The following is a 55,668-nucleotide window of genomic DNA, read 5'->3' as shown; positions in this document are numbered from 1 at the left end:
GCCGCCCGCATATCCGGGCGAGGTCCGCACGACACCGTTTTCCAGCCGCGCCGGGGTCAGATCGCCCGCGCGTTGCAGCGGCGCCATGACCTCGTCCGACAGTTTCCCGGCCTCGCCCAGGATGGCGGTCACCATGTCCGGACTGGCTTCGGCGAACAGTTCGGTCTGGGCAACTCGGTCGAAACCGACCACTTCACGCAACAGGAACTCGTGTTCCGAAACGGGGGCGCGGTAAGTCATGGGGCACTCCATGGGCTGGCGTTGGCAGCATTGGCGGCGGACGGGCTTGGCAGTCCGGCCGGCTGCCTGTTATGTACGGCGGTCGGCGGGGAAAAACACCGCGCCGCGCCGTTCACGCAACCAGAACGCGGCGTCATCCGGCCGCAGATCGAGCAACTACCCCCGATGGCGCCAACCCTGTCAGATGTCAGCCAGAATTCCGCGCCCACACGGCGTCTCGCGGCAGATTCGGCCGGCATTGCCGAAGCGGCCCGGTTGCTGCGTTCCGGCGCGCTGGTGGCCTTCCCGACAGAGACGGTCTACGGCCTGGGCGGCGACGCCCGCCGGGGGGAAGCCGTGGCCGGCATCTACGCGGCCAAGGGGCGGCCCAGTTTCAACCCGCTGATCGCGCATGTGCCGGATGCCGACGCCGCGCGCCGGATCGTCGAATGGCCCGATATCGCGGAGGCGCTGGCTTCCGCCTTCTGGCCCGGCCCGCTGACGCTGGTCCTGCCGTTGCGCCCCGGTCACGGCATCGCCGGGCTGACGACCGCCGGGCTCGACACGCTCGCCGTCCGCGTCCCGGCCCATCCCGCGGCGCAGGCCTTGTTGAGCGCCGCCGGGACGCCGCTGGCGGCACCGTCCGCCAACCCGTCAGGCCGGATCAGCCCGACGACGGCGGATCATGTTCTGGCCGGTCTCGACGGCCGGATCGCCGCCGTGCTGGATGCCGGTCCCACGACGGTCGGGCTTGAAAGCACAATCGTCGGTCTCGATGGCCCGACACCCACGCTCCTGCGCCCCGGCGGACTGGCGGCAGAGGATATCGAAGCCCATCTCGGCCAGACGCTGGCCCGCCCGGACGGGGCCGCCATCACCGCCCCGGGTCAACTGACCAGCCACTACGCCCCCGAAGGCGCCGTGCGCCTGAACGCCGATGCGGCCGAGGCCACGGAGCTCTACCTCGGCTTCGGACCCGGCCCCTGCGATCTGTCGCTGTCCCCCACCGGAGACCTGGCCGAAGCCGCCGCGCGTCTCTTCGATTGCCTCCACCAGCTCGATTCGCGGAAACGGCCCATCGCCGTCGCCCCCGTGCCCGACACGGGGTTAGGCCGCGCGATCAACGACCGGCTGAGCCGCGCCGCCGCGCCGCGCGCGTAACGGGCTGGCGAGATCGGGCATAAACTCTGGACGCACAGGGCATATTGGCCGACAACTCCAGACAAATGTTCCCACTGTCTCTGCCAACGGTCTCCACCATCTCAACGCTCGCATCTCCGATCTCCGCTGTGCCCCGCCGGCAAAAAGCGCCTTTGCGCCCGTTGCCGGCTGCAGGATGCGGCACGCATCCGGCGAGGGAGGGCGGGCGGGCCGGCAACGGGCGCAAAGGCGCGGTCCGCCGCGTCAGGATGCAGGAACGTCCATGAGCCCCCTCCACCGTACCTCAGGCCCGATAGCCCTCCTCCTCATCTGGCTCGCCGCCCCGGCCCTGGCCGATCGCGAAGCAGCCTGCGTTACGGCCAATCCCGACTTCCCGGATCTTTGCGCCTGCGTCGTCGCTGGCACGGCCGAGGAAGGCTTCGCCGATGACGTGCTCGACCGGCTGATCTCCCACAACTACATCGGCGTGCCGCCCGAAGACGTGAAGCGCTTCGGCAAGATCTTCGTCGCCTGCACCCAGGCGGCCGTCGCCCGCCAGATGGCCAACGGCATGGCCCTGGCCAATGCGCACTCCGGGTCCGCAAACGGGACGCAAGCCGCGGCGTCCTCCTCCAGCAGTTACACCCTGAAAACCCCGGGGGGAGGCCCCGCCCCGGGCCGGTGGATCCGCAACGCGGCCATCGAGCGACCGCATCACGGCGGCGAATGGACGGTCACGCCGGCGAGGGGAGGGTTCGTCCGCGACGACAGTGGGCACTTCCTGATCGCCGGCTGCAACGACCGGGCCTTGCCTCAGCTGGTCTTCGGCCCCGTCGAAGAACATGACAACTGGACCCGCGTCGAGGTCGACGTGCAGGCGCCGGACGAAATGCTCATGACCCAGGCCGCCACGCCCTCCCGGATCGAAGGCAACCTGCTTCAGGCCGAATTCACCAAAGGCATCATCGACGCCCTTCGCCGTGGCAGCACCGTCCGGCTGAGGGCCACGGGGACCGACGACACGTCCCCGCTGACGACGACCTTCGGACTGGATGGCTCCTTCGCCGCCTTGGAATTTGCCGACTGCGACGGCCCCCTCGCGGCGCGGGCCACCGGCTTTCCCGGCATCCTCGTCAACGGCGCATGGCGCGGTACTCACATTACCGACGCCGACGACCACTCCGTCCCGGCCCTGACATTCGGCCCCCCCGACTCGGCGATAGAGAGCCTGACCTTCACCTGCGACCGTCACCTGGGCATCGCGCCCCTGCCGCGCTATCAGGGGCCGGACCGGGACAAGCCTGTCACCTACGGATACGCGCTGACGGTCGACAACAACGAGGGCTTTCAGACGGCTGTCACCCTGCCTGGGGCCTCCACCACCGAAGGCCGCACGGCAGAACCGCTGCACCCCGGCCTTGTCGACCAGATGGCCGCGGGCAAGGTCCTCCACGTCGCACCGCTCGACATGGCACCGGGCGATGGCCTCCTCCGCTCCTACGAGCTGCGCGGCTTCGGGGATGGACTGGCAGCGCAGGCCTGCGAGGAGAAAACCTCGCCGCCGGATTGAGGATCCTCGATCTGAACACGCCAAGCAATGCCCGGCGCCGGCGACCGGCGCGCAGCCCGAAACCGGGCACGAACGCGCCCGAAGCGGCAAGCGTGGCGGCAGAGCCGCCGCGCGACGGGAGGGTGGGTGGGCCGCTGAGGGCGCGTAACTCCCGCGGGTCAAGCCCGCCCGGCGGCGGCCGACAATGTCAGCGGATCGACCCCCAGCGCATTCAGCGCGGCGGACCACTTGGCCTCGTTCGGCAGGGAGAACACTAATCCCGGATCGGCATCGACCGTCAGCCAGCCATTCTGCGCGATCTCGTCTTCCAGCTGCCCCGGCCCCCATCCGGCGTACCCCAACGCCAGAATGGCCGAGCTGGGGCCAAGACCCGCGCCGATATCTTCCAGGATATCGACCGTCGCGGTCATCGCGAAGCCCTCGCACACATCCAGCGAACTGGCCCGCGGCACGTTGCCCGCGGAATGCAGCACGAAGCCCCGCGCCGTTTCCACCGGCCCGCCGAAATAGACCGGCGCGTTGGTTGCCTCCGGCTCCGTCTCGATATCGAGCTGGCCCAGAAGGTCGAAGACCCGCAGGTCCTGCGCCGGCTTGTTAACGATCAGGCCCATCGCGCCGTCCTCCCCGTGCGAGCACAGGAAGACGACCGAATGGCCGAAACGCGGATCTCCCATCCCGGGCATGGCGATCAGCAATTTGCCGGTCAGATCCATCATCAGGCATCCCGTCGGTTTGCGCCGCCCCGGCCCGGGCGAGGCGTGAAAATCCCGGCCGCCGAAATGCGACCGTCGCAGGTCGCTGGCACGCCGCTTTGGTCAAAGATGGTCGCCACGGCACCGCCGTGCAAGGGACAGTTCCGCTCACCGGCCCATCCCCGCCATATCGGCGGATATTGGCGCCGGGCGCGGTCCTGCCGCCCGTCACACTGCCCGTCTGCCGGGCACGCGCGCCCGAATATTGTACGGGATTTTCCCGGCGCGCTCATTCTGTTGCAACCGATTGACCGTAACGTGACCGGCGGGAACTTGGCTTTTCCGGCAATCGGGCGCAAATCTGACGACATGAACATCACGCTCTTCCCTCTCCGGTCTTTCGCCCGTCTGCGCAGAATGGCCCTTGGCCTATGTCTTGCCGCCCTGCCCGCGCTGGCCCCGGCGGAAACACTGGACGACCTCGTGCGGATCGAGGTGCTCGACGGCGGACAGGCCCGCAACGGGGCGCTTGTGGGCGCGATCCGGCTTACGCTGCCCGATGGCTGGAAGACCTACTGGCGCGCACCGGGAGAGGCCGGCATTCCCCCGCGCTTCGACTGGACGGGCTCGCGCAACCTGGGCGCTGTCGAGATCACATGGCCCACGCCGACTGTGATGGTTCAGGACGGAATGCGTACGATCGTCTACGAGAACCAGATGGTCCTGCCGATCGAGATCACGCCCCGCCGCGCCGGACAGCCGGTGCGCCTGCGCGGGCAGCTGGATTTCGGGTTCTGCAAGGACATCTGCATACCCGGCACACTGGATTTCGACCGCGTGCTGGATGGCACCGCCGGGCACAACCCGGCCATCGCCGCCGCCGCCGCCCAGCGCCCCTATACAAGGCGCGAGGCCGGCGTGACCTCGGCCACCTGCTCCCTGGCGCCCGGCGCGGACGGGCTGCAATTGCAGGCCGAGATCCGGATGCCGTCGGCCGGCGGGCGCGAAGTGGCGGTAATCGAACCGGGCAGCGCCTTCTGGCCGGGCGTGACCCGCACCGAGCGCAGGGGCGACCGGCTGATCGCGACGACCAATCTGATCGCCGATGGCGGCGTGATGACCGGCATTGACCGCAGCGAGGTGCGGATCACCGTGCTGGGGCAGCGGCATGCGGTCGACATCCGTGGCTGTACGGCGGGCTGATCGTGTCGCGTGACCGCTGGACGGGGGCACTGCCCCCGGACCCCCGAGGTATTTCAGGACCAAAGAAGCCACGCGCGCCGGCTTGATCTGCCGAGCGGATGACAAGCCTCGCGGCGGGTTGTATGCGGGCGGGATGAATGATGATCAGGATCCCTTGCACCGGCCGTGGCCGCGCCTTGCAGCGCTGGCGGTCGTTCTGCACGAGGGCCGCGTTCTTCTGGTGCGGCGCGGGAAAGTGATGGACCATGGGCTCTGGGGGTTTCCCGGCGGCCATGTCGAGCCCGGGGAGACGGCGCTGGAGGCGGCCCGACGGGAGCTTCTGGAGGAAACCGGGGTGACGGCCGATCCGGTTGGGTACCTGACGAATATCGATCTTGTGCGTCACGAGGGCGATGCCATAGCCACGCATTATCTTCTGGCCGGCGTGCTTTGCCTGTATCGCGGCGGCACAGCGGTGGCGGCGGACGATGCGCTGGAGGCGCGCTGGTTCGAGCCGACCCAGGTGCTGGACCGTTCCCTGCCGATGAGCGACCTTGTCCCGGAACTGCTGGAGCTGGCCCTGCGCGGCGCTTACACGCGTCTCGACAGTTCGGCCCCGTAGCGCCACGCAGCGATGGCGTAGCTGACGAGGCAGAGGACCGCCGTGCCAGCCAGGAAGAGGCCGATGGACGGCCAGAGACCGTGTGCGCCCGGGACCACCTGCAAGGGGCCGGGCAGCGCGCCGAAGGCCAATACCCAGCCGACAGTCACGCAGAACCATGCCGCGACCAGTGCGGCCGCCGCGATGAGCGGGCGGCGGACCTGGTGGGCCCTGGTGCGCAGGCCGCGGCGGAAGGCCATCCATGGCCGGGCGATGTCCTGCTGGATCGCGACCAGCGCGGGCACCAACAGAAGCACCAGCAACATGCCGAAGCCCAGCCCGTAGACCAGCGTGATCACCGTCGGTTTCAGGAACTGCGCCTGCTGGGACCGTTCATAAAGGAGCGGCGCGAGCCCCAGCACTGTGGTCATTGTCGTCAACATCACCGGGCGCAGACGATCGGCCGTGGCGTCGACGATCGCGGGCCACAGGCCACGATCCCTGGCGTATTCGTCAATGGTGGTCACCAGCACGATGGAATCGTTGATGATGATACCGATCATGCCCAGAAGACCCACCACCGTGAACATCGAAAGCGGCACGTCCCAGATGTAGTGGCCCCAGATCGTTCCCACGAGCCCGAAGGGGATGATCGCCATCACCACCATGGGCCGGGTCCAGCTTCCGAACACCCAGGCCAGTACCAGGAAGATCCCGAGCAGCACCAGAATGGCACCGGTGCGGGCGTCGTTCAGGAATTCGCTCTCCTGTTCCGAGAGCCCTGACAGGCGCCAGTCGACCTGCCGCTCGGCGGCGATGATGGGCAGGATTTCGACCTCCAGCGCCTTACCCACGGCCTCGGCCCGGGCCGGATCGTCTTCCGAAATGTCGCCGGTAACCGAGACCAGCCGGATCCCGTCCTCGCGCTTGACGGTGGCAAAGCCGCTGCGGCGCTTGACGCTGACGATGTCGGCCAGCGGCACGTAAAGGCCTGCCGGGGTTCGCAGGTAGGTCCGGTCGAGGAAATCGGCGGTCTGTTCGCTTTCCGGCAGCTCCACCCGGATCGCGGCGCTGCGGGGCCCGTCGGGATAGGTCGCGGCCTCGATCCCTGCCAGCCGTGCGCGCAGGATCCGACCCAGACCGTCGATGGTGAAACCCAGCGCCTCGCCCTGCGGCGTGAGGTCTAGGATCAGTTCCTCCTTGTCGTAGGCCAGCGTGTCCTCGACCGCCGACACCTCGGGGAACCGCAGAAGCGCCGTCTTCAGATCCTCGGCCGCGGCTTTCAGCGTGTCGACGTCCGCGCCGTAGAATTGCACGTCGAGCGCATCGCCCCCGGGGCCGGAACGCCAGCCGCGGAAGCTCATGACTTCGAGCATCGGGTGACGCTGGACGCGGTCCTGCAGCTCTCCGACGAAGGCGAAGCTGGAATAGGGGCGCAGGTCGGCATCGATCAGTTCGATCGAGATGCCGCCCAGAAGATCGGCGTCCTTGGATTCCACACCCGGCAGGGTCCGCCCGGCATTGCCGCCGATTTCGGCCATCACGTAATCCAGCGGGTTGGGGCCGTCGTACCGTTCGGCGAATTCGGCCCCCAGTTCTTCGGTGGCCCGCTGGATCTCGCGGATCATCTCCATCGTGTCGGCGCGGGTGGCGCCTTCCAGCATGGCGAAATTGCCGGTGACCGATCCGCGTTCGGGCGCGTTGAAGAACCGCCATTGCACGTCGCCGGTGATGAACAATGCCGCCTGCGTGGCCAGGATCGCCACGGCCCCGGCCAGCACGACATAGCGCGCCCACAGCACCCATGCGATGAAGGGCCGGAACGCGGTGTCCCGGAACCAGCGAAAGCCCTTGTTCACCTGCCGGTTGGGCCAGTCGTACCAGTACGCCTTGCCGCTGTCGCCGATGGCATGGGCCATGTGGTGCGGCAGGATCAGGAAGCATTCCACCAGCGAGGCCAGCAGCACCACGATCACGGTGAACGGGATATCCTGTATCAGGTCGCCGAAGCGCCCGCCGATGGCAGTGAGGCCGAAGAACGCGATCACCGTCGTAAGCGTCGCGGCAAAGACGGGCATCGCCATGCGCCTGGCCGCGTTTTCGGCCGCGACCATGGGGTGCTCCCCCAGCCGCCTGGCCCGGAAATCCGCGTGTTCGCCCACGACAATCGCGTCGTCGACCACGATCCCCAGCGTGATGATCAGACCGAAGAGCGAGATCATGTTGAGCGTCAGCCCGAAGGCATACATGAGCGCGATGGCCGCGAACATGGCCGCCGGTATCCCGGCCGCGACCCAGATCGCCGTGCGGGCATTCAGGAACAGGAACAGCAGGATCACGACCAGCCCCAGCCCCATCAGGCCATTGTCGATCAGGATCTCGAGCCGGCCCGAAATCGCCTCGGCCCGTGTCCGGATCAGCTGGACGGTGACCCCTTCCGGCAAGGTCGCCTGCATCTCGGCCACCACCTCTTCGACCTGGTGCTGGATCTTGATGGCGTCACCCAGATCCGTCCGGTCCACCCGGATCGAGATCGCGGGATCCGGCCCCACGAAATAGGCGCGCGACCGGTCGACGCCTTCAAAGCGGATCGTGGCGACATCGCCGATGGTCAGCTTCGAGCCGTCGTCGTTCGACCGCAGCACGATGGTTTCAATCTCGTCGGGCGTGCGCTTTTCGCTGCCCGTCCGAACGCGCGCGTTGGCGCCCGTCACCTCGCCCGCGGGATCGGCGCTGACTTCCGCCGCGATGACGGCGGCGATGTCGGCCATGCTGATATCGTGCGCGATCAGGTTGACCGTGGGCACCTCGACCACGGTTTCGGATGCCGCGACCCCTCGGATCGTGGTGCGCGTCACGCCTTCAGCGAACAGCCTCAGCGTCAGTTCGTCGGCGAACAGGCCCAGTTGCTCGGGGTTGATTGGCCCCGTGATCACGACATCCGTCACCCGGTCGGCCCAGCCCCCGCGCCGCACGGTGGGGTCTTCGGCCTCCTCGGGCAGATCGTTGACCTGTTCGACGGCAAGGCGCACATCTTCGTAGCCGCGGTTGATGTCCCAGCCCGGCTCGAACTCCAGCTCGATGGTCGCGCGCCCCTCGCGGGACGTGGACTGCGAGGTCTCCACCCCGTCGACCGCCAGCAGGTAGGGTTCCAGCAACTGGACGATGGCGCCGTCGACATCCTCCGGTCCCGCGCCTTCCCAGATCACGTTGACCGACACGCTGTCGATCACGACATCGGGAAAGAACTGCGCCCGCATCCGCGGCATGGCGGCGATGCCAAGGGCCAGCAGCAGCACCAGCAACAGGTTCGCCGCCGTCCGGTGGCGCGTGAAATAGCTGAGCACGCCCGAGGCGCCGCCGGGCACGTCACGCATGGGACCGGCCTTTGCCAAGGGAGAGGGCGCGCACCGTCATCTTAGCCACCCATCCGCGATTCGATGCGCTGCACCAGCTGCATAGGAACCTGCGTCTGGTTCAGCTGGGCCAGCACGGTGGCCTTCATCTCGGCCGGCATACGAGTGCTGGCCTCGACGAACTGCACCAGCTTCGCGCGGCGATCGTCGGTCAGCGCCAGGGTCTCGTCCGCCTCCCCCGGCTCGAACGAGGCTTTCTGCATCGCCTCCGCCTCCCCCGCGCCGGCCGTGGCCGCGGGCCCGGCATCGGCACCAGGCCTGAGCGGCCGGGCCTTGATGCCCGCCCCCAGAAGTGGTGTGCGGATCCTCACGACCTGCCGTCCGGCCAGATCGGGACTGCGGACAAGGATATCGTCGCCCTGACGTCGCACCAGCGTGACCGGCAGGGCTTCCAGCCGGTCGTCGGTGCCCATCGCCAGCACCGCGCCGTCGATCCCCAGCGCCGAGGAGGGCAGCCGCACCACGTTGTCCACGGGCGGTTCCTCTACCGCGACGCTGACGAAATCCCCCGGCTTGAAGCCGCGCGGATCGGTCAGGTCGGCAAAGATCAGGCGCCCCGACTGGCCTTCGCCCGCCGCGGCACTGGCCCGGTTGATCTGGCCGCGCGCGATCAGCCCGTTTCCGGCCGCGTCCAGCGACACCGTCACCGGCGCACGGATCAGCATGTTGTTACTGTCGAGAAGCCGCGCATATTGCCCGGTCGAGATCCGGAAGGCGACCTCCAGTGTGTTCGGGTCGATCAGGTCGGCGATCTTCTCGTTCGCCGACAGAAGCCGGCCTTCAACAAGGTTCACACCGCTCAGCGTGCCGCCGAAATCGGCCCGGACTGATGTATCGTCCAGCACGCGCTGCGCCTCGGCCTCGGCAATCTGCGCCCGGGCCAGTTGCGTCGCGGCCTGGTCCACCCTTGCCTCGGCCTGCGCTTCGGCCTGCCGGCGCGCCAGAAGCGCCTGCCGGGCCGAAGCCGCCGCCAGTTCGGCCTCTTCCTGCGCGGTGGCGGTGCCCACCTGCCGGGTGACCAGATCCGTCTGCCGGTCGAAGGCCCGCACCCGCAAATCCGCCTGCTCCCGCGCGGCCGCGACTTCGTCATGGGCCAGCTCCAGCGACCGTTCGGCATCACGCACCTCGGCCTCGGCATCGCGGCGTTCCGTGCGGGTCCGGTCCAGGACGGATTGCGCATCGGTCAGGTCGATCTGCACCAGAAGCTGTTCGGACTCCACTGCACCGCCTTCGACGAAATCCGGCGACAGGTACAGGACACGCCCGTTCACCGGCGCGCGAATTTCCAGCGTCCGGCGGCTCTGAACCTGGCCATAGGCGTGCAGAAGCGGCGATACCGTCTGCGGATCCGCCGTCACGAGGTCCACGGCAAAGACCCGCTCCCGCGCGGGCGGCGGACTGGTGTCGGCATTCAGGCTGGTGACAACGGCATCGCGCACGCGGTCGACCGCAAAGGCCAGCAAGCCGAGCGTGACCGCCAGAAGAAAGAGCCCACCCAGGCCCCTTCGCAAAAATCGCATTGCGCAATGTCCTCCGCGCTGCCTCGTCGTAATCGAATGCCTGACACGCCTGACCCGGGGCCATCCCGAAGTCTAGCCTGCCCTCCGGAAAAGCCAAGCCACGGCGACGTGAATGCGCCTCCGCCAACGACCGCTATTCCTGCTACGCAGCACGCAACCGTTTCCGTCGCAATTCCAGACCCGGCGCCCCGGCTTCTTCGGCCCCCAAATACCTTGGGGGAGTCCGGTTCGCCTGAACCGGACGGGAGCAAAGCCCCCAACACCACGTAACCGCCTACTTCCGGCGTTCGGATTCATCCAGCCGCGGCATGATTTCAACGAAGTTGCAGGGGCTGTGCCGGTAATCGAGCTGTTTTTCCAGGATCCCGTCCCACGCATCCTTACAGGCCCCGGGGCTTCCGGGCAGCGCAAACAGGTAGGTTCCCCCGGCCACGCCTGCCGTGGCCCGGCTCTGCACCGCCGAGGTTCCGATCTTTTCCATCGAGACAATGGTGAAGACCGTCCCGAACGCGTCGATCTCCTTCTCGTAGACATCGCGATGCGCCTCGACCGTCACGTCCCGGCCCGTAAGCCCGGTGCCCCCGGTCGAGATCACGACATCCACGTCCGGGTCGGCGATCCATTCCCGCAGCCGCGCGGCGATCTCGTCGCGCTCGTCGGGCAGGATCGCGCGGTCCGCCACCTCGTGGCCCGCAGCCTCGATCCGGTCGATCAGCACCTGCCCGGACCGGTCGTCCCGCACCCCGCGTGTGTCCGACACGGTCAGCACCGCGATCCGGACGGGGATGAATTCCCGCGGGCTCACAGCTCGAACCAGTTCACTGTGGGGCCAAGGTTGACGACGCGGGTGGTCCCGATCGTCCCCTCCTTGCCCCAGCTGTCATGGATATGCCCGCAGACCGCCAGCTTCGGCCCGATCCGCGCAATCGCGTCACGCAGAGAGGTCGAGCCGATGGATTGCCCCGTGCTGGTGACATCCGCGATCCCCTTGGGCGGCGAATGCAGCACCAGCAGATCGGCCGTCTCGCAGGCGGCCAGCATCGTTTCGGCCTCGGCTTCATCCATATCGCAGGACCATCCGCCGAAGGGCGTCCGCGGCACGGCATATCCCAGTCCGAAGATCGTCAAACCATCCACGTCCACACCCTCGCCATGCAGGACCGTCATTCCGGGCGGCGCCGCCGCCCGCAGCTCATCCGCGCTTTCGGCATTGCCGGGCACGGCCACCATCGGCGCCTTCAGGCCCGACAACAGATCCATGGCCATGTCCAGCCCATCGCGCATGTTGCAGAAATCGCCGGCACCGATCACCAGGTCGGCATCGGCGCTGGCAGCCACCAGGTCCGCGGCGCGGGACCGGGCCAGGTGCAGGTCGGAAAAGGCCAGAAGCTTCATGGTCACACTCTCGCAATCGGGAACCGTCAGTCCCCGCGTTTCAACCGCGCCTTCAGCGCCAGCAGATCGGCCCACGCCTGCCGCTTGGCCGCCGGGTTGCGCAGCAGGTAGGCCGGGTGGAACATCGGCAGAACGGGACGATCCCACGCCTCCTCCCATTTGCCGCGCAGGCGGGTGATCCCGCGGCGGCCCAGCACCGTCTCGCAACTGATGTTGCCCATCAGAACCAGCACATCGGGCGCCGCCAATGCGACATGCCGCGCGAGGAACGGTTTCATCATCTCCCGCTCCTGCGTTTCCGGATCCCTGTTTTGCGGCGGCCGCCACGGCAGGACATTGGTGATGTAGACGTTCTCCGCCCGGCTCAGCCCGATTTCGGCCAGCATCCGGTCCAGCAACTGCCCCGCGGGACCCACAAAAGGCTTGCCCTGCCGGTCCTCGTCGCGTCCCGGTGCCTCGCCGATGATCATGACCCGCGATCCCGGCACCCCGTCGGAAAAGACCAGGGAATTCGCCCCGGCCTTCAGCCCGCACAGCTCGAAGGCGTTCAACGCGGCCCGCAGGTCCTCCAGCGAGTCCGCCCGCGCCGCCTCGGCCATCGCGACGGCGACCGGGTCGACCTCTTCCTGCACGACGGGCGCCGCGACAGAGGGCGCCGCCCGCGCGGGTTTCGGCGCCGTTTCCAGCTCGTAGCGATTGACCGGCACATCACCGATGGCCTCGGTGGCGCCCAGCTCGATCTGCCAGTCGAGCATCGCCAGCGCGGTGGCCTGATCCAGTTCCGAAGTCGATTCCATGGCGCAGACCCTACAGGCCCGAAGCCCCCCCCGGAAGGGCCGGCGCGCGCACCGCGGCGGGAAGGGGGTTCGCGGCACACGATCCCGCGCGGAGATTGCCAAGCCGCGCCGCGCGCCCCATATGCAACGGTGACCCAACGCTGCAGGCCCCATGTTTCCCATCCGCGATCACAACCCGTCCGGGCGCACGCCCTATGTCGTCTATGCCCTGATCGCGATCAATGTGCTGGTATTTCTCAGCTATGCCGGGATCCTGGGCGACCAGCGGGCGCTGACCTATTTCTTCTACGACTGGGCGCTGATCCCGGCACGGGTCGAGGCGGGGTCGGGCTACTACACCTACATCACGTCGATGTTCCTACATGGCGGCTTCATGCATATCGCCGGCAACATGCTGTTCCTATGGATTTTCGGCGACAACCTGGAAGACGAGATGGGACACCTGGGCTTCCTGGCCTTCTACCTTGCCGCGGGGATCGGCGCGGGCCTCATCCATGTCTACACGGCACAGGGCTCTGTCGTGCCGACCGTCGGCGCATCGGGCGCGATTGCCGGCGTGATGGGCGGCTACCTGCTGCTTTTCCCCAAGGCGCGGGTCGATGTGCTGCTGATCCTGATCATCATCTTCCGCATCATCCCCATTCCCGCCTTCGTGGTGCTGGCGGTCTGGTTCGTGCTGCAGTTCGCGGGCTCGGTCGGGGCGGACCCGAATGTCGGCGGCGTGGCCTACTGGGCCCATACCGGGGGCTTCATCGCAGGCTTCCTGCTGACGATCCCGCTATGGCTGCGACGGGGCGGGCCGGCCTTCTGGAACCGCACCCACGGCCATCCCGACCACCCGGAAGCGCGGTACGCCCGTGGCCCCAGCCGGATTCCCAAGGTCCCGCGCCAGAAACGTCCGCCGCGGCGCAATCCCTGGGGCTGAGTGTAAAGGTCCGCTACCCGCGGATGATCTTGGCGAAGCCATCGAACACCGCGCCGTTGGCACAGATCAGCGAGCCGCTTTCCAGAATGTTGTCATCCGGGGCGATGGGTTCCACGAATCCGCCGGCTTCGCGCACGATGATGATGCCCGCGGCGATATCCCAGGCGTTCAGCCCACGTTCCCAGTACCCTTCATAGCGCCCCGCGGCCACGTAGGCCATGTCGAGCGCCGCCGCCCCCCAGCGCCGGACGCCGGCGGTCACGGGCAGGAGTTGTCCGAGGTCCTTCAGCGTATCCGGCAGTTCCCGCCTGCCGCCGAAGGGCAACCCTGTGGCGAAGACGCTTTCGATCATCTTGTGCCGGGCCGACACGCGCAGCCGGGTGTCGTTCAGCCACGCGCCCTGACCCTTCTCGGCCATGAACATCTCGTCCTTGGCGGCGTCGTAGACGACACCGGCGACGACATTGCCCTTGTGCTCCAGCGCGATCGAGATCGCCCAGTGCGGCATGCCGTGCAGGAAGTTCGTCGTCCCGTCCAGCGGATCCACGATCCAGCGCCGGGTCGGGTCCTCGCCCGCGACATCGTCGCTTTCCTCGCCGCACCAGCCATATGTGGGGCGCGCCTCCATCAGTTCCTTGCGGATGATCTCTTCCGCGGCGATATCGGCCTTGGAGACGAAATCGCCCGGCCCCTTGGTGGAGGCCTGAAGGTTCTCGACCTCGCGGAAGTCCTTGACCAGCGACCGGCCCGCCTTGCGCGCGGCCTTGACCATGATGTTGAGATTGGCGCTGCCGACCATCGGATTGCGAGCCTTTCGAGAATTTCGGAAACGGCCCGCGGTTCCCCGACAGGCCTTCACGCGCGCCTATACGCGGGAGATGTGCCAAAGAAAAGCCCCGGGGTTCCCATCTCTGTCGCGGCGTAAGCTGTGCCGGACCCTTGTCAGGCGACCCGACAGTCGGCACGGTCGCAAATCGAATGCCCCCGTGGAGGAGACCCCAAAAATGTCCGACCAGATGTATCGCGTGGCTCTGGCCAGCCGCCCCGACGGCGCGCCCAAGCCGGAAAACTTCAGCTACGAAGCGGCCGAAACGCCCGTTCCGGACGACGGCGAAGTGCTGGTGCGCGTCCACTACATGTCGCTCGACCCGTATATGCGCGGGCGGATGGACGACGCCGAAAGCTATTCCGCACCCGTGCCCGTCGGCGGCACGATGGAAGCCGGCGCGGTGGGAGAGGTCATCGCCTCGAACAGCCCCGACTTCAAGCCGGGCGACTATGCCTTCGGCATGTTCGGCTGGGCGACCCATGGCTGTCTGCCTGCCAAGATGCTGCGCAAGGTCGACCCGACACAGGGCCCGATCACCGCGTCGCTGGGCGTGCTGGGCATGCCGGGCTTCACTGGCTGGTACGGCTTCACCCAGATCGGCAAGCCCAAGGCGGGCGAGACGCTGGTCGTCGCCGCGGCTACCGGGCCGGTAGGATCGATGGTCGGGCAGGTCGCGAAGTCGATGGGCCTGCGCGCCGTCGGCATCGCGGGCGGGGCCGACAAGTGCAAGCTGGCGGTCGAGAAATTCGGCTTCGACGCCTGCCTGGATCACCGCGCCTATGACACCGCGTCCGATCTGCGCAAGGCGCTGAAAGCGGAATGCCCGGACGGGATCGACATCTATTTCGAAAACGTCGGCGGCAAGGTTCTGGAAGCGGTCATGCCGATGATGAACGCGTTCGGGCGTATCCCGATCTGCGGCATGATCTCGTGGTACAATGCCGGCGGCCTTGGCGCAGATGCGACCGATCAGGGCCTTACGGCGCCCAAGCTGTGGCGCACGATCCTTGTGAAGTTCCTGACGGCGAACGGGTTCATCATCTCGAACCACTTCGACGTTTATCCTCAGTTCATCTCGGAAATCGCGCCCAAGGTCGCCAGCGGCGACATCGCGTTCCTTGAAGACATCGCCGAAGGGCTGGAAAACGCGCCCGAGGCCTTCATGTCGATGCTGAAGGGCGGGAACATGGGCAAGCAGATCGTCAAGGTGATCTGATCTACATCGATTGCAGCTTGCGCGCCTCGGTGCGTGCAAGCGCCACCAGCCGCTGGACGAAGGGCTTTTCAAGGTCCTCGCGCCGGACAGCGGCATAAAGCCGACGGGTCAGCCCCGTCTCGGTCAGCGGCCGGGTGATGTAGTCGGAACTGTACTTCACCTCGCGCACCACCCAGTCGGGCAGCACCGCGACGCCCCGATTCGACGCAACCAGCAGCAGGATCACGGCCGTCAGTTCGACCTGCCGGATATTTGCGGGCTCGACCTTCGCGGGCGACAAAAGCTGGCTGAAGATGTCCAGCCGCGAGCGTTCCACGGGGTAAGTGATCAGAGTCTCGCCACGGAAATCCGCCGCGTCGATATAGGTTTTGGCCGCCAGCGGATGCGAGGCTGCGGCGACGAAGACCGGCGCGTAGTCGAAAAGCTCCACCCATTCGATCCCCGGCAGATCTTCGGGATCGGAGGATACGACGAGGTCGACCTCCTCCTTCTCCAATGCGGGCAGGGCATCGAAGGCGAGGCCCGGGCGGATGTCGACATCGACATCGGGCCAGTCCTTGCGGAATTCCTCCAGCACCGGGAATAGCCATTCGAAACAGGCATGACATTCGATGGCGATATGCATCCGCCCCGTCTTGCCATCGCGAAGCGCCGTGAATTCCTCCTGCAGCGCTTCGATCTTGGGAAGGACCTGTTCGGCCAGCCGCAGAAGGCGCAGCCCGGCGGCCGATAGGCGCATCGGTTTCGACCGGCGGACGAACAGTTCGACCCCCGCCTGATCCTCCAGCCCCTTGATCTGGTGAGACAGCGCGCTTTGGGTAATGTGCAGCTGATCGGCAGCCTTCGCCAGCCCGCCGGCTTCATGAATGGCGCGGATCGTACGAAGGTGGCGGAACTCTATATGCATGTCTGCTTCATGTTGTTCTTGAAGATTATGAGTTTGTCTCACGGAAGCATCAGTGTCACAAGTGCTCAAATCTTTTGAGGATATTAGCTCATGGCCGCTCCCAGCGTCTCTTTCGAATTCTTCCCCCCGCGTGACCTGGCAGGGTCGTTTCGGCTGTGGGACACTGTCCAGCACCTTGCACCGCTGAACCCGCGTTTCGTTTCGGTCACTTACGGGGCCGGCGGCACGACGCGCGACCTGACCCGCGATGCGGTGGCAACGCTGCACAAGTCGTCGGGCCTGCCGGTCGCGGCGCACCTGACCTGTGTCGATGCCTCGAAAGAGGAAACGATGGAAATCGTCAAAGGCTTCGCCGAAGCCGGCGTGAAGGACATTGTGGCGCTTCGCGGCGATCCGCCGAAGGGCGCCGACAAGTTCACCGCCCACCCCGAAGGTTTCGCCGATTCGTGCGAGCTGATCTCGGCCCTGCGGGATGCCGGCGATTTCACCATCCGCGTTGGCGCCTACCCGGACAAGCACCCGGAAGCGGCCGACAACAAGGCGGATGTCGACTGGCTGAAGCGCAAGATCGACGCTGGCGCGACCGAGGCGCTGACCCAGTTCTTCTTCGAAGCCGAGACCTTCCTGCGGTTCCGCGATGCCTGCGAAAAAGCCGGGATCGACGCGCCGATCGTGCCGGGCATCCTGCCGATCGAGAACTGGAAGGGCGCGCGCCGCTTTGCCGAAAGCTGTGGCACGATCATCCCGGCTTGGGTCGATCAGGCATTCGACGCGGCAACCCGCGACGACCGTCAGGACCTGCTGGCCACGGCGATGTGCACCGAGCTGTGCTCCGACCTGATGGATGAAGGCGTCGACACGTTCCATTTCTACACGCTGAACCGCCCCGAACTGACGCGCGATGTCTGCCACGCGCTGGGTGTGACCCCGCAGGTCGACCTGCGCGACGTGGCGTAAGACTCACGCGGCGCTTCTCTGCGGCGCAGAGCGGATGCTAAATCTGAAGTGACTTCGGTCGGCCGGGCGATAGCGTCCGGCCGGTGTCGTTTCATGAGAAGGAGCATCGCATGCGCGTGATCGAGAAGATCGAGGACATGCCCAAGCCGGAAGAGATTCTGGCACTGTCGGGGATGGAGTTCATCAAGGGCATTCTGGCCGGCGACCTTCCGGCGCCGCCGATCGCGAAGCTGATGAACTACAATATGCACGAGGTCGAGCCCGGCCGCGTCGTCTTCCGTGGCGAACCGAAGCTCGAAGTCTGCAACCCGATCGGTTCCGTGCATGGCGGTTGGTACGGCACGCTGCTGGACAGCGCGATGGCCTGCGCGGTGCAGACGATGCTGCCCAAGGGTACGACCTACACGACGCTGGAATACAAGATAAATATCATCCGCTCGATCCCCATCGGGCGAATGATCGACTGCACGGGCTGGACAGATCACGTGGGCCGGTCGACCGGCGTCTCGCATGGAGAGATCCGCGGGGTCGAGGACGGCAAGCTTTATGCCACGGGCTCGACCACCTGCATCGTGATGACGCCGCCGGCCGGGTAACGGGGCTCTGCCCCGCCGCGCCTTCGGCGCTTCCCCCGGAGTATTTCCGGAAAAAAGAAGAAGGACAGGACCGGAAGGGGCGCCGCGCGCGTTGTCTTTCATGGAAATGCCCGGTGCTTTCGGAACGCGCTTTTCCCGGGCAGCGCCAGACGATAGGACGGGACATGACTTTTCCAACGGTACTGACCATCGCGCGCCTGCTGGCCGCACCGCTGCTGGCCCTGGGCTTTCTGGTGCTGGCGCGCCCGCTTGCCGACTGGCTGGCGCTTGTCCTGTTCGTGGCGGCCTCGCTCACCGACTGGACCGACGGCTACCTTGCGCGCGCCTGGGGACAGGTGACGCGGCTTGGCACGATGCTGGACCCCATCGCCGACAAGGCGATGGTGACGGCGGCGCTTCTGACGCTGGTCTATGTCTCGGGGCTGCGCGGGGCGATCCTGCTGCCGGCCGTCATCATCCTGTTTCGCGAGGTATTCGTTTCGGGCCTGCGCGAGTTTTTGGGCGATGTGTCCGGCACGCTGAAGGTCACGAAGCTGGCCAAGTGGAAGACCGCGGCGCAGATGGTGGCGATTGCCGTGCTGCTGGCGCAGGGCATTGCCGAACACGCGGTGGGCGCCGCGGTTGTAGGCATGGACTCGCAGACGGTGGGCGATGTGCTGGCCGGGCGGGCCGAGGATCTGCAGGGCCTGGGCTGGAAGTGGTCCGTCTCCGAGGGGCTGGCGTGGACGGGCCTGGGCCTGATCTGGCTGGCTGCGGCATTGACGCTTGTCACGGGGGTTGATTACTTCCGCAAGGCGTGGCCGCATCTGAAGGAGACAGAGTGATGGATGTGCTCTATTTCGCATGGGTCCGCGAGCGGATCGGCCATCCGAAGGAACGGGTGGAGACCGACGCCGCGACCGTGGCCGACCTGGTGGCCGAGCTTTCGGCGCGCGAGGAACGTTACGCGATGGCCTTTTCGGACCTGAGCGCGCTGCGGGTGGCAGTGGATCAGGACCTGGCCGATTTCGATGCGCCGCTGGATGGCGTGCGCGAGGTGGCCTTCTTCCCGCCGATGACCGGCGGCTGAGGAGTTTTTCTGGGGGAACGTGTTTGGTTCAGATCCGTGTGCAGGCAGAAAGGTTCGATCCCGGCGAAGAGGTGAACACCTTTTCCGCATCACTGGATGGCGCTGGGGCCATGGTTTCATTCACGGGCATCGTGCGGAACAGGCCCGATGGCGCGCTGGAAGCGATGGAGATCGAGCATTATCCCGGCATGACCGAGGCGGCGCTGGAGCAGATCGCGTCCGAGGCCATGGAGCGTTGGGTGCTGAGCGATGCGCTGGTGGTGCACCGCTTCGGCGTTCTGAAGGTGGGCGAGCCGATCATGATGGTCGCCACCGCCGCGCGGCACCGTGCCGATGCGTTCGCCTCGGCCGAGTTCCTGATGGACTACCTGAAATCCCGCGCGCCGTTCTGGAAGAAGGAATACGTCGCCACCGGCGAGGCATGGGTCGAGGCCCGGGCCGAGGACGAGGCGGCACTGGACCGCTGGCAGAACGAGTGAGGAAATCCCCGGCGCGGGGTGTGCTTTCCGCGCGCTGCAGGGGGCGTGATCGGTCAAGCTAGGCCGGTTCGGCGCGTTCTATGTAGGCGCGGAGTTCTTCCGCCTCGCGCCGTGCATCGCGCAAACCGTCCATCGCCGCCGACAGTTCCGCTTCAGTCTGGGCCAGTTGGTTGGTCAGTTCGGCCTCGCGCTGTTGCAGGTAGGTGATGGCCTGGTCCCGGGTTTCTTCCGCCTCGTGAAGTTCCTGGCTCATTCGGTCGAGCTCGGACAGATCGTTCTGCCCGATCCGGCTGAAACGATGAACCAGCCAGTACGCGAACCAGCCCAAGGCGAACGCGACAAACAGGACGACAGCCGTCGCGACGATGAATTCGGTTCTGTTCATTCGCTGTTCTCCTCGCCCGTGGCCGCGTCGTCGATGGTGGCGGTCTCGGGCTCAGTATCGCCCGCGGCGTCTGCCGTGTCATCTTCGTTCGCACCCTGCGCGTCGTCATCGCCGGGCAGGATCAGGCGGAATTCGATCCGGCGGTTGGCCTCGCGGCCTTCGGCCGTGTCGTTCGAGGCGATCGGGTTTTCTTCGCCGAAGCCCACGGCCCGGTACTTGGCCGTCAAAAGGTTCCGGGAGCGCAATTCGTTCAGCACGGCCTGCGCGCGGTCCTGGCTGAGCTGCTTGTTCATCGTCTCGCGGCCCTGGCTGTCGGTGTAGCCCTGGATTTCAAGCGCGACCGGCCCGCAGGCTTCGAGGATGTCGGCCACCCGGGACAAGAGCGACGAGGAGCCCACGGTGATCGTGGCCGAGCCCGGTTCGAACAGAATCTTGTCCTGGGATTGGACATCGCGGAGTTCGGCGGCGCATTCCACGATGGTGAACGGGTTTTCGGCAGTCTTCGGCGGCTCGCGATAGGTGATGTTCAGATCATAGCGCGCCTGCCCGCCCAGCTTCTCGGCGAACAGGCTAGCAATGGACGAGGTGGCGTCGTCCTCGTGGGTGATGCCCGTCAGCGCGATGTTGTCGGGCGTGACGGTCATCACACCGTTTTCAAGATATCCCAGCGCCTCGAGCCCCGAGAGCACGCGCAGCGGCCAGTCCGGCGAGAGTTCGGACGTGATTCGCGTGGCGTTGTGCACAACGCCCGAACCGAAGCGCGCGCGCGCGAAATTGTCGGCAGTCTGGCGCAACAGCTTGTCGTTGACCCGCCCGCGCAACTGGACCAGCCCTTCGGGGCTGAGCGTGGCCACGAATTCCGGCGTCTCGTCCGGGTTCTCAAGCTCGGGCTCCGGCAACACGGCGTGGAGCGCGAAGACCGGGGGCAGATCCGATTGAAGCTGACCGATCACGTTGTCGAAGCGGCCGGAATCGGTGTTCTGGGCCGCGACCAGCGTGATGTCGGCATCCGAGAAGGTGACCGACCCGCCGCCAAGCGCCTGCAGCGCCAGAAGGGTTTCTTCCACCGCCTCTGACCAGCGGGTGGAGGGCACGCCCATCCCTACGGTGCACTGCCGCGTGCGCGGGCCGCCGACCTGGTTGGCGATTTTCAGAATCGCAGCCTTTCCGCTTTCCGTCGCGGCCGAACAGGCATCGAAACGGCCGCCGTCATCATCCAGCAGGAACCGCAGGGTGAAGGGCGTGATCACTGGGCGCGGCGCGGCGATGTCCATCAGCACGGCGATGTCGCCCGGCGCCTCGCGGCGCAATTCCCGTTCCAGCCTGGCCTTGTCGTTCACGGATTGCGCGATGGCCGTGACTTCGACCCGGCCCGCATCCACCGCCACTTTCGATCGCGGCAGCTTGGCCAGCGCGGCGATGGCATAGGTCATCGCTTCGTCCCAGCGGTCGGGCGTTGGATAGGCGGCGGTTTCCAGAAGGTCGGTGACCGACGCAGCGCCTTCGATTTCGGCAAGCCTTTCGATCAGGCCCTCGCGGTCGGTGCCCGACGGGATCAGGCCCACGATCGAGATGCCGCTTTCGTTGCGCAGGATCTTGGCAGAAAACTTCGGCGGCGCGATATCGGCGGCGGGCTTGACCTCCATCCGGTCGATCACGCGGTGGGAATCGACGACGCTCCCGGCGACAGAGATGGCGTTGAAGCGTCGTGCCTCGTCCGGCGCCTGCCCCGTCAGGATGACCTGCAGGCCATCGGCCTCGACCTCGGCCCAGCCGTGATCTTCCATGTCCAGCGCCTCTCGGGTGCTGAGCGCGCTGCTGGCTTCGACGACGGACACCGCGGCACGCGCGGCCACGAGGCACAGGGCGGCAGCAACAAGGAAAACTCCGGCAACAGTGGCGAGCGACGAGATGCGCATTACTTTCCCCACGTTCTTCCGGCCCTTTCCTGCGATCGGTACGAGGTTTTACGCCCTCGTTCCCGAGGGATCAATCAGACAGCCATGGCTGCCGCGAGGAAAATGAGCGGAATCAGGCCGGCATTCCGGTTCGACCGGAACAGGATCAGCAGGCGGGCATTGTCGTCGGGATCGAACTGCGCGCGCTGCCGGGACAGGTGCGCGCCCATCGCCAGCACGCCCAGAATGGCAATCGCGTAGGCCAGATAGTTCCCGCCCGGCACCAGCGCGAGCGTGATCGCGGCGGTCATCAGCGTGGCCGTTGCAATCTGGAACTTCAGCAGCCAGTCGGGCGTGTCCGCGCCGAAAAGTCGCGCGGTGGATTTCACGCCGATCAGCGCGTCATCCTCGGTGTCCTGATGGGCGTAGATCGTGTCATAGAAGAGCGTCCATGCGATCCCGGCAAGGTAAAGCAGAACGGCGGGCCAGCCCAGCGAGCCGCTGTGCGCGGTCCATGCCAGAAGCGCACCCCAGTTGAAGGCAAGGCCCAGGAAAACCTGTGGCCACCACGTGAAGCGTTTGGCGAAAGGGTAGACCGTGACCGGCAGCAGCGCGAGGATACCCAGCAGGATGGCGTTCAGGTTGAAGGTCAGCAGGATCGCGAAGGCGACAAGCGATTGCGCGATTCCCCAGGCGAGGGCCTGTTTTACGCTCACCTGACCGGATGGAATCGGCCTCTGCCGCGTGCGTTCGACGGATCCGTCGATGCCGCGGTCGGTGATGTCGTTCCACGTGCAGCCCGCCCCGCGCATCAGCCAGGCGCCCATGCCGCAGCCCACGGCGATCCACAGATCGCCCCAGCGCGGATCGCCGCCCGCCAGCATGGCCAGCGCAAGGCCCCACCAGCAGGGCAGCAGCAAAAGCCATGTTCCGATGGGCCGGTCGGCGCGGGACAGGCGCAGGTAGGGGCGCGTGGCCGCAGGCGCGTAGCGGTCGACCCAGTTGCCGTCGACGGCATCTGCAATTCCGGGCGCTTGCGGTGCGGGATCGGCTGGTTTCGAGCCGGAAGCGGACATATGTAATACTCATGAGTGGATTGATCAGATTGTTTGTAGATCACGCGCTGGCACCGGGGCAATCGGTTCCCGTGTCCCAGCCGCAGGCGCATTACCTGTTCGCGGTGATGCGTCTTGGTGTCGGGGCGGAACTGGCGGTGTTCAATGGCAGCGATGGCGAATGGCGGGTCGAGGTTGCCGAAGCCGGCAAGCGCGGCGGCACGCTATCATGTATCGAGCAGACCCGCCCCCATACGATGCCCCCCGATCTGTGGCTTCTGTTTGCCCCGGTAAAGAAGGCGCGCACCGATTTCATCGTGGAGAAGTCGGTCGAAATGGGCGCGGCGCGGATCCAGCCGGTGGCGACGGATCGCACGAATTCCGAACGCATTCGTCAGGACCGGCTTCAGACCCATGCGCTGGAGGCGGCTGAACAATGCGGCGCCACCTATGTGCCCGAAGTGGCCGACCTGAAGCGGCTTGACCGTATGCTCGCCGACTGGCCCGAGGACCGCAGGCTCCTGTTCTGTGACGAAGGCGCGGCGGGCGACGGCCTGTCCCTGCCCGAACCCGACGGGCAGGGCTGGGCGATCCTGATCGGCCCCGAAGGCGGCTTTTCCCTCGCCGAGCGCGACCGACTGCGGGCCTTGCCTTATGCCCATTCCATCGCGCTGGGGCCGCGAATCCTGCGCGCCGATACGGCGGCGGTGGCGGCGCTGACGCTGTGGCAAAGCCATCTGGGAGACTGGACATGAGCTTCATTCGACCCGAAGCGCAGGAAACGCTGCGACGCTGGCGCCTGACCCTGGTCGGTCTTGCCACGATTGCCATTGGTGCCTGGTGGAGCTGGGGCGTGGGCAACCTTCTGGGCGTGGCCGGGTGGCTGGTGATGGCGGCAGGTTTCGCGCTTGTGGTGATCGGGGTCCAGCGCGCGCGCTTCGATACCGGGCGCGGCGGCCCGGGCGTCGTCGACATCGACGAGGGCGAGATCACCTATTACGGGCCCCTGTCGGGCGGATCGGTGGCGGTGGGTGAAATCGCGCGGCTGATCTTCGATCCCACCTCGCACCCGCCCTGCTGGGTGCTGGTCGAGAGGCAGGACACCGCGCTCCACATTCCGGTGAACGCGGAAGGGGCCGATGACCTGTTCGAGGTGTTCAGCGCCCTGCCGGGGCTGCGGACCAATTACCTTCTGACCGAAATGCGCGCCGGGATCGACCAGCCGGGGGCGATTCCCACCGTCATCTGGGACCGCGAAAGCGAACCCGTCGACCGCCTGCGCCTGAACTGAGCGCGCGGAGCCTGTGCAAATCTGCCGTCGGTTCCGCGCTTGACACCATCTGCCCGTGGGGTCACCCATGACGCCGTAGCGACTTCGGAAGGTGAAGCGATGTCCATTCCCCAATCCGGCGGCGGCCCGATCGAAAGCCGGGCCCAGCTGGCCGAATACCTGGAAGCGGGCTGCAAGCCGAAGTCCGACTGGCGTATCGGAACCGAACACGAAAAGTTCGGCTATTGCCGCGATTCCCTGAAGCCCCTGCCCTATGCCGGCGACCGGTCGATCCTGGCGGTGCTGGAAGGTCTGCGCGACGCCCATGGCTGGGACCCGTTGATCGAAGGCGGCAACCTGATCGGGTTGACCAAGGGTGGCGCCAATATCTCGCTTGAGCCGGGCGGGCAGCTGGAGCTTTCGGGCGCACCACTGGAAACGATTCACGAGACATGTGACGAGGTGAACAGTCACCTGGCCCAGGTGAAGGACATCTCGGACAAGATCGGCGTGGGTTTCATCGGGCTGGGCGCCTCGCCCGACTGGATGCACGAAGACATGCCTTTGATGCCCAAGGGCCGTTACAAGCTGATGGACGCCTACATGCAGAAGGTCGGCACAGCCGGCCGGATCATGATGCGGCGGACCTGCACCGTGCAGGTAAACCTCGATTTCGGGTCCGAGCCCGACATGGTTCAGAAGATGCGCGTGGCACTGGCATTGCAGCCGGTGGCGACCGCTCTCTTCGCGTCCTCGCCCTTTTTTGAAGGCAAGCCCAACGGGTACAAGAGCTGGCGGTCGTGGGTCTGGCGCAATCTGGATGACGACCGGACGGGCATGCTGCCTTTCGTCTTCGACGACGGGTTCGGGTTCGACGCATGGGTGGACTACGCGCTCGATGTGCCGATGTATTTCGTCTACCGCGATGGCAAGTATATCGACGCGCTGGGCCAGTCGTTCCGTGATTTCATGGACGGCAAGCTGCCCGCGCTTCCGGGCGAGACGCCGACCCTGTCGGATTGGGCCGATCACCTGACGACGATCTTCCCGGAAGCCCGCCTGAAGAAGTTCATCGAAACCCGCGGCGCCGATGGCGGCCCGTGGCGACGCCTGTGTGCCTTGCCGGCCTACTGGGTCGGGCTGATGTACGACCAGACCGCGCTGGATGGCGCGTGGGATCTGGTCAAGGACTGGGATGCCGAAACCCGCGACGCGCTGCGCGTGGCCGCCGGGAAGGAAGGTCTTCAGGCCAAGGTTGGCAGCCTGTCCCTGCACGATCTGGCACGCGAAACGGTGGCCCTGTCGGAAGCCGGGCTGAAGGCCCGCGCGCGCACCGGAGCCGGCGGCCTGATCCCGGACGAGACCCATTTCCTGGATACGCTGAAGGAAAGCATCGAGGCAGGTCAGGTTCAGGCCGACGAGATGCTGACCCAGTACCACGGCGAATGGAACGGCGATCTGACCCGCGTCTACAGCGACTACAGCTACTGACAGGGCCCGGGCGCATCTTTGCGCCCGCGGTCATGCCCGCCGGGTCGCGATACCGGCTGTGTCGGTCCTAGGACGTGCAGTCCTGCGCGTTCGCTTCGTCCGTCTGGTTGGTCAGCCGGGCACCGTCACCCTTTGACCACCATTCGTACACGCCCGAAACATAGCGCGCACCCGACCCGGAGATCACGTTGACGAAGATCAGCTGTTCGCCGTCAATCGGGATCAGCGCAAGGCTGTTGGCATCGGCGTTGATGTACTGGACCTGCACGTCGCCAAGCGTGTCGCACTTGTAGGCGACCGAGGTCACGCTGCTGTCCGCGCCCAGATCCAGCTCGAGAGACAGGCTCGTTTCCGCAAGGCCCGGCGCTGCCGACGCCACCATTACCAAGGCTGCCAATCCAAATCTGTTCATCGTTCCGCTCCCTTGCTGACTTGTGTTTCCCGAATACAGGGCCGCCCCTGACCTGTCCACTTTGGCCATGCAGGAATACGCGAAAGCAACCGCGTAAATCGCGGGCAAGCGGGTCACGCTCGCCCGCGGGTCGGGTTACTTGCCCTTCTTCTCGCCAAGCGAGATCGGTTTCGTCGCGCCGAAATTGGCCGTCGCAAGGGGCTTTGCCTTCTCTTGCTTCGGTTTCTTCGCTTCCTTGTTTCCGCGCTTGTTGTTGCCTTTTCCCATCATGACCTCACAGATTGAATTACCGCTCGGCGACATGCCGGGCGGATCGATCCTCAGGAAGATCAAGGTTGCCTGATAGGCTTCAGGACGATGACTTCGATGAGTCGTGCGCAGGGCCCGATCCGGGCGCGCCGCACACGACAAAGATATGCGCGCCGTTGCAGTCTCACAAGGCTTCTGAACGCGCGGTCCTGTTCAGCGCTCCGAAGGATCGCGACCGAAACGGTTCTCTCCCGCCGTGCCGGGCTTGGCCCAGAACACGATCAGCACGATGAACCCGATCAGCGGGATCAGCCCGATCAGCAGCCACCAGCCCGTCCGGTCGATGTCATGCAGACGACGGATGTAAAGCGCCAGCATCGGGATGAGCATCACCAGTCCGAACAGGTTCGACAGCGGCAGGAAGCCTGCGTCCATGGAATATCCCAGAACCGCCGTGTCGATCGTCGTCAGGATTCCGCTGACGATCATCACGAACAGGATGGTCCACCAGAACGCGGATCGACGCGACCGGCCCTGGAAATCGAAATAGCGTGAGAATGTTTCTTTCACGGCATCGGGAAAGCTCATCATGGGTCGTGTCCCTCCTGTCCATGCTCCGCTGTCGGAGCGCCCGAGAGGCAGGTTAGGGGAGAAAAGGCCACATGCATACCATTGCATGCGACCATGGCCGATGCGCAGAATGAAATGGCCGGGTTGCGGCGCTCGCCGTCAGGATCCGCCGATCCGCGGTTCGGTGCCGTTGCGCAGTCGCGCGATGTTCTCGCGGTGGCGCCAGAACACCAGCGCCGCCAGCAGCGCGCCCAGACTGAGCAATTCGGGATAGCCCAGCAAAGGCGCCCAGATCAGCGCGCTTGCCACCGCAGCCAACGCGGCCATCGAGGAGACCCGCGTCGTGACCGCCACCAGGATCCACGTGGCACAGCAGGCCACGCCCACGGGCCAGGCCAGCGCCAGCCACAGTCCCAGGAACGTCGCCACGCCCTTGCCACCCTTGAAGCGCAGCCAGACGGGGAAGCAATGGCCAAGCATCGCCGCCAGTGCAGCGACCTGCGCCGCGGCCTCCCCCGCCAGATGCGCGGCCAGCAGGACGGCCGCGGCGCCCTTGCCGGCGTCCAGCATAAGCGTCAGGGCCGCGGCCCAGCGGTTGCCCGTCCGGAGCACGTTGGTGGCACCGATATTGCCCGACCCGATCGACCGCAGGTCGCCCAGCCCCATGATCCCGCTCAGCAGCAAGCCGAAAGGGATCGAGCCCAAGCCGTAACCCAGAAGCGCCCAAAGGGCGAGCGTGCCGGGCGTGCCGTCGAAAGGAGGGACCATCATGATGTGCGATAAACCTCTTTGCCGCCGACCCAGGTGCCCAGCACGCGGCCTTCCATGCGTTGTTCGTCGAACGGAGTATTCAGCGATTTGGACTTCAGCGTATAGCGGTCCATCACGAAGGGAATGTTCGGATCGAACAGAACCAGATCCGCCGGCGCACCTTTGCCCAGTCTTCCGCCGGGAAGGCCCAGTCTTTGCGCGGGTTTGAGCGACAGCGCACGGAACAGCTGCGCCAGCGTCAGGTGACCGCCGTGATACAGGCGCAGGGCGGCGGGCAGCAGCGTTTCAAGGCCGACGGCGCCGCTGGCCGCTTCCTCGAACGGGAGGCGCTTGCTTTCCTCGTCCTGCGGCGAATGCATCGAACAGACGATGTCGATCAGCCCCGAGCCTACCGCCTCGATCATCGCGACACGGTCGTCTTCGCTGCGCAGGGGCGGAGTGAGCTTGAAGAAGGTGCGGTAGTCGGCGATGTCGAATTCGTTCAGCGTCAGGTGGTGAACGGAAATACCGGCCGTCACGTCGAACCCGTTGGCCTTGGCACGCTCCAGCGCCGGCAGGGCGCGCGCGGTGGTGATCTGGTCGGCGTGGTAGCGCGCGCCCGTCATCTCCACCACGGCGATATCGCGGTCGAGCCCCATGCGCTCGGCCATCGGCGACACGGCGGGCAGACCGCGCAGCGACGCGAACTTGCCCGAGGTCACGACGGCGCCGGCAGAAAGGGCCGGGTCCTGCGGATGCCCGATCACCAGCGCGCCCAGCGACCGCGCATAGGTCAGCGCGCGGGAGAAGACCTTGGTGTCGGTCACCACGCGAGCGCAATCCGTGAAGGCCACGGCGCCGGCATCCATGAGGAAGCCGATCTCGGTCATCTCGCGCCCCTGCCGGCCCTTGGTCAGCGCGGCCATGGGCAGCACGCGAACGGGCGTTTCCGCTTGTGCGCGGCGGGTGACGAATTCCAGAGTTTCGGGGTTGTCGATCACCGGCTCCGTATCGGGCCGCGTGACCATCGTGGTCACCCCGCCCGCCGCGGCGGCAAGGCCTGCGGACTTGTAGCTTTCCTTGTGCCGCTCGCCCGGCTCGCCCACCTTCACGCCGATGTCGATCAGGCCGGGGGCGAGCATCTTGCCCTTGCAGTCCACGACCGTCCCGTCACTGGCGGGTGCTTCGCCGCTCGTCAGGATCGCGTCGATCTTGCCGTCCGAGACGATAAGGTGGCCGCGCGCGCCGTTCCCGGCGTCCGGCCCGGCCTCGGGGTCAATCAGCGTGGCGTTGGCGAAGACGATGCGAATCATGCCACGCCCCTTATGCTGCGATGGGCCGCGGAGAGGCGCTCGATCACCGCCTTCGGATCTGACTGGTAACGGATCAGGTGCTTCATGCCGTCCTTGGTGACGATCTGGACGATGTGGCCCATCGTCTTGATCGTTTCGATGTTGTCGAGGTGGATGCGCGTGGTCCCCGGCCCCGTCAGCGTGTCGCCCTGCAGTTCCCAGACGGTGTTCATCTCGTCCCGGCCAAGGAACCAGCCCCGCAGCCCGATGGCCGCAAGTGCGCCCACGGCGCCGGTCCAGACATAGGGGCTGTCCATGGCCCACAGGACGACCACCGCCCCCGCCACGGCAAGCGCGGCCAGCCACGCCTGCGCCCGAAGATATGTCGACCGGTCCGGCGCGAAGCGCACGCCCGCAGGCGTGTTCGCTCTGTCCGCCTCCGGCTGCGTCCGGCTGGTGTCCATCCCGGTCACAGGAAATGCACCGCGAGCGAGGCCAGCGCCGCCAGCAGCCCCAGCGACACGATCAAGATCACGATCCCCGCCTGCCGCTTCTTCGCCCGTTGCGCCCGGCGCACGCGGTCGGGTTGCGGGGCGGAGTATGGCTCGGCGCTTTCCGAAACCGGCGCGGCGCCGGTCTTTTCGACATGGGCTTCCGCGAAAGTGGCAATGGGTTTCACGTCCGGATCCAGCGTCAGCGTCACTGCCTTTTCGGCAAACGCGCGCGAGCGGACGGCCATGACCCAGCCCTGAACGGCGTCGAGCGTTTCGGTCTCGGCCGCGACCTGCTGGCGCGGCACGCCCAGACCCTCGACAAGGTAACCGGTGAGGCCGATATCCTCCATGTCCTCGACCTTGAAGATATCCACCTGCGCGTGGTCTAGCTCCTCCACGCCCAGCACCTGCGCCGTGGCGCCGGGTTCGGACAGGAACTTCACCCGCTCGGGCGGCATGTCGAGAGAGAAGAGCCGGATCAGCCCATGTTCGCGGGCGGGAATGTCGATGGTGTCGGTCATGCGGCCTGGGCCCCCAGGTTGCGGGCCAGCAGATCCATCGCGGCCATGCGCACGGCCACGCCCATTTCGACCTGGTCCTGGATGACCGACCGGTTGATGTCATCGGCGATGGTGCCGTCGATCTCCACCCCGCGGTTCATCGGCCCGGGATGCATGACGATCGCGTCGGGCTTGGCCAGCGCCAGCTTTTCGGCATCCAGCCCGTAGCGGTGGAAATATTCGCGTTCCGACGGGATGAAGCCGCCGTCCATGCGTTCCTTCTGAAGGCGCAGCATCATGACGACATCGGCGTCCTTCAGACCTTCGCGCATGTCGTCGTAGACCTCGACCCCGAACTCTTCGATGCCCGCGGGCATGAGCGTGGGCGGACCGACAAGGCGGATGCGGTTTTCCATCTTGCCCAGCAAAAGGATGTTCGACCGCGCGACCCGCGAATGGGCGATGTCGCCGCAGATCGCGATGACAAGGCGATGAAGCCGTCCCTTGGCACGGCGGATCGTCAGCGCATCCAGCAGCGCCTGCGTGGGATGTTCGTGCCGCCCGTCGCCCGCGTTCAGGACGGCGCAGTTTACCTTCTGCGCCAGAAGCGACACGGCGCCGGAATGGGGGTGGCGGACGACCAGCAGGTCGGGGTGCATGGCGTTGAGCGTGAGCGCGGTGTCGATCAGCGTCTCGCCTTTTTTGATCGACGACGCCTGCATCGCCATGTTCATCACGTCGGCCCCCAGCCGCTTGCCCGCCAGTTCGAAGCTGGCCTGCGTGCGGGTGGAGTTTTCGAAGAACATGTTGATCTGGGTGAGCCCGGCGAGGATCGTCGAATGTTCACCCTTTCCGCGCGACAGGCCGACATAGGAATCGGCGAGGTCCAGAAGCGTCACGATCTGGGGGGGCGTGAGCTGTTCGATGCCCAGGAGGTGCCGATGGGGGAAGCTCATGCGCGGGTCCTGACCGTCCGGGACGTCCCCGGCGCGTTTGGATGGGTTCGGTTGGGTTATAGGAACGGGTGTGCGGGCCGTAAAGGGGAGGCCGGGCGGGTGCGGCGACAGGCCGGTTTGGCCTCGAGGTCGCTGCGCCGGGCCGCTGGCCCGCCCATACCTGTCAGCGTAGTCTTTCGCGGCCTCGTCCCGTCGGCGGCGCGATGCAGCCGGCGCGCGGTGTCAGTGCGCCTTGCGCGATCCCATCTGCAACAGGTCCGACAGGCTGCGCCGGAACGGGCCTTCCTTCACGCTGGAATGGATCTGTTCGGTCGGATCGCGCCCGACCTTGCGGCGGTGCCTGAGAAGGAAGATCTTTCCCCATCCGCGCCACGTGCCGATGGAAGGGGCCGTGACATCGGTATAAAACCGCGCCCGCCAGCCGTGGGGCAGCGGCAGCCCCGCGCCTTCGGCCCGGTCAAGCATCCAGACCAGCGGGATGTTGGCCAGCGGGCGCGCGGCTTCGAATCCGCCCAGCTGGCCGCCGACATCGCCGTGGGTGCCGCGGAACCACATCTGTTCGACCCGGCCCGTCCAACCGTCCTGCGATTTCCACAGAATCGGATCGTAGACCGCGCGGTTTTCGTTCAGGGCCAGCGCGTGGAACCCGTTGCGGATCGACGGGCCCAGTTCGTGGTTGTGAAAGGCGTGCTCCGCTTCCGAGAACCGCCACAGGATCGGCAATCGCAGGCCCAGCGCCTTCACAGTGTCCCAGACCCCCACCATCTCGATCGGGGTCTTGGTGTGGCAGTAGAGCCGGACAAAATCCCGCGCCGCGTCGCTGTCGGGGTTGGACTGGTAGTAGCGGTAGATCGTGCGGATGTTGCTGACGGTCGCGTGCTCGGCCTTCAGAAGGCCCACCATGTCGATCACGCCCGCCAGCGAGCGGACGGCATAGGCGCCGCGCGAATAGCCGATCAGGTAGATCCGGTCCCCCGGACGGTAGCGCGAGGCGAGGTAGCCATAGGCCCGCCGGATCTGCCGGTTGATGCCGCGCCCTGTGACGACATCGCCGACATTGCGCCAGGACCGCCACTGGATCCCCGCCTCGTAGAACACCGACACCTGGCTGCCCATCTCCTGCAGCAGCCGGTAGGTGGTGCCGACATGGGTTTCGAACCCCTCCTCCAGCGAGGACATGGTCCCGTCGAGGATGATGACATGGGCCTTTGGGCCGCGGGTGTAGCTTGTGGGCGAGTAACGCCGGCGGGTGGGCCCGCCGACCATCCGTGCAAGGGCGCGCCCCAGCGACCGCGCGGTGCCGAGCGAGACGCCCTGCAGCCGCCGCCGCCAGGCGCTGCGCTTATGCGGCGGTTCGTTGTCCGGCATCTTTCAAAAGTTCCCAGACTTTCATCGGCGTGAACGGCATGTCTGCCTGGCGCACGCCCTGATCCCACAGCGCATCCTGCACCGCGTTGGCCACCGCGGCCAGCGCACCCACCGTCCCGGCTTCGCCGCAGCCTTTCATGCCCATGATGTTGGCCGTCGACGGCACCGGTTCGGGGACGAAGCCGATCATCGGAACATCCGTCGCCCGCGGCATGCCGTAATCCATGAAGGTCGCGGTCAGAAGTTGCCCGTCTTCGTCGAAGGCGGTCAGTTCGTTGATCGCCTGGCCGATGCCCTGCGCCACGCCGCCATGCACCTGGCCTTCGGCCAGCATCGGGTTGATGAGGTTGCCGAAATCGTCGACCACCATGTACCGGTCGATCGTCACCTTGCCGGTATCCGGGTCGATCACGGCTTCGGCGATATGCGCGCCGTTCGGGTAGGACCGGCCCGGCAGTTCGCCGCGGCCTTCGTGAACCAGCAGGTCCTCCCGCCCGTCGGCGCGGGCCATTTCGGCGGCATCGAGGAACGAGGGCGTCAGGTTTGATCCCGGCGCGCGGAACGCTTCGTCGTCGAAGGACACATCGGCCGGATCGACACCCATCTTGTCGGCAAGGTAGGGCGTGAACGCCTCTATCATCTTCGACACCGTGGTCAGCGTCGCGTTCGTCTGCGTGGTGACGGAGCGGGAGCCGCCCGTGCCGCCGCCCTTGGCGATCATGTCGCTGTCACCCTGGATGACGAAGATCCGGTCGGAAGGAATGCCGGTCTGGTCCGACAGGAACTGCGCGAACACGGTTTCGTGCCCCTGCCCGTTCGACTGCGTGCCGACATAGATCTTCACCGTTCCATCCTCGCAGAACTCCACCTTCGCGCCTTCGGAAGGATCGCCCAGAATGCTTTCGATATAGTAACAGATACCAACACCGCGCAGACGTCCCTGTTCCAGATCCGCCGCCCGACGCGCGTCGAAGCCCGCGAGGTCGGCCTCGCGCTCGGCACGGCTCAGCACCTTGTCGAAATCGCCGACGTCGTAGTTTTCACCCGTCACCGACATGTAGGGGAATGCCTCAGGCTTGATGAAATTCCTGCGGCGCAGTTCCAGCGGATCGACGCCCAGTTCGCGCGCGGCGCGGTCCATCAGGCGTTCCAGCACGTAGATCGCCTCGGGTCGCCCGGCACCGCGGTACGCGTCAACCTGCGTGGTGTTGGTGTAATAGGCCTTGGAGTTCATCCAGACGGTCTGGACGTCATAGGTGCCCATCAGCACGCGGGCGAACAGGAAGCTCTGGATCGCCTGCCCGAAGTTCGAGTTGTAGGCGCCGAGGTTCGACCGTGTGTTCACCCGGTAGGCGGTGATCTTGTTGGTCTCGTCGAAGGCGAATTCCGCCACCGAGACAAGATCGCGGCCGGCATGGTCGCTCAGCATCGCCTCGGTCCGGTCGGACATCCAGCGCACTGGCCGGTCCAGCACGCGCGAGGCATGGGCGCAGACCATGTATTCGGGGTAGGCCGGGGCCTTCATGCCAAAGCCGCCGCCGACATCGGGCGTGGTGGCATGGATCTTTTCGGCGTCGAGGCTCAGCGCCTTGGAAAGCTCCTCCTTCACGCCCCAGACACCCTGCCCGCCATAGGCGAAATGCAGGCGTTCGCCGTCCCAGTCGGCCACGCAGCCGCGGGGCTCCATCGAGTTCACGATGACCCGGTTGTCGCCCACTTCCAGCTTCACCGTCTTGGCGGCCTTGGCAAAGGCCTCTTCCGTCGCGGCCTCGTCCCCGACACCGAAGTCGAGTGCGAGGTTGTCGGGGGCTTCCTCATGGATCGTCTCGCCGCCCGGCCCGATGTCCATCTTGGCGGGAAGTTCGTCGTACTCGATCTCGATCAGTTCGGCCGCGTCGCGGGCCTGTTCCAGCGTGTCAGCGAAGATCATGGCGATCGGTTCGCCCACATGGCGCAGCTTCGACGTCGACAGAATCGGGCGTGTTGTCTTCACGCCCATCGACCCGTCGCGGTTGGGCATCAGGGCGCCTTCCATCTCGTTCGTGATGCCGGCTGCATCCAGATCGGCCGCGGTTACCACCAGATGCACGCCATCGGCATCCGCCGCGTCCGACGCATCGACGCCGTTCAGAACGGCATGCGCGACGGGGCTGCGCAGCACATAGCCGTAAAGCGAACCTTCCGGCGCGACATCATCGATGTAGCGTCCGTGCCCCGTCAGGAACCTGACATCTTCGACCCGCTTGATCGGCTGGCTCTTCCCGAACTTTTCCATGGCTTTGCCCTCCAAGACATTTGCTTGGGCAGACACTACAAGGGACGGAACAGGAGTCCAGCCGGGCGTCAGGTCAGTTGCTGAACTGTGACGACATCGTCCAGTCCGTAGCCGTTGAACCGGGTGCCGATGGCAATGGAATAGGCACCCATTGCGCCAAACATCACGTAGTCGTCCTCGGCCGCATCGGCCGGCAGGGGCAGACCGTCGGGCAGCCGGTCAAGGCTGTCGCAGGTCGGCCCGAAAACCACGCGGGGGGTGCGGGTGGCGCGGCGCACTTGGCCTTCGGGCGACACAACCCGAACGCGGCCCGACAGGCCCAGGTCGCGGCATTCGGACAGGCCGCCATATATCCCGTCGTTCAGGAAGACGGTGCCGCCCTCATGTTTCAGCGCCTTGATGCGCGCCACCAACGTGAACGCCTCGGCCACCATGGCGCGGCCCGGTTCGCACAGAAGCGCCGGGGCGTTGTCGCCGAAGGCGGTTTTCGTGGCACGGGCTATGGCGTCGAAGATCGCTTCAAGCGGCGGGCAGGTGCCAGCGTCACCGCCGCTATCGTCCCCGTCGCGCGACGACGGGAACCCGCCGCCCACGTTCAGACGGGCAATGGTCACGCCGGCGCGGTCGGCAATGCGGGCAGCCTCGGTGATGTAGGCCGTCCACGCTTCGGGATCGGTGCACTGGGTGCCGGGATGGAAGCACAACGCCGGAACGCGACCGCTCGCGGCCACGGCTTTAAGAAGCTCGACCGCCGCATCGGGCGTCGCGCCGAATTTCTTGCCGAAGTCGTAGACGGCGCCCCTCACCGGCAGCGCGAAGCGGACGGAGATTTCGCACTCGGCAGGAACCTCCGCCAGCTTGTCCAGCTGCGCCATGTCATCGACCGACCACGAATAGGCGCCGAGGCGGATGGCCTCCGCGATCTCGGCCTTCGAGCGGATCGGGTTGTTGTAGTGCAGCACCGCGCCAGGGCAGACCCGGCGGATCATCTGCATCTCGTCCACGGACGCGACATCGAATGTATCGAGCCCGGCGGCGACAAGGTTGGTCAGCACTTCGTCCCTTGCATTGGCCTTTACGGCATAGGTCACGAGACCGGGAAACCCCGCATGGAAGCGCCTTGCCGTCGCCTGCAGGACAGCGGGCGCAATATAAAGCTGCGCGCGGTCCGGGCGGGTGCGGAGAAGGTGGGCTTCTGGCGTTGACCATGCAGGAGAATGGCGCATTTAAAAGGTGTCCCGGTGCTTTGAGGTTATGTCTGCCTCCAGCATCCGACAGTCCGATGTTGGATTCCCGTAGCATTGTGACCGTATTGCCGTTAATTCTGCGCTGAATGACGAGGCTACCATGCAATTAGACGAAACCGACCGAAGGCTGGTCGATCTCCTACGCGAAAACGCCCGGATGCCCGTCACAGCGCTGGCGCACCGGCTGCAGCTGGCTCGCACCACGGTGCAGGCCCGGCTGACACGTCTGGAAACCAGCGGCGCCATCGCGGGCTATACGCTGAAGCAGGGGCCGGGGACGGAGCCCATGCTGCGCGCCACGGTACTGGTGGCGGTGGAGCCGCGGCGAGGGCCGGCGGTGCTCGACCGGCTGAAGGTCCTTCCGGGGGTGGAGCGCGCCTACACGACCTCGGGCCGGTTCGATCTGCTGGTGCAGGTGGCCGCGCCCTCGCCGGGGGATCTGGACGCGCTGCTGGACCGAATCGGCGATTCCAACGGCGTGCGGTCGTCGGAAAGCCTGATCCACCTGTCGACTAAGATCGACCGGGGGTGAACGTTGCGGTGCGTGGGAGCCACGCACCTTACCCACCGTCGGTAGGTGATCATTGTTGCGGCAACCTTGGCGTAGGGTGCGTGGTTCCCACGCACCACCCCGATGCCCCGTGCACGCCCCACGAAAAACGCTTCGCCCAGCGCGGCGTCCCGCGCTAGCGTCAACCCATGACCGACTGGACCGCCGAATTCTCCTTCCCCTTCACCGGACCGCTGGAAGACGGGCGGACGGTGACGCATGACGTGCATGTCGCGGGCTCCGGTCCGCCGATCCTGATCATGCAGGAGCTTCCGGGCATCGGGCCGGAGACCCTGGCGCTCGCCGCGCGCCTGAACGCCGCCGGGTTCACCGTGTACCTGCCGCATCTCTTCGGGACCTTCGGCAAGAAGACGATGGTGCGGAACCTTGTCCGGCTGCTGTGCATCCGGCGGGAATTCAACGTCTATGCCCGCGGCAGGCAAAGCCCCGTCGCCAACTGGCTGCGTGCGCTGGTGGCCGACATCTCGGACCGCGAAGGCGGCGCACGGGTCGGCGCGATCGGCATGTGCCTGACCGGCAGCTTCGCCCTGCCGCTGATGGCCGAAGACGCGGTGGCAGGCGGCGTGGCCAGCCAGCCGTCCCTGCCCCTTCGCCATGCCAGCCCGCCCCACATGAGCCCGGACGAGATCACGGCCACCCGTGCCGCGATGGATGCGAAGGGCCCCGGCCTTGCCATGCGCTATGCGGGCGACAAGATCTGCAGGCCCGAACATGTCTCGACCCTGGCCGAGGCGTTCGGCCCGGGGCTCGAGACGGAAGCCTATCCCGGCAACGGACACGCCCTGCTGACCGCGCATTTCAACGGTGACGCCTACCAGCGGATGGAAGACTACTTCCGCACCCGGTTCGGCCTGACCTGACGCCCCGACGCGCGGATTCCCCCGTCAAACCCATGATCCACAGGATCAGGTCTTTTCCTTCGCCGCTGCCTTGGCTAGACGATCCCGGAACCGAAAGGGATCAGACCGATGGCGATGGACAAGACATTCGACGCAAGCGAAGCCGAACCGCGCATCTACGAGGCGTGGGAGAAAAGCGGCGCCTTCAAGGCCGGCGCCAATGCTTCGCGCAGTGACACCTACACGATCATGATCCCGCCGCCGAACGTAACCGGGTCCCTTCACATGGGCCACGCGTTCAACAACACGCTGCAGGACATCCTGATCCGCTGGCACCGCATGCGCGGCTTCGACACGCTGTGGCAGCCCGGCACCGACCACGCAGGCATCGCGACGCAGATGGTCGTGGAACGCGAACTGGCCAAGACCAACCGCCGCCGCACCGACATGAGCCGCGAGGATTTCATCGATCTGGTGTGGGAGCAGAAGGTCAATTCCCGCGGCAACATCATCGGCCAGCTGAAAAGCATCGGCGCCTCGCTCGACTGGTCGCGCGAGGCCTTCACCATGGGCGGCGCGGCGGGCGATCCGGAAAAGGGCAACGGCCCGAACTTCCATGACGCCGTGATCAAGGTCTTTGTCGACATGTTCGAAAAGGGGCTGATCTACCGCGGCAAGCGGCTGGTGAACTGGGACCCGCATTTCGAAACCGCGATCTCGGATCTCGAGGTCGAGAATGTCGAGACGCCGGGCCACATGTGGCACTTCAAGTACCCGCTGGCCGGTGGCGAGACGTACACCTACGTCGAGAAGGACGAGGACGGCAACGTCGTGCTGGAAGAAGAGCGCGACTATATCTCCATTGCCACCACGCGGCCTGAAACCATGCTGGGCGACGGGGCGGTGGCCGTTCACCCGTCTGACGAACGCTATGCCCCCATCGTCGGCAAGCTGTGCGAGATCCCGGTGGGCCCGCAGGAACACCGCCGCCTGATCCCGATCATCACCGATGAATACCCCGATCCCGCCTTCGGCTCGGGCGCGGTGAAGATCACCGGCGCGCACGATTTCAACGACTATGCCGTCGCCGCGCGCAACAACATCCCGATGTACCGGCTGATGGACACCAAGGCCACCATGCGCGATGACGGCGTGCCTTATGCCGAAGCCGCCACCCGCGCGCAGGAGATCGCCAATGGCGCTGCGTTCACGGAAGCCGAGGTCGACTCGCTGAACCTCGTCCCCGATCACCTCCGCGGTCTGGACCGTGACGAGGCGCGGACCCGCGTTGTCGAGGAGATCACGGCCGATGGCCTGGCCGTCCTGACCACCGCCGACGATCCCCGCCTTGGCCGCTTCGCCGTGAAACCCGGCAGCGAAGGCGCGGACGACGTGATCCCGCTGGTCGAAGGCAAGCCGATCATGCAGCCCTTCGGCGACCGCTCCAAGGTCGTGATCGAGCCGATGCTGACCGATCAGTGGTTCGTCGACGCCGAAAAGATCGTGGGCCCCGCGCTGGACGCTGTCCGGTCGGGCCGCACGAAGATCCTGCCGGAATCGGGCGAAAAGACCTATTACCACTGGCTGGAAAATATCGAGCCGTGGTGCATCTCGCGCCAGCTGTGGTGGGGCCATCGGATTCCCGTCTGGTACGGGTTCGACCTGTCGGGCGAAGGCTTCCGCGACGACGAGGGCGATGGCGCGCTGGATCCGGTCGAAATGGGCCGGCTCCTGTCGCTGCAAAGCCAGCGCAAGGGGGGCGAGCATCTGCATTGCGGCCACGATTTCGAAAGCGTAGGGCCGCAGTTCGATGATGTTCTGGCCACGCTGCCCACGCCGCTGAACCACGCCCGCCTGATCGAGGTCGAGGACCGCGAGACGGCGCTCCACACGATCGCGGCCAGCCTTGCCGAATACGAGGTCACGCAGGACCCGACGCACCTGGTTTACCCCGTCTGGCGGGATGCGGACGTGCTGGATACGTGGTTCTCCTCCGGGCTCTGGCCCATCGGGACGCTGGGCTGGCCGGAAGAGACGCCGGAACTGGCGAAGTACTTCCCGACCTCGACGCTGGTCACCGGGCAGGACATCCTGTTCTTCTGGGTCGCGCGGATGATGATGATGCAACTGGCCGTCGTGGATCAGGTGCCGTTCGATACCGTCTACCTGCATGGCCTTGTGCGCGACGCCAAGGGCAAGAAGATGTCAAAGAGCGTCGGCAATGTCGTCGATCCGCTGGAGGTGATCGACGAATACGGCGCCGATGCGCTGCGATTCTCGTCTGCCGCGATGGCGGCCCTGGGCGGCGTTCTGAAGCTGGACATGCAGCGGATCGCCGGCTACCGAAACTTCGGCACGAAGCTCTGGAACGCCGTGCGCTTTGCAGAGATGAACGAGGTCTTCGGCCCGGATGTCCCGGTCCTGGCAGTGGCGGATCTGAAGCCCGAGCATACGGTCAACAAGTGGATCATCGGCGAAACCGCCCGCGTGCGCGAGGTGGTCGATGCCGCGATGGACGATTTCCGCTTCAACGATGCGGCCGGCGCGCTCTATGGCTTCGTCTGGGGCAAGGTCTGCGACTGGTACGTGGAGTTCGCCAAGCCCTTGCTGTCGGGCGACGACGCGGCAGCCCAGGCCGAAACCCGTGCGTGCATGCGCTGGGTTCTGGATCAGTGCCTGATCCTGCTGCACCCCATCATGCCCTTCATCACCGAAGAGCTGTGGGGCGCCACGGGCGAGCGTTCCAAGATGCTGATCCACGCCGACTGGCCGACCTACACGTCGGACCTGGCCGACGCCGACGCGGATCGCGAGATGACCTGGGTGATCTCCCTGATCGAGGATATCCGCTCCGCTCGCCAGCAGATGCACGTCCCCGCCGGTCTGCATGTGCCGATGATGGCCACCGGCATGGACGATGCCGCCCGCGCCGCCTGGGCCGGGAACGAGACACTGATCCTGCGCCTTGCCCGTGTCGAAGGGCTGGCCGAGGTCGACAGCTTCCCCAAGGGCACGATCACGATCCCCGCAGGCGGCGCGACCTTCGGGCTGCCGCTGGCCGACATCATCGACGTGGCCGAGGAAAAGGCGCGGCTGGAAAAGACGCTGCAGAAGCTGGGGAAGGAACTGGGCGGCCTGCGCGGGCGTCTCAACAACCCGAAATTCGCCGAAAGCGCGCCGGACGAGGTGGTCGAGGAAACCCGCGCCAACCTTGCGGCACGGGAAAGCGAAGAAGCGCAGCTGAAAGAGGCGCTGGCGCGGCTGTCAGAGCTGGCCTGATGACTATTGGTGGACAGTGATGGGGGCTCTGCCCCCGTCGCCCTTCGGGCGCCTCCCCCGAGGTATTTGGAGACCAATGAAGCCGGGGCGCGACGCTAGCGCAGCCCCTTTCCTTGCCCCCGCGCGCGTCAGTCGAAGACCGGCGCGCGTTTCTGCATCTGGGCCATGACGACTTCCATCTGCTCGGCCTTGCCGATCAGCTTCGCCTGTTCTTCGGATTCCGCCATCAGGACCTCGGTCCGGCCTTCGCTTTCGGAGACATCGATCAGCCGTTTGGCCGCGCGAATCGCCTTGGGGCTGCGCTGCGCGATATCTTCGGCTATAGCCATGGCGGCGGCCAGCGGGTCATCGGCGATCTCGGTCACAAGGCCCCAGGTCAGGGCCTGCTCGGCCTCGACAGGCCGGGCCGTGTAGGTCAGCAAACGCAGGACGTCCGACCGCATGAGCTGCGGCAGCAGCGCCATGCCGCCCATGTCCGGCACCAGGCCCCATTTCATCTCCATGATCGCGAACTTGGTTCCCGGGGCCGCGATCCGGACGTCGGCGCCCAGTGCCAGTTGCAGGCCGCCCCCATAGGCCACGCCATGCACGGCCGCGATGACCGGGACGGAAACACGCCGCCAGACCATGGCCACTTCCTGCGCCCGGTTGGTATCGCCGAAGGCCCGTTCCATCAGCCGCGCCGTAGGATCGCCGTCGCCGGACGCGGCGAAGCTTGCCAGATCCAACCCCGCGCAAAACGCCTTGCCCTCGCCCGACAGCACGCAGACCCGCGCGTCCGAGGCAGCTACGTCCTGTCCGGCTTCGACGATGGCATCGAACATCTCGCGGTCGAGCGCATTCATCTTGTCGCCGCGGGTCAGGGTAACATGGGCGATATGGTTTTCGTAGGTGACCGAAACGCGGGCCATGGCGGATCCTCCCGGAAATGAGCTGCCCGTATATTGCCCCCGCGCACATGTCTTTGACCAGCCATCCGACGCATTCCGTTCCGTCACGGGCCCCCGGGGGGGTACCCCCCTGCGGGGGGTGCGGGGGGCAGCGCCCCCCGCCCTCGGGCGACGCGTCCACGCGGCGCAAAACCTCGCCCCGGCGACGCGCGCAGCGCGGCGCAAGCCCCTGATGCGTCAGACCGCATCGGATCTCTTGCCCAAAGCCCGCAGATTGGCTTAGATCGCCGTCATGTCAGGCCCTTACCTCACCTCCCTTGCGATGTCGCTGCCCGCCACGGTGCCCTTCGTCGGCCCCGAAGCGCAGGAGCGTCAGCACGGTACGCCGTTCCTAGCCCGGATCGGCGCGAACGAGAACGTCTTCGGCCCCTCGCCCCGCGCCATCCAGGCGATGACGAAGGCCTCCGAAGGCATCTGGATGTACGGCGATCCTGAAAGTTACGATCTCCGCCATGCACTGGCCGCCCATCACGGCGTGACGCCCGATCACATCATGGTCGGCGAAGGGATCGACGGGTTGCTGGGCTACATCGTCAGGCTCCTTGTCTCGCCCGGCGACGCGGTGGTGACGTCCGATGGCGCCTACCCGACCTTCAACTACCACGTCGCGGGCTTCGGCGGCGTGCTTCACTTCGTGCCCTATCGCGACGATTGCGAAGACGCCGCCGCGCTTTTTGCGTTGGCCGCCGAGGTGCAGGCCAAGCTGGTCTACCTCGCCAATCCCGACAATCCGATGGGATCCTGGACGAAGGGCACCGACATCGTGGCCGCGCTCGACGATCTGCCAGAAAACAGCCTGCTTGTACTGGACGAGGCCTACGGCGAATGCGCCCCGGCAGAAGCGACGGTCGAGTTGTCTGCCGACGATCCGCGGGTGATCCGTTTTCGCACCTTTTCGAAGGCCTACGGCATGGCCGGCGCGCGGGTGGGCTATGCCATCGCCGCGCCAGATCTGATCCTGGCCTTCAACAAGGTCCGCAACCATTTCGGCATGAACCGCGCGGCCCAGATCGGCGCACTGGCCGCGTTGGAAGACAGTCAATGGCTGGCCCATGTGCTGTCGGAGATCGACGCCTCCCGCACCGGTATTGCCGAGATCGCCAGCGCCAACGGCCTCACGCCCCTGCCCTCGGCCACCAATTTCGTCACCGTGGATTGCGGCGGCGACGGACAACTGGCCCGGGGCGTGCTGACCTCGCTCGTCTCCCGTGGCATCTTCGTGCGCATGCCCTTCGTCGCGCCGCAGGACCGCTGCATCCGCATCAGCTGCGGCACCAAGGCCGATCTGGACCTGCTGGAAAGCCACCTGCCCGCCGCCTTGGCCCAAGCGCGGGGCGGATGAGGCCGCGACGCGCGTTAACGCTGAATCATGATTTATGAACCGTTAACTTGCCAGGGCGCCCGCGCGGGTGCACCAATTGGTGCATGCGATACGATCCTCGAACCGACCGCGCGACAGCGCCGGATTACACCGTCCCCGCGCTGATCATGCTGGGCGTGAACCTGTTTCTCGGCCTCGCCGTGCTGTGGTTCAACCATGGCCTGGCCATGCCGGTGGCGCTGGCGGCTTTGCTCTACCTTGCACTGACCTGGTGGGAGCGTCGGGCTTAGCCTTTTCGCGTCATGCGGGCCTGCGGCGCAAGGGGGCGCTGCCCCCGCCCGAGCCTGTGGCTCGGACTCCCCCGGAGTATTTGGGAAGAGAAGAAAAGGCGCGCGCCCGTGTTTCTTCTCTTCCCAAATACTCCCGCCGGAAGCATCCGACAGCGCGGCCAGTCCAGCCAGTCGATCTCACGACTGCCCGTGCCGCTTTCCGACCGTCCTAGGCGTCGAAGACCGGGCCGGCGGCGATGACCCTGGCCGCGGCCGAAAGCGCGCCATCGCCGTGGGCGATGTCCAGCGCTGTGAGGCCGGCTTCGATACCGCCAAGGGCGCCCATGACCATCTGGCCGTTCAGGTAGCCCATGTGGCCGATGCGGAAATGGCGGTCCCATTCCGGCTGACCGCGCAGCGCGAAGCCAAGACCGATCCCCAGCGTCAGGCCGACATTTTCCTCGACCCACTGGCGCAGCCGCGTGCCCTGGTCGCCTTCCAGTCGCAGGCCCGTCACAGCGTGGCTGCGGTTCGCGGGGTCAGGGACATTCATTTCCAGCGGACCGTCCGTCCCCCAGGCATCGCAGGCGGCCCAGATGGCGCGTGCCAGCGCCGCGTGGCGGGCCCAGACGTTCTCCATCCCCTCGCCCATCAGCAGGTCAAGTGCGGCGCGCAGGCCGTGCAGGTGGTGCGTGGGAGCCGTGCCGCCGAAATGCTGCGGGAAGGCCTGCGGGTTGGCGCGGGGGACCCAGTCCCAGTACTGCTGCACCAGATCGCGGCCCTTCCGCACCTCGGCCGCCTTGTCCGAGAAGAAAACGAAGGCCAGCCCGGGCGGCACCATCAGGCCCTTCTGGGACCCCGTCACGGCGATATCGACGCCCCAGTCGTCCATTTCGAACCGGTCGCAGGCCATCGAGGCGATGCAATCCATCGCCAGAAGCGCCGGGTGGCCGGTGGCGTCCAGCACCTCGCGCAGGACGCGGGGATCGGTGCGGATCGACGTCGCGGTGTCGACATGGGTGCCCAGCAGCACCTTGATCTCGTGATTGGTATCGGCCTTCAGCGCATCGGCCACGACATCCAGATCGACGCATCCGCGGTCGAAGAAATTCAGCCGCTGGACCTCGACCCCCTGCGCCTGCGCCGTGTTGGCCCAGCCCTGACCGAAATAGCCGACCGAGACCGACAGCGCCTTGTCACCCGGGCCCAGGACGTTTGTCAGCGCCGCTTCCCAGCCGCCGTGGCCGTTGCACACATAGATCGTGGCGTTGTGCTTTGTCCGAGCCACCTTGCGCAGGTCGGCAACGATGCCGTGGGTCATCTCGACTAGGTCGCCTTCGTAGATGTTCGGCGCGGCGCGGTGCATCGCGCGCAGAACCGCGTCGGGCATGACCGAGGGGCCGGGAATGGCAAGGAACTCGCGTCCCATGGAAAGGGTGGGTTTGTCCGGCATCGGAATCGTCCTGTCATTGGCCCGGCGACCCTAGTCGGAACGAAGGCGGCGTCAATCCGCCGCCAGAGGCGATCGGACCCTTGCCGCGCCGGAACCGCCTTCCTAAAACGATGCCGTTCCGGCCCCGGTTTCAAAGCAGGCATTGAAACCAAGGCACAAGCCCGGTACGGCGCACGCAAACGATCTGGAACGATCTGGCAAGGGACGGCGCGGATGAGCCTGTCGAAACAGGTACGGAACTGGGAGGCCAACCTCCGCGCGCGCTACAACCGCGATCTGTCGACACCCGAGAACCGGCGCCGTGCCCATATCTACAACCTGTTTTTCGACCACGCGATCCTGCGCGGCATCTGGAAGAACATGTTCGAAATCGCCCCCGGCGTCTTCCGGTCGAACCATCCCACCCATGCCCGCTTTGCCAGGATGAAGGCCGCCGGGATCAGGACGGTGATCAACCTGCGCGGCGTCTCGGAGTCTGCGCATTACTGGACCGAAGAGGAAACCTGCCGCGCGCTTGGGCTGAATTTGGTCAGCACCACGCTCTATGCCCGCAACGCCGCATCGCGGGACGACATCCTGAATCTGATCGCAATCTTCCGAAGCGCCGAGAAGCCGTTCATCATGCACTGCAAGTCCGGCGCCGACCGGGCGGGGTTTGCCTCGGCCATCTACCTGATGGCGATCGAGGGCCAACCCGTTTCGCAGGCCCGCAAGATGCTGTCGCCGCGTTTCTTCCATTTGCGGCTGGGGCCAGTGGCCATTCTCGATTATATACTGGATGTTTACGAGGCGCATACGAAGCGCACGCCCATTTCGTTCGAGGACTGGGTGAAAGACCATTACGACCCGGTCGAGATCGAGGCCGCCTTTTCCCGCAAAGATCCGGTGACATGAAGTTCCTGAAAGACAGCGACGACGACGCACAGTATCGCGTTCCCGGGGCCACGGCCTTCGCCAACAGCAGGGAACTGTTCAACTGGGTCTGGTACGGCTACCTGAACAAGCACCTGGGCTGGTTCATCGTCGCCATGGTGCTGATGGCGATCGAGGGCGGCTCGCTGGGTGCCATCAGCTACATGGTCAAGCCGATGTTCGACCAGATCTTCGTCGACGGCAACGCCGGCGCGATCTGGACCGTCGGACTTGCCATCGTGGGGATCTTCGTACTGCGTGCGGCGACAAGCGTCGGGCAGACCATCGTCATGGTGCGGATCACGCAGATGGCGACGGCGCAAATGCGCTACGATCTTCTGGGCCGCATCATGCGGCAGGACGGCACCTTCCACATGACCCACCCGCCCGGCTTTCTGGTGATGCGGGTGCAGGGCGACGTGTCATCCGTGGCCGATGTCTGGCGGACGATCATCACCGGCGTCGTGCGCGACGGGATCTCTCTGATTGCCCTGCTGGGTGTTGCCATCAGCGTCGACTGGCGCTGGACGCTGATCACGCTGGTGGGTGTGCCGCTGCTGTTCCTGCCGCTTGGCCGGGTGCAGGTGTTCATCCGCAAGCAATCCCGCGCCGCCCGCGACATGGGCGCCAGCCTGTCCACACGGCTGGACGAAATCTTTCACGGCATCGTGCCGATCAAGCTGAACCGGCTGGAGACGTACCAGGCCGACCGCTACCGCGGCCTGACCGACCGGTTCATCAAGACCGAAGTCCGGTCGTCGCTTGGCAGTGCCGCCATTCCCGGCCTGCTGGACATCATGGCCGGGCTCGGCTTCCTTGCCGTGCTGGTCTACGGCGGATCCGAAATCGTGGCCGGTGAAAAGACCGTGGGCCAGTTCGTGTCCTTCTTCGCCGCGATGGGCCTTGCCTTCGACCCGATCCGCCGGCTGGGCAACCTGTCGGGCGCCTGGCAGAACATCGCGTCGGGCCTTGAACGGGTGAAGGAACTGATGGACGCCCCCATCACGCTGACCTCGCCCGATAACCCCGTGGCACCGCCCGAAGGCCTGCCGTCGGTGACCTTCGACAACGTGACCATGCGCTATGGCGATACCGAGGTGCTGCACAACGTGTCCCTGGTGGCCGAGGCCGGGAAGACGACCGCGCTGGTGGGCGCCTCGGGCGCGGGCAAGTCGACGATCTTCAACCTGCTGACCCGGCTGGTCGACCCCGCTTCGGGCAAGGTCATGCTGAACGATACGAAAGTGCAGGACCTGTCGTTGGACGATCTGCGCGACATGATATCCGTCGTCACGCAGGACGCGCTTCTGTTCGACGAAACCCTGCGCGAAAACATCCTGCTGGGCCGCACCGACATCACGGACGAGGAGCTGGAACCGGTCCTGCAGGCCGCCAATGTCAGCGACTACCTGAAGACCCTGCCCGACGGGCTCGACACCCTTGTCGGGCCGCGCGGCTCGGCCCTGTCGGGCGGGCAGCGGCAACGGGTGGTGATCGCGCGGGCGCTTCTGCGGAACACGCCGGTGCTGCTGCTCGACGAAGCCACCAGCGCGCTCGACAGCCAGTCCGAGAAGGTCGTGCAGGATGCGCTCGACCGGCTGGCAGGCGGGCGGACGACGCTTGTCATCGCGCACAGGCTGTCGACCGTGCGCAATGCCGACCGGATCGTCGTGATGGATCAGGGCCGGGTGGCGGATATCGGCACCCATGACGAGCTGATCGAACGCGGCGGGATCTACGCCAACCTCTACAAGCTGCAGTTCAAGGACCCGAAACCGGGCGCGCTGTAACGTTACTGCGGCGCGGTATCGCCGCTGTAGCCGCGGGCCAGCCGTGTCGGATCCGCGCCAAGACAATAGCGTACCAGCCGCCACAGGTTGCCCGCACCGCGGCGCAACCAGCCATCACGCTTGTAGGCGGCCGCACTTGTCATGGCCCGCACCGGCAAGGCCCGTGGCCGCTTGCCGGCTTTCGACAGCGCGAAGGCCAGCGCCACGTCTTCCATCAGCGGTTGATCGGGATAGCCACCGGCGCGACGATAATCGCTGACCGTCATCAGGATCCCCTGATCGCCGAAGGGCAGGCCGAACACCCGTGCGCGCAGGTTGGCCCAGCCGGCCACCCACGCGGGCATCAGCCCCCGCGACCGGAACGCCAGCCGAAAATAGGCAGGCCCGCCGTCGCCGCCCCGGATGTGTTCGGCCACGGTCTTCGACCACCCAGCCTCCAGCACCGTGTCGGCATGCAGGACCATCACCCAGTGCCCCCGCGCCGCCGCCACGCCCCGGCGCAGCTGCCCCCCGCGCGACGCGTCGCCCGAAACCCATTCCGCGCCCACTGCATCCGCGATTTTCCTGGTTTCATCGGTCGAACCGCCATCGGTCACGATCAGTTCGCGGATCAGCCCTTCCGGCAACCCTTCTGTCAACGCGGCCAGGCAAGCGGGCAGATGCGCCTGTGCGTTCAGGGTCGGAATCACTATGCTGATCGGTGCGGTCAAGGGGCGGGCTCCCGTGTTGGTCATTGCGCTGCGCTTACCTATATCAGAAGCTTACGGACACAACCCGAAATATGCCCGGAAATTGTGCATTAAACGTCAGGAGTCTTCGAAATTGACATCACGACGCATCATCAGGTTGAGCGGACCGGACGCCGAACCCTTTCTGCAGGGGCTGGTCACGAATGACATCGCGCGCCTGTCCGATGGCGCCGTCTACGCCGCGCTGCTGACGCCGCAGGGCAAGTACCTGTCCGATTTCTTCCTTGTCCGCGACGGCAACACGATCCTGCTCGACGTGGCCGAAATGCAGGCCGACGATCTCATGCGGCGGCTTGCGATGTACAAGCTTCGCGCCGACGTGCAGATCGAACCCGCGGAACTGAACGTCCAGCGCGGCACGGGCCCAAAGCCCGAGGGCGCCGTCGACGACCCCCGTCATCCTGCCCTGGGCTGGCGCCTTTACACGGACGCGCCCGAAGGGGACGACGGCACCGACTGGGATGCGATCCGCGTGGCACATTGCATCCCCGAGGCCGGTACCGAACTCACCCCCGACAGCTACATTCTGGAGGCCGGGTTCGAAGCGCTCCACGGCGTCGATTTCCGCAAGGGCTGCTATGTCGGGCAAGAGGTCACCGCGCGCATGAAGCACAAGACCGAGCTGAAGAAGGGCCTGGCTGTGGTCGAAATCACTGGCGAGGCCGATCCCGGCACCGAGATCCAGACCGACGGTCGCCCGGCCGGTGTGCTTCACACAAGGTCCGGCGACCGCGCCATCGCCTACCTGCGCTTCGACCGCGCCGGCGGCGACATGGCCGCGGGGGACGCCCGCGTGACGCGCCTTTAGACCAGGACCCGGACGTACCTTTGCTGTCCCCCTTGCCCCCCGCCGCATCGCGGGGCTAGATCAGCGTGTCTGCCCGAGGGCGCAACGGATCAGGGACGTCATGAGAAACCTCTATCTCGCCATCTACCGCGCCTCGGGCCGCCGCCAGATCATCCTGATAATCCTGTCTCTCGCCGTGGCGGCGCTGGCTGCCGCGCCGCTGAAATTCCAGAAAGACATCGTTAACGGACTGACCGCGCACAAGGTCGAAACCGATGCGCTGATGCTGCTGTGCGCCGGCATGCTGGGGGTGATCCTGCTGTCACTCAGCCTGAAATGGGTGCTGGGCTTCCTGTCCAATACCCTGGGCGAGGACATGATCCGCCGCCTGCGGACCTTCATCTACCAGACGTCGCGCAACCGCGAGCGCAAGCATATCGACCGCGGCACGCTCGCCACCACGATCACGGCCGAGGCCGAGGATCTGGGCAAGTTCACTGGCGGGGCGATCGCCGACCCGTTGATGCAGCTGGGCACGCTGGTCAGCGTGATCGGCTTCGTCACCGCCACCCAGCCGGGGCTGGGGCTGATCGTCTTCCTCGTGATCGTGCCGCAACTGGTCGTGGTCCTGTCGACGCAACGGAAGGTCAACCAGCTGGTGGGCACGCGTGTGCTGACGCTCCGCGCTGCCGCGAACGAGATCACGCAGCAGGAAACCGACGAGATCCTGAAATCCGTCACCGACGGCTTCGACGAGATCTACGACACCCGCCGCACGATGTTTCTGTGGAAGCTGTCGGCGAAATGGGTGATCTCGGCCGGGAACGGTATCGGCCTCGTGGCCGTTCTGTTCTTCGGCGGCATGATGGTCCTGAACGGCAAGTCCGACGTGGGCACCGTGGTCGCCGCCACCGCCGGCCTGACCCGCCTCCAGCGCCCGGTGACCGAGCTCATCGCCTATTACCGGCAGGTCAGCGCGATGACCGTGAAGTACGAATTGCTGGTCGAAGTGACCGGAGAGCCCGAGCGCAGTTGACCGCCCACAGCGGGCGGTCGCCGATCGCGCCTGCCCGGCTTCTTCTTTTCTGAAATACTCTGGGGGAGTCCGGGCCGCAGGCCCGGGCGGGGGCAAAGCCCCCTCGCGACATCCGCCGCGCCGTGACGGGCCGGAAATCAGGCCCGTTCGGAATATTCCATGGTTTCGGTGTTCACGACGATCATCTCGTCCTGGCCCACGAAGGGCGGCACCATGACCTTGACGCCATTGTCCAGCACCGCCGGCTTGAACGAGTTCGCCGCCGTCTGGCCTTTGACCACTGGCTCGGTCTCGACGATCTTGCAGGTCACCTTCTGCGGCAACGTCGCGTTCAGCGCCTCGGCTTCGTGGAATTCCACGACGATGGTCATGCCGTCCTGCAGGAACGGGCGGCGTTCGCCCAGAAGCTCGGCCGGCAGTTCGATCTGCTCGTAGCTTTCGGTGTCCATGAACACCAGCATGCCATCGGTTTCATACAGGAACTGCTGGTCCTTCTGTTCCAGGCGCACACGCTCCACCTTGTCCGCGGACCGGAAGCGTTCGTTCAGCTTGGACCCGTTGCGGAGGTTGCGCATTTCCACTTGCGCGAACGCTCCGCCCTTGCCGGGCTTGACGTGATCCACCTTCACAGCCGCCCAGAGCCCACCATTGTGCTCGAGGACATTACCGGGCCGGATCTCGTTTCCGTTGATCTTGGGCATGTCGTTTTCCCTTGGTTAACGCTTGATGGCGCTCCGCGCGCTCCTATATCTGGCACTCGGGTGGCTGGCAAGCCGACGATAGGCCGGTCGCGATCAACAGCTAGCCATGCATCACGTGCATGCAAGCCATGCGTTACCGGGGTATCCGAATCGTTTGTGATCTGTCACAAGGAGCGCCACGCCGAATTCAAGAGCAATAAAAACAAGGAACACGAAATGAAAGATTTCGTCGACGGCACTGCCTTTAACGCTGAACAAGGCAACCGCGCGCGGAAACTTTTTGCTGCCGTTGTACTGGCGGCTCTGGATGATGCTATTGCCGACGACAAGAAGTACGGCAATGGCCCGGAACAGATTGCCCGCTGGGCCCGTTCGCGCGACGGGCGCGAGGTGCTTACGTGCGCAGGGATCGACCCGAACGAACGCGTTGTCAATGGCCTGATGGACTTTGTCGGCCGTGGCGTCCGGACTTCGGTTGCCCTGTCTCGTGAAGAATCCGAGCGCCGCAACGCGGCCGAGCAAGCCGAAGCCGCCTAGAAGCGGGTCTTCGGACTTTCTTTCGATCCCGGATGTTGGTTCCGCAAGTTCCGCGGGCAGGCCGACATTGTTCCAGAACAGCAAGACGTTTACGCCTACGATACGACCAAACCAAAAGGCGCGCCCTGTCCTTCAGCGGCGCGCCTTTAACTTTTCCGGGCTCGCCGCGTGCCGGTCTATTCGGACGTGTCCCGGGTCGGGGCTTCCAGCATGCGCTGGATCTCCTGCCGGACAAGCTTGCGCATGTTCCGCGTGATCCGCGACCCCAGCGCGCCGCGCAGCTCTTCCCGCACGATCTCGGCCACCATCTGACGCAGCGTTTCCTCGTCTATGAATGCCTCTTCCAGGTCCACCCCGTCATAGCCGTCGAACGCGTTGTTCATCGGCTGCTCCGGTTTCGGGACGTCCACGTTCCCGTTCAGCCCCCGGTCTTCAGTGACACCGGGCCGCGCGCCGCTGACGGACACGGCGCCGTGCAGGTCAGGATCGGAGTCCGGCACGGGCGGGGTCTCCGTTTCTATCGTGCCGATATCTTCTGACGGTGTCGCAGGCTCCTGCCAGTATCCGCGGGACCGCTCGACCGCACCGGCGAGAGAGGCGATCTTGGCTTTGAGTTCCGACGACGGCAGCAACGAGGCCGCTTCGGGATCGGCGGATCCTACGGCGCCGCCGCCGGGCGTGTCCGTTGACGCATCACCGGGTTTCGCCAGGGTGACCCGGCGCCGGGCGCGGACAGGTTCTGCGGATTGCGTGACCCGCTCAAGTTCGGCTTTCAGCGATCCCGTCGCTTCGGCCAGCGTCTTTTCCGGATCCTGGTAGAGACGCAATGGCGAGATGGCTCCTTCAGGCCGCGCAGGCTCGACCAGCGGCACCGTCATGCCGTCGGTCACTGGCGCCGCGGGGGGGGCGGTCTCTTCGGGCGTTCCGGCATCCACCGTCGCCTCTGCCCGCTCGGGGGGGCGCATTGCAAGCTCGGGGTTCTCGGGCGCAGGGGCCGGGCGTCGGATCTCGCCTGCCGGGCTTGCGGTTTGCGGCTCTGCCGCTGTCGCGTCGCCGGACGCGCTCCCCCCGGGGGCAGGAGCATCGATTTGCGGCGCATCCGCCACCCGTAATTCCGGCGTCAGAACGAAGCGTTCGCCTGCAGACGGGTGTTCCCGCCCCCGTGCCGCTGTGCCTTGCCGATTTTCGTCCGAGATAAGCCGGAGGATCGAAGACAGCGTGTCTTCAGAGTCGGGCTTCTGCACTGGTTCGGACATGTCGCGACACTACCCTGATCGGATCTTCGAAAACTGAACCCGCCCGGCAACCGGGACCACGTCTACTGCTTGCCCAGCGCTTCGAGCACCCGGTCGAGCTGTTGGCCGCGCTTTGAGATGTTCGTCGGCGCAGTCTTTGCAAGGTTGTAGTAGGCCGACGGGTCGTAGATCGTCACCGGTAGCTGCAGGCGCTGTGCCGTCAACAGGCCCTGGGTCTGCAGCAGCTGGTAGCTGGCCTGATACAGCGCGATCCGTGCTGTGATCTGGGCGGACCGCGCATCCAGAAGATCCTGCTCTGCGATCAGCACGTCCAGCGTGGTGCGCGAGCCCAGCTTGGCTTCTTCCCGCAGCCCGTCGAAGGCGATCTTCGATGCATCGACCTGCGAACTGGTCGCCTGGATGTTCGATGCCGCAACGCCGATCGCCTCGTACGCGTTCCGCACCGATTCCACGACCGTACGCTGAGCGGTGATCAGGCTGCCCCGTGCCGCATCGCGGTTCGCTTTCGCCTGCCGCACGCCCGAGCTGAGCGCACCACCCTGGTAGATCGGCTGGTTGAAGCTGAGCGTGACGCTGCCGGAATGCCCGTCGCGATCCAGATCGAGGTTGTTGTTGAGCCCGGCACTGCCGTTCACCGACAGCGACCCAAGCATCGACGCCTCGGCACGTTCAATAAGGAACTCGGCGGACGCGATCTGGTACTGGGCCGAACGGATGTCGGGATGGGTATTGACGGCCACCGCAATCGCCTGATCGACGCTGGCCGGTTTCTTCGGCAGCGGCGGCAGCCCGGCGGTGCCGTTCGGCAGACGCCCCACGACCCGCTGGTAAGCGGCGCGTGCATCCTGGTAGTCACCGCGCGCGGTGGTCAGGTTGGCCCGGGCGCCCGCAAGCTGCGCCTGCGCCAGCGCCACGTCGGTGCGCGTCACGGCGCCCACGTCGAACCTGTCCTGCGTGGCTTTCAGCTGCTCTTCCAGAACGCGGTTGTTGTTTTCGGCCAGTTCCACGTATTCCTGCTGCAGGATCAGGTTCAGGTAGGCCAGCACCGCGTTGAACAGCACCTGCTGTTCGATGCCCGTCAACGATTCCCGGGTGGCCAGCACGGTCTGTTCGGCGGCCCGAATGCTCTGCCGCGAGGCCCCGAAATCGTAGAGAAGGTATTGAAGCGAAAGCTGCAGCGCGAGCGGTGTCGACTCCTGCCCGGTGCTTACGCCCGTGAGGTTGAGATCCCCGACCGTCCGGCCGGCAGAGGCCGTCCATGACAGAATCGGACGCAGGGTGGCGACGGCCTGGGCCACGTCTTCATCGGCGGCCCGCAGAAGCGCGCGGTTCTGTTCCAGAAGGCCCGACGTATTGTACGCCCCCACCAGCGCATCCGCCATATTGTCGGCCCGGGCCGGTTCGGCACCCGCCACAAACAGGCCGACACACCCAAAGACGACAGCAGCCAGTGCCTTGCGCATCGCTTTTCCCCTAGTTCTGTACATCAAGGGATCGGGCGTTCCTGAGAACATCCGACCCGTATTCAAAGCGCGAACGCCCGCTCGGCCGCGAAGCCCGGAAGCACGGGTGCGAACGCGTTGAACTCGTATCGCCACGACACATGGGAGCCGCGTTTCAGCCCGAAGCGGACAGAGCCCAGCGCCCCTTCGACAAAGAGCGCCACGATCCGGCCGCCGTCCTTCAGCTGATCCAGCACCGCGGCAGGTACGGCTTCAACCCCGCCTTCGATCAGGATCGCGTCATATGGCTTGTGCTCGGCCGCGCCTTCGGCCAGCGGACCGGTGTGCACGATCACGTTGTCCACGTTGTTGTCCGTCAGGATGCCCGGCGCGTCGGCGGCCAGGCTTTCATCTTCCTCGACCGCGACCACGACATCGGCCAGGCGCGCCATGATCGCCGCGGTGTAGCCGTAGCCACAACCGATATCGAGTGCCATGTCCCCGGGCCCGAGCGTCAGCATTTCCAGCATCTTGGCGATGGTCCGCGGCTCCATCAGCACGCGGCTGAGACCAAGGGGAATGTTTTCCCCGGCATAGGCGGCTTCACGGGCAGCGTTGGGGACGAACGCTTCGCGCGGGACGGCCAGCATGGCATCGATGATGGGAAATTGCGTCACGTCCGACGGCCGGACCTGCGTGTCGACCATCATGCGGCGGCGGGAAGCGAAGTCTGTCATGTCTAAACTCTTCCGTTCAAACGTTGCGCCAAGTCCTGACATATCCGGGCAGTCCCGGCAACGGTCGCGGCGGCGTAAATCGTGTTCTGCGACCTTGGCGGCACAGCGCGGGATGTGCAATCCCGCAAGCCCCCGCCGCGACGATCCGCGTGTACCCCAGACAGATAACCGCCCGGCCCTAACAAACCGTCGCCGAACCCGCGGACGCCGCCCCGGCGGAACCCGTGAACCTTGCGCATATCACTCTTGTACTGTGGCGGCGGCTATGGCACATCCCTCGCCAGTCACGACAAGACGCACGGACGGCGAGTTGGCGGAGTGGTGACGCAGCGGATTGCAAATCCGTGTACACCGGTTCGATTCCGGTACTCGCCTCCATTTAACTTCAAGCACTTACGTCACTCCTTTCAGTGTAGCGGCCCTGCCGTTTACAGGTGCGTTTACAGTCATCTCAAATTCTCTTTCTGTTTTGCGCTTTCCAGCTTTCGACTGACCTCGTCACTTTCGTCAGGGCTGACACGTGCGTAAATCTCGATCACCTGAGATGCGTAGCGGACAGACCAGCCCATCAGGGTCGCAATCTGCCGTAGCGACAGATCCGCATTGAGCAATCGCGTCGCCGCAGTGCCTCGCGTGTCTGCTAAGGTCTTCTCTCGACCGTCATCCCAGGGCGGAACATTGGCTTCGCGCCGCCATTTCGTAATCTGGTTAGACGCCCAGCGGGCAGACAGTGGCCGACCAAGTTGACTTACCAGAAGGGTTTGTTGGCTCTCAGGCGTTGCGTCCAAGAGTTCCTTCAAGCCAGTAGTCGCAGGAATGTATGCAGTACGGCCACGCTTGCCTGTTTTGAAGCGAAGGCGCTTTCCAGCCTTCGTGTCCTCGAAGTGCTTTTTCCGCACCTGCACTAAGTCGGCTACCCGCAGACCGGTTTCACAGCCCAGCAGTAGTATGCGCTGCACCCAATCAGGCGCGGCCTTATTGAATGCCTCGATATCTGCCGATGTCCACACGATCTCACTACGATTAGAGACATACAACTTCTTAAGGCGGTGACAGTGATGCTCCTTGATCCGCCCCTCACCGACCGCCCAGTTCAGTAATTTGACGACGTGGGTGCCCGCCATATCGTATTGCTTTGGCGAGTGTATCCAGCGCTTACGCCAGCTGTTGAGTTCGGCACGAGAGGCAGGCTGTCAATCTCGGCGACAAAATGGGCCATTTACCGGCGCAAAAAGGGGCCAAGGTTCGGGATAGCGGTGGCGCTCTGGCGCGTGTGCTCATCATATAGCTAACGCGTGTCAGAGCGCGCTGGCCGCA

55 protein-coding genes and 1 tRNA gene (1 of these 56 only partly in view) are annotated in these 55,668 nt (G+C 65.8%); 25 read left to right on the top strand and 31 right to left on the bottom strand.

What is annotated here, in order from left to right; all coding sequences use genetic code 11:
* Window positions 1-240, bottom strand: the 5' end (the start) of a protein-coding gene (locus D4754_RS09295) for an acyl-CoA dehydrogenase (protein WP_121062790.1). It extends 1,485 nt beyond the left edge of the window; the window shows 240 of its 1,725 coding nt (coding positions 1-240); its start codon is at window positions 238-240; its stop codon lies off the left edge, out of view.
* 165 nt (window positions 241-405) lie between these two features.
* Here D4754_RS09295 and D4754_RS09290 point away from each other — a divergent pair, with 165 nt between their 5' ends.
* Window positions 406-1,380 (top strand): L-threonylcarbamoyladenylate synthase, encoded by a 975-nt coding sequence (locus tag D4754_RS09290; RefSeq protein ID WP_121062788.1) that lies wholly within the window; start codon window positions 406-408, stop codon window positions 1,378-1,380.
* A gap of 262 nt (window positions 1,381-1,642) precedes the next feature.
* On the top strand, window positions 1,643-2,929 hold the full coding sequence (locus D4754_RS09285; protein ID WP_121062786.1) for a hypothetical protein: 1,287 nt from the start codon (window positions 1,643-1,645) through the stop codon (window positions 2,927-2,929).
* 158 nt (window positions 2,930-3,087) lie between these two features.
* On the opposite strand, the gene D4754_RS09280 is transcribed toward D4754_RS09285, so the two are convergent.
* Window positions 3,088-3,642, bottom strand: coding sequence for a YqgE/AlgH family protein (locus tag D4754_RS09280; RefSeq protein WP_121063373.1), 555 nt, complete (start codon window positions 3,640-3,642; stop codon window positions 3,088-3,090).
* A 348-nt stretch (window positions 3,643-3,990) separates the two neighbouring features.
* On the opposite strand from D4754_RS09280, the gene D4754_RS09275 reads away from it, so the two are divergent.
* Window positions 3,991-4,824, top strand: coding sequence for a protein-disulfide reductase DsbD domain-containing protein (locus tag D4754_RS09275; protein WP_121063371.1), 834 nt, complete (start codon window positions 3,991-3,993; stop codon window positions 4,822-4,824).
* Window positions 4,825-4,957: 133 nt separating this feature from the next.
* Entirely contained in the window at window positions 4,958-5,425 is a 468-nt protein-coding gene (locus tag D4754_RS09270; RefSeq protein WP_121062784.1) for an NUDIX hydrolase, read from the top strand.
* Here D4754_RS09270 and D4754_RS09265 read toward each other — a convergent pair.
* From D4754_RS09265 to D4754_RS09245, 5 genes are all read right to left on the bottom strand, one after another.
* Window positions 5,395-8,781 (bottom strand): efflux RND transporter permease subunit, encoded by a 3,387-nt coding sequence (locus D4754_RS09265; protein WP_121062782.1) that lies wholly within the window; start codon window positions 8,779-8,781, stop codon window positions 5,395-5,397. The genes D4754_RS09270 and D4754_RS09265 overlap by 31 nt on opposite strands.
* Window positions 8,782-8,822: 41 nt before the next feature.
* Complete coding sequence (locus D4754_RS09260; protein WP_121062780.1) at window positions 8,823-10,340, bottom strand: efflux RND transporter periplasmic adaptor subunit; 1,518 nt, start codon at window positions 10,338-10,340, stop codon at window positions 8,823-8,825.
* A 274-nt stretch (window positions 10,341-10,614) separates the two neighbouring features.
* Window positions 10,615-11,145 carry a molybdenum cofactor biosynthesis protein B gene (gene moaB / locus D4754_RS09255; protein WP_240453819.1) on the bottom strand — a complete coding sequence of 177 codons (531 nt, stop codon included), beginning with the start codon at window positions 11,143-11,145 and terminating at the stop codon, window positions 10,615-10,617.
* Window positions 11,142-11,735, bottom strand: a complete 594-nt coding sequence (locus D4754_RS09250) for a metallophosphoesterase family protein (RefSeq protein ID WP_121062776.1) — start codon at window positions 11,733-11,735, stop codon at window positions 11,142-11,144. Before D4754_RS09250 ends, moaB begins: the two co-directional genes overlap by 4 nt.
* 26 nt (window positions 11,736-11,761) lie before the next feature.
* A complete protein-coding gene (locus tag D4754_RS09245) occupies window positions 11,762-12,532 on the bottom strand; it encodes a uracil-DNA glycosylase (RefSeq protein ID WP_121062774.1) in 771 nt (256 codons plus the stop codon).
* A 151-nt stretch (window positions 12,533-12,683) separates the two neighbouring features.
* On the opposite strand from D4754_RS09245, the gene D4754_RS09240 reads away from it, so the two are divergent.
* On the top strand, window positions 12,684-13,457 hold the full coding sequence (locus D4754_RS09240) for a rhomboid family intramembrane serine protease (RefSeq protein ID WP_121062772.1): 774 nt from the start codon (window positions 12,684-12,686) through the stop codon (window positions 13,455-13,457).
* 13 nt (window positions 13,458-13,470) lie between these two features.
* Here D4754_RS09240 and D4754_RS09235 read toward each other — a convergent pair whose 3' ends face one another.
* A complete protein-coding gene (locus D4754_RS09235) occupies window positions 13,471-14,256 on the bottom strand; it encodes an inositol monophosphatase family protein (protein ID WP_121062770.1) in 786 nt (261 codons plus the stop codon).
* A 205-nt stretch (window positions 14,257-14,461) separates the two neighbouring features.
* On the opposite strand from D4754_RS09235, the gene D4754_RS09230 reads away from it, so the two are divergent.
* On the top strand, window positions 14,462-15,502 hold the full coding sequence (locus tag D4754_RS09230) for an NADP-dependent oxidoreductase (RefSeq protein ID WP_121062769.1): 1,041 nt from the start codon (window positions 14,462-14,464) through the stop codon (window positions 15,500-15,502).
* Window position 15,503: 1 nt separating this feature from the next.
* Here the strand turns inward: D4754_RS09230 and D4754_RS09225 are convergent, their stop codons facing one another.
* Window positions 15,504-16,409 (bottom strand): LysR family transcriptional regulator, encoded by a 906-nt coding sequence (locus D4754_RS09225; protein ID WP_121062767.1) that lies wholly within the window; start codon window positions 16,407-16,409, stop codon window positions 15,504-15,506.
* A 90-nt stretch (window positions 16,410-16,499) separates the two neighbouring features.
* On the opposite strand from D4754_RS09225, the gene metF reads away from it, so the two are divergent.
* The 5 genes from metF to D4754_RS09200 all read left to right on the top strand — a co-directional run bounded on the left by metF (window position 16,500) and on the right by D4754_RS09200 (window position 19,510).
* Window positions 16,500-17,366, top strand: coding sequence for a methylenetetrahydrofolate reductase [NAD(P)H] (metF, locus tag D4754_RS09220; protein ID WP_121062765.1), 867 nt, complete (start codon window positions 16,500-16,502; stop codon window positions 17,364-17,366).
* A gap of 110 nt (window positions 17,367-17,476) precedes the next feature.
* On the top strand, window positions 17,477-17,962 hold the full coding sequence (locus D4754_RS09215) for a PaaI family thioesterase (RefSeq protein ID WP_121062763.1): 486 nt from the start codon (window positions 17,477-17,479) through the stop codon (window positions 17,960-17,962).
* Window positions 17,963-18,126: 164 nt separating this feature from the next.
* Window positions 18,127-18,786, top strand: coding sequence for a CDP-diacylglycerol--glycerol-3-phosphate 3-phosphatidyltransferase (gene pgsA / locus D4754_RS09210; RefSeq protein ID WP_121062761.1), 660 nt, complete (start codon window positions 18,127-18,129; stop codon window positions 18,784-18,786).
* Window positions 18,786-19,031 (top strand): molybdopterin converting factor subunit 1, encoded by a 246-nt coding sequence (moaD, locus tag D4754_RS09205; RefSeq protein WP_121062759.1) that lies wholly within the window; start codon window positions 18,786-18,788, stop codon window positions 19,029-19,031. Before pgsA ends, moaD begins: the two co-directional genes overlap by 1 nt.
* A gap of 23 nt (window positions 19,032-19,054) precedes the next feature.
* Window positions 19,055-19,510: a molybdenum cofactor biosynthesis protein MoaE gene (locus D4754_RS09200; protein ID WP_121062757.1), complete on the top strand. Its 456-nt coding sequence runs from the start codon at window positions 19,055-19,057 to the stop codon at window positions 19,508-19,510.
* Between the two features lie 58 nt (window positions 19,511-19,568).
* Here D4754_RS09200 and D4754_RS09195 read toward each other — a convergent pair whose 3' ends face one another.
* The 3 genes from D4754_RS09195 to ubiA all read right to left on the bottom strand — a co-directional run bounded on the left by D4754_RS09195 (window position 19,569) and on the right by ubiA (window position 22,869).
* Complete coding sequence (locus D4754_RS09195; protein ID WP_121062755.1) at window positions 19,569-19,895, bottom strand: hypothetical protein; 327 nt, start codon at window positions 19,893-19,895, stop codon at window positions 19,569-19,571.
* Window positions 19,892-21,826: an OmpA family protein gene (locus tag D4754_RS09190; protein WP_240453818.1), complete on the bottom strand. Its 1,935-nt coding sequence runs from the start codon at window positions 21,824-21,826 to the stop codon at window positions 19,892-19,894. Before D4754_RS09190 ends, D4754_RS09195 begins: the two co-directional genes overlap by 4 nt.
* A 62-nt stretch (window positions 21,827-21,888) precedes the next feature.
* Complete coding sequence (gene ubiA, locus D4754_RS09185) at window positions 21,889-22,869, bottom strand: 4-hydroxybenzoate octaprenyltransferase (protein ID WP_121062751.1); 981 nt, start codon at window positions 22,867-22,869, stop codon at window positions 21,889-21,891.
* 11 nt (window positions 22,870-22,880) lie between these two features.
* Here ubiA and D4754_RS09180 point away from each other — a divergent pair, with 11 nt between their 5' ends.
* The 3 genes from D4754_RS09180 to D4754_RS09170 all read left to right on the top strand — a co-directional run bounded on the left by D4754_RS09180 (window position 22,881) and on the right by D4754_RS09170 (window position 25,609).
* Entirely contained in the window at window positions 22,881-23,603 is a 723-nt protein-coding gene (locus tag D4754_RS09180; RefSeq protein ID WP_121062749.1) for a 16S rRNA (uracil(1498)-N(3))-methyltransferase, read from the top strand.
* Window positions 23,600-24,139 carry a hypothetical protein gene (locus tag D4754_RS09175; RefSeq protein ID WP_121062747.1) on the top strand — a complete coding sequence of 180 codons (540 nt, stop codon included), beginning with the start codon at window positions 23,600-23,602 and terminating at the stop codon, window positions 24,137-24,139. The genes D4754_RS09180 and D4754_RS09175 overlap by 4 nt, the downstream gene beginning before the upstream one ends.
* Before the next feature lie 99 nt (window positions 24,140-24,238).
* Window positions 24,239-25,609: a glutamate--cysteine ligase gene (locus D4754_RS09170; protein ID WP_121062744.1), complete on the top strand. Its 1,371-nt coding sequence runs from the start codon at window positions 24,239-24,241 to the stop codon at window positions 25,607-25,609.
* A 67-nt stretch (window positions 25,610-25,676) separates the two neighbouring features.
* Here D4754_RS09170 and D4754_RS09165 read toward each other — a convergent pair whose 3' ends face one another.
* The 11 genes from D4754_RS09165 to D4754_RS09115 form a co-directional block, all read right to left on the bottom strand.
* On the bottom strand, window positions 25,677-26,006 hold the full coding sequence (locus D4754_RS09165; protein WP_163025862.1) for an MliC family protein: 330 nt from the start codon (window positions 26,004-26,006) through the stop codon (window positions 25,677-25,679).
* Window positions 26,007-26,156: 150 nt separating this feature from the next.
* A complete protein-coding gene (locus D4754_RS09160; protein WP_121062742.1) occupies window positions 26,157-26,354 on the bottom strand; it encodes a hypothetical protein in 198 nt (65 codons plus the stop codon).
* 129 nt (window positions 26,355-26,483) lie between these two features.
* Window positions 26,484-26,861 (bottom strand): DUF805 domain-containing protein, encoded by a 378-nt coding sequence (locus tag D4754_RS09155; protein ID WP_240453817.1) that lies wholly within the window; start codon window positions 26,859-26,861, stop codon window positions 26,484-26,486.
* Window positions 26,862-26,999: 138 nt separating this feature from the next.
* Entirely contained in the window at window positions 27,000-27,611 is a 612-nt protein-coding gene (gene plsY / locus D4754_RS09150; protein WP_240453816.1) for a glycerol-3-phosphate 1-O-acyltransferase PlsY, read from the bottom strand.
* The gene (gene pyrC, locus D4754_RS09145; protein WP_205589611.1) at window positions 27,608-28,903 is read right to left on the bottom strand and encodes a dihydroorotase; all 1,296 of its coding nucleotides are present in this window, start codon (window positions 28,901-28,903) and stop codon (window positions 27,608-27,610) included. The genes plsY and pyrC overlap by 4 nt, the downstream gene beginning before the upstream one ends.
* Window positions 28,900-29,292, bottom strand: coding sequence for a hypothetical protein (locus D4754_RS09140; RefSeq protein ID WP_240453815.1), 393 nt, complete (start codon window positions 29,290-29,292; stop codon window positions 28,900-28,902). Before D4754_RS09140 ends, pyrC begins: the two co-directional genes overlap by 4 nt.
* 59 nt (window positions 29,293-29,351) lie before the next feature.
* The gene (locus tag D4754_RS09135; RefSeq protein WP_121062740.1) at window positions 29,352-29,897 is read right to left on the bottom strand and encodes a hypothetical protein; all 546 of its coding nucleotides are present in this window, start codon (window positions 29,895-29,897) and stop codon (window positions 29,352-29,354) included.
* Window positions 29,894-30,832, bottom strand: a complete 939-nt coding sequence (locus D4754_RS09130; protein ID WP_121062739.1) for an aspartate carbamoyltransferase catalytic subunit — start codon at window positions 30,830-30,832, stop codon at window positions 29,894-29,896. The genes D4754_RS09135 and D4754_RS09130 overlap by 4 nt, the downstream gene beginning before the upstream one ends.
* Window positions 30,833-31,054: 222 nt before the next feature.
* The gene (locus tag D4754_RS09125; RefSeq protein ID WP_121063363.1) at window positions 31,055-32,098 is read right to left on the bottom strand and encodes a DUF2235 domain-containing protein; all 1,044 of its coding nucleotides are present in this window, start codon (window positions 32,096-32,098) and stop codon (window positions 31,055-31,057) included.
* 76 nt (window positions 32,099-32,174) lie between these two features.
* Complete coding sequence (locus tag D4754_RS09120) at window positions 32,175-34,475, bottom strand: xanthine dehydrogenase family protein molybdopterin-binding subunit (protein ID WP_121062738.1); 2,301 nt, start codon at window positions 34,473-34,475, stop codon at window positions 32,175-32,177.
* 68 nt (window positions 34,476-34,543) lie between these two features.
* Window positions 34,544-35,701, bottom strand: coding sequence for a type III PLP-dependent enzyme (locus D4754_RS09115; protein WP_121062737.1), 1,158 nt, complete (start codon window positions 35,699-35,701; stop codon window positions 34,544-34,546).
* 121 nt (window positions 35,702-35,822) lie between these two features.
* Between D4754_RS09115 and D4754_RS09110 the strand changes: the two genes are divergently transcribed.
* The 3 genes from D4754_RS09110 to D4754_RS09100 all read left to right on the top strand — a co-directional run bounded on the left by D4754_RS09110 (window position 35,823) and on the right by D4754_RS09100 (window position 40,411).
* Window positions 35,823-36,254 carry an Lrp/AsnC family transcriptional regulator gene (locus D4754_RS09110; protein ID WP_121062736.1) on the top strand — a complete coding sequence of 144 codons (432 nt, stop codon included), beginning with the start codon at window positions 35,823-35,825 and terminating at the stop codon, window positions 36,252-36,254.
* A 167-nt stretch (window positions 36,255-36,421) separates the two neighbouring features.
* Complete coding sequence (locus tag D4754_RS09105; protein WP_121062735.1) at window positions 36,422-37,153, top strand: dienelactone hydrolase family protein; 732 nt, start codon at window positions 36,422-36,424, stop codon at window positions 37,151-37,153.
* Between the two features lie 108 nt (window positions 37,154-37,261).
* The gene (locus tag D4754_RS09100) at window positions 37,262-40,411 is read left to right on the top strand and encodes a valine--tRNA ligase (protein ID WP_121062734.1); all 3,150 of its coding nucleotides are present in this window, start codon (window positions 37,262-37,264) and stop codon (window positions 40,409-40,411) included.
* A gap of 128 nt (window positions 40,412-40,539) precedes the next feature.
* Here D4754_RS09100 and D4754_RS09095 read toward each other — a convergent pair whose 3' ends face one another.
* The gene (locus tag D4754_RS09095; protein ID WP_121062733.1) at window positions 40,540-41,322 is read right to left on the bottom strand and encodes a crotonase/enoyl-CoA hydratase family protein; all 783 of its coding nucleotides are present in this window, start codon (window positions 41,320-41,322) and stop codon (window positions 40,540-40,542) included.
* A gap of 271 nt (window positions 41,323-41,593) precedes the next feature.
* Here D4754_RS09095 and D4754_RS09090 point away from each other — a divergent pair, with 271 nt between their 5' ends.
* Both D4754_RS09090 and D4754_RS09085 read left to right on the top strand, forming a co-directional pair.
* Window positions 41,594-42,703 (top strand): pyridoxal phosphate-dependent aminotransferase, encoded by a 1,110-nt coding sequence (locus D4754_RS09090; protein WP_121062732.1) that lies wholly within the window; start codon window positions 41,594-41,596, stop codon window positions 42,701-42,703.
* Window positions 42,704-42,786: 83 nt separating this feature from the next.
* Window positions 42,787-42,972 (top strand): hypothetical protein, encoded by a 186-nt coding sequence (locus D4754_RS09085; protein ID WP_121062731.1) that lies wholly within the window; start codon window positions 42,787-42,789, stop codon window positions 42,970-42,972.
* 208 nt (window positions 42,973-43,180) lie between these two features.
* Here the strand turns inward: D4754_RS09085 and D4754_RS09080 are convergent, their stop codons facing one another.
* Entirely contained in the window at window positions 43,181-44,404 is a 1,224-nt protein-coding gene (locus D4754_RS09080) for a pyridoxal-phosphate-dependent aminotransferase family protein (protein ID WP_121062730.1), read from the bottom strand.
* A gap of 213 nt (window positions 44,405-44,617) precedes the next feature.
* On the opposite strand from D4754_RS09080, the gene D4754_RS09075 reads away from it, so the two are divergent.
* Window positions 44,618-45,298 carry a tyrosine-protein phosphatase gene (locus D4754_RS09075; protein WP_121062729.1) on the top strand — a complete coding sequence of 227 codons (681 nt, stop codon included), beginning with the start codon at window positions 44,618-44,620 and terminating at the stop codon, window positions 45,296-45,298.
* Window positions 45,295-47,106 (top strand): ABC transporter ATP-binding protein, encoded by a 1,812-nt coding sequence (locus tag D4754_RS09070; RefSeq protein ID WP_121062728.1) that lies wholly within the window; start codon window positions 45,295-45,297, stop codon window positions 47,104-47,106. Before D4754_RS09075 ends, D4754_RS09070 begins: the two co-directional genes overlap by 4 nt.
* A gap of 2 nt (window positions 47,107-47,108) precedes the next feature.
* Here the strand turns inward: D4754_RS09070 and D4754_RS09065 are convergent, their stop codons facing one another.
* A complete protein-coding gene (locus tag D4754_RS09065) occupies window positions 47,109-47,816 on the bottom strand; it encodes a TIGR04283 family arsenosugar biosynthesis glycosyltransferase (RefSeq protein WP_121062727.1) in 708 nt (235 codons plus the stop codon).
* Between the two features lie 112 nt (window positions 47,817-47,928).
* On the opposite strand from D4754_RS09065, the gene ygfZ reads away from it, so the two are divergent.
* Together ygfZ and D4754_RS09055 are read left to right on the top strand one after the other, a co-directional pair.
* Window positions 47,929-48,663, top strand: coding sequence for a CAF17-like 4Fe-4S cluster assembly/insertion protein YgfZ (ygfZ, locus tag D4754_RS09060; protein WP_121062726.1), 735 nt, complete (start codon window positions 47,929-47,931; stop codon window positions 48,661-48,663).
* A 100-nt stretch (window positions 48,664-48,763) separates the two neighbouring features.
* On the top strand, window positions 48,764-49,678 hold the full coding sequence (locus tag D4754_RS09055; RefSeq protein ID WP_121062725.1) for an ABC transporter transmembrane domain-containing protein: 915 nt from the start codon (window positions 48,764-48,766) through the stop codon (window positions 49,676-49,678).
* A gap of 137 nt (window positions 49,679-49,815) precedes the next feature.
* On the opposite strand, the gene efp is transcribed toward D4754_RS09055, so the two are convergent.
* On the bottom strand, window positions 49,816-50,379 hold the full coding sequence (gene efp / locus D4754_RS09050) for an elongation factor P (RefSeq protein WP_121062724.1): 564 nt from the start codon (window positions 50,377-50,379) through the stop codon (window positions 49,816-49,818).
* 216 nt (window positions 50,380-50,595) lie between these two features.
* On the opposite strand from efp, the gene D4754_RS09045 reads away from it, so the two are divergent.
* Window positions 50,596-50,916: a DUF6280 family protein gene (locus D4754_RS09045; protein ID WP_121062723.1), complete on the top strand. Its 321-nt coding sequence runs from the start codon at window positions 50,596-50,598 to the stop codon at window positions 50,914-50,916.
* 176 nt (window positions 50,917-51,092) lie between these two features.
* Here D4754_RS09045 and D4754_RS09040 read toward each other — a convergent pair whose 3' ends face one another.
* The 3 genes from D4754_RS09040 to D4754_RS09030 form a co-directional block, all read right to left on the bottom strand.
* Window positions 51,093-51,881 (bottom strand): hypothetical protein, encoded by a 789-nt coding sequence (locus D4754_RS09040; protein WP_163025861.1) that lies wholly within the window; start codon window positions 51,879-51,881, stop codon window positions 51,093-51,095.
* Window positions 51,882-52,234: 353 nt separating this feature from the next.
* A complete protein-coding gene (locus D4754_RS09035) occupies window positions 52,235-53,635 on the bottom strand; it encodes a TolC family outer membrane protein (RefSeq protein ID WP_240453814.1) in 1,401 nt (466 codons plus the stop codon).
* A 62-nt stretch (window positions 53,636-53,697) separates the two neighbouring features.
* The gene (locus D4754_RS09030; protein ID WP_121062720.1) at window positions 53,698-54,351 is read right to left on the bottom strand and encodes a protein-L-isoaspartate O-methyltransferase family protein; all 654 of its coding nucleotides are present in this window, start codon (window positions 54,349-54,351) and stop codon (window positions 53,698-53,700) included.
* Window positions 54,352-54,655: 304 nt separating this feature from the next.
* Here D4754_RS09030 and D4754_RS09025 point away from each other — a divergent pair.
* Window positions 54,656-54,729 (top strand) — tRNA-Cys (locus tag D4754_RS09025).
* A gap of 68 nt (window positions 54,730-54,797) precedes the next feature.
* Here the strand turns inward: D4754_RS09025 and D4754_RS09020 are convergent.
* Entirely contained in the window at window positions 54,798-55,475 is a 678-nt protein-coding gene (locus D4754_RS09020) for a tyrosine-type recombinase/integrase (protein WP_240453813.1), read from the bottom strand.
* Window positions 55,476-55,668: the final 193 nt, after the last annotated feature.

This window comes from Chachezhania antarctica, assembly GCF_003646465.1.
Taxonomy (GTDB): Bacteria; Pseudomonadota; Alphaproteobacteria; order Rhodobacterales; family Rhodobacteraceae; genus Chachezhania; species Chachezhania antarctica.
Note: the sequence above shows the minus strand (reverse complement) of the source record. Positions and strands in the feature narration are given on the sequence as shown.

Excerpts from the sequence above, each read along its gene's own strand:
- D4754_RS09055 (WP_121062725.1), top strand. The coding sequence starts at position 48,764 with ATGAGAAACCTCTATCTCGCCATCTACCGCGCCTCGGGCCGCCGCCAG.
- D4754_RS09095 (WP_121062733.1), bottom strand. The coding sequence starts at position 41,322 with ATGGCCCGCGTTTCGGTCACCTACGAAAACCATATCGCCCATGTTACC.
- D4754_RS09120 (WP_121062738.1), bottom strand. The coding sequence starts at position 34,475 with ATGGAAAAGTTCGGGAAGAGCCAGCCGATCAAGCGGGTCGAAGATGTC.
- D4754_RS09070 (WP_121062728.1), top strand. The coding sequence starts at position 45,295 with ATGAAGTTCCTGAAAGACAGCGACGACGACGCACAGTATCGCGTTCCC.
- D4754_RS09235 (WP_121062770.1), bottom strand. The coding sequence starts at position 14,256 with ATGGTCGGCAGCGCCAATCTCAACATCATGGTCAAGGCCGCGCGCAAG.
- D4754_RS09290 (WP_121062788.1), top strand. The coding sequence starts at position 406 with ATGGCGCCAACCCTGTCAGATGTCAGCCAGAATTCCGCGCCCACACGG.
- D4754_RS09225 (WP_121062767.1), bottom strand. The coding sequence starts at position 16,409 with ATGCATATAGAGTTCCGCCACCTTCGTACGATCCGCGCCATTCATGAA.
- pgsA (WP_121062761.1), top strand. The coding sequence starts at position 18,127 with ATGACTTTTCCAACGGTACTGACCATCGCGCGCCTGCTGGCCGCACCG.
- D4754_RS09275 (WP_121063371.1), top strand. The coding sequence starts at position 3,991 with ATGAACATCACGCTCTTCCCTCTCCGGTCTTTCGCCCGTCTGCGCAGA.
- moaD (WP_121062759.1), top strand. The coding sequence starts at position 18,786 with ATGGATGTGCTCTATTTCGCATGGGTCCGCGAGCGGATCGGCCATCCG.
- D4754_RS09240 (WP_121062772.1), top strand. The coding sequence starts at position 12,684 with ATGTTTCCCATCCGCGATCACAACCCGTCCGGGCGCACGCCCTATGTC.
- D4754_RS09020 (WP_240453813.1), bottom strand. The coding sequence starts at position 55,475 with ATGGCGGGCACCCACGTCGTCAAATTACTGAACTGGGCGGTCGGTGAG.
- D4754_RS09115 (WP_121062737.1), bottom strand. The coding sequence starts at position 35,701 with ATGCGCCATTCTCCTGCATGGTCAACGCCAGAAGCCCACCTTCTCCGC.
- D4754_RS09130 (WP_121062739.1), bottom strand. The coding sequence starts at position 30,832 with ATGAGCTTCCCCCATCGGCACCTCCTGGGCATCGAACAGCTCACGCCC.
- D4754_RS09175 (WP_121062747.1), top strand. The coding sequence starts at position 23,600 with ATGAGCTTCATTCGACCCGAAGCGCAGGAAACGCTGCGACGCTGGCGC.
- D4754_RS09180 (WP_121062749.1), top strand. The coding sequence starts at position 22,881 with ATGAGTGGATTGATCAGATTGTTTGTAGATCACGCGCTGGCACCGGGG.
- D4754_RS09125 (WP_121063363.1), bottom strand. The coding sequence starts at position 32,098 with ATGGTCGGCGGGCCCACCCGCCGGCGTTACTCGCCCACAAGCTACACC.
- D4754_RS09100 (WP_121062734.1), top strand. The coding sequence starts at position 37,262 with ATGGCGATGGACAAGACATTCGACGCAAGCGAAGCCGAACCGCGCATC.
- ubiA (WP_121062751.1), bottom strand. The coding sequence starts at position 22,869 with ATGTCCGCTTCCGGCTCGAAACCAGCCGATCCCGCACCGCAAGCGCCC.
- D4754_RS09045 (WP_121062723.1), top strand. The coding sequence starts at position 50,596 with ATGAAAGATTTCGTCGACGGCACTGCCTTTAACGCTGAACAAGGCAAC.
- D4754_RS09075 (WP_121062729.1), top strand. The coding sequence starts at position 44,618 with ATGAGCCTGTCGAAACAGGTACGGAACTGGGAGGCCAACCTCCGCGCG.
- D4754_RS09030 (WP_121062720.1), bottom strand. The coding sequence starts at position 54,351 with ATGACAGACTTCGCTTCCCGCCGCCGCATGATGGTCGACACGCAGGTC.
- D4754_RS09085 (WP_121062731.1), top strand. The coding sequence starts at position 42,787 with ATGCGATACGATCCTCGAACCGACCGCGCGACAGCGCCGGATTACACC.
- D4754_RS09090 (WP_121062732.1), top strand. The coding sequence starts at position 41,594 with ATGTCAGGCCCTTACCTCACCTCCCTTGCGATGTCGCTGCCCGCCACG.
- D4754_RS09135 (WP_121062740.1), bottom strand. The coding sequence starts at position 29,897 with ATGACCGACACCATCGACATTCCCGCCCGCGAACATGGGCTGATCCGG.
- D4754_RS09105 (WP_121062735.1), top strand. The coding sequence starts at position 36,422 with ATGACCGACTGGACCGCCGAATTCTCCTTCCCCTTCACCGGACCGCTG.
- D4754_RS09250 (WP_121062776.1), bottom strand. The coding sequence starts at position 11,735 with ATGAAGCTTCTGGCCTTTTCCGACCTGCACCTGGCCCGGTCCCGCGCC.
- D4754_RS09245 (WP_121062774.1), bottom strand. The coding sequence starts at position 12,532 with ATGGAATCGACTTCGGAACTGGATCAGGCCACCGCGCTGGCGATGCTC.
- D4754_RS09260 (WP_121062780.1), bottom strand. The coding sequence starts at position 10,340 with ATGCGATTTTTGCGAAGGGGCCTGGGTGGGCTCTTTCTTCTGGCGGTC.
- D4754_RS09280 (WP_121063373.1), bottom strand. The coding sequence starts at position 3,642 with ATGGATCTGACCGGCAAATTGCTGATCGCCATGCCCGGGATGGGAGAT.
- D4754_RS09035 (WP_240453814.1), bottom strand. The coding sequence starts at position 53,635 with ATGCGCAAGGCACTGGCTGCTGTCGTCTTTGGGTGTGTCGGCCTGTTT.
- D4754_RS09265 (WP_121062782.1), bottom strand. The coding sequence starts at position 8,781 with ATGCGTGACGTGCCCGGCGGCGCCTCGGGCGTGCTCAGCTATTTCACG.
- D4754_RS09155 (WP_240453817.1), bottom strand. The coding sequence starts at position 26,861 with ATGATGAGCTTTCCCGATGCCGTGAAAGAAACATTCTCACGCTATTTC.
- D4754_RS09195 (WP_121062755.1), bottom strand. The coding sequence starts at position 19,895 with ATGAACAGAACCGAATTCATCGTCGCGACGGCTGTCGTCCTGTTTGTC.
- D4754_RS09040 (WP_163025861.1), bottom strand. The coding sequence starts at position 51,881 with ATGCGCCCCCCCGAGCGGGCAGAGGCGACGGTGGATGCCGGAACGCCC.
- pyrC (WP_205589611.1), bottom strand. The coding sequence starts at position 28,903 with ATGATTCGCATCGTCTTCGCCAACGCCACGCTGATTGACCCCGAGGCC.
- D4754_RS09285 (WP_121062786.1), top strand. The coding sequence starts at position 1,643 with ATGAGCCCCCTCCACCGTACCTCAGGCCCGATAGCCCTCCTCCTCATC.
- D4754_RS09110 (WP_121062736.1), top strand. The coding sequence starts at position 35,823 with ATGCAATTAGACGAAACCGACCGAAGGCTGGTCGATCTCCTACGCGAA.
- plsY (WP_240453816.1), bottom strand. The coding sequence starts at position 27,611 with ATGATGGTCCCTCCTTTCGACGGCACGCCCGGCACGCTCGCCCTTTGG.
- metF (WP_121062765.1), top strand. The coding sequence starts at position 16,500 with ATGGCCGCTCCCAGCGTCTCTTTCGAATTCTTCCCCCCGCGTGACCTG.
- D4754_RS09170 (WP_121062744.1), top strand. The coding sequence starts at position 24,239 with ATGTCCATTCCCCAATCCGGCGGCGGCCCGATCGAAAGCCGGGCCCAG.
- D4754_RS09270 (WP_121062784.1), top strand. The coding sequence starts at position 4,958 with ATGAATGATGATCAGGATCCCTTGCACCGGCCGTGGCCGCGCCTTGCA.
- D4754_RS09080 (WP_121062730.1), bottom strand. The coding sequence starts at position 44,404 with ATGCCGGACAAACCCACCCTTTCCATGGGACGCGAGTTCCTTGCCATT.
- efp (WP_121062724.1), bottom strand. The coding sequence starts at position 50,379 with ATGCCCAAGATCAACGGAAACGAGATCCGGCCCGGTAATGTCCTCGAG.
- D4754_RS09230 (WP_121062769.1), top strand. The coding sequence starts at position 14,462 with ATGTCCGACCAGATGTATCGCGTGGCTCTGGCCAGCCGCCCCGACGGC.
- D4754_RS09215 (WP_121062763.1), top strand. The coding sequence starts at position 17,477 with ATGCGCGTGATCGAGAAGATCGAGGACATGCCCAAGCCGGAAGAGATT.